Below are 55,091 nucleotides of genomic sequence, written 5' to 3'. Positions count from 1 at the left end.
GCGGTTCTAGGGTCAGGACTCATAACCACAAGGTAACGGCTGCCACGAGGTAGATCGCGCCGAGGAAGTTTGTGGCGAGCTTGTCGTAGCGCGTAGCGATGCGGCGATAATTCTTTAGGCGGCAGAACATGCGCTCGACCGCGTTTCGGCCTTTGTAGAGCGAGCGCGAGAAGCAGCTTTTCCCAGCGCCGGTTCGCCTCGAAGGGGATGTTGGGCACGGCACCCTGGCGCTCGATCAGGTCGCGGATCGCGTTGCTGTCATATGCCTTGTCCGCCAAGACGATGGTGCGCGGCGCGAGATCGTCGAGCAGGACATCGGCAGCACGGCAGTCGGCGACGTTACCGCCGGTCAGCAGGAAGCGGAGCGGGCGACCTTCGCCGTCGGTGAGCGCGTGAAGCTTGCTGTTGCGACCACCTCGGCTGATCCCGATCGCCTGGACGAGCGCCCCCATTTTCCGCCGCCCGCTGAGCGGTGGGCCTTCATATGCGTGCTGTCGATCAGAACTTCGGCAGGCGGTCCACCCGCTGCCGCCAGCGTGACGAAGATCTCTTGCCAGATGCCTTTCGCCGCCCACCGGACGAACCGGTTGTAGAGCGTCTTTCTCGGACCGTAGCAGGCCGGTGCATCGACCCAGCGACCGCCCGATCTCACCACATGGACGATGCCGCTGATCACACGCCGGTCATCAACCCGCGCAACCCCTCGAACCTTGTCCGGCAGCAACGGCCGTAGCCGCTCGAACTGCTCTTCACTAAACCAGAACTCGCTCAAACTCACGCTCCTGCTGTCGTCGAGCCTGAATCACATTCGCGCCGCCAAGGGAATACCGTTTATGGGTCCTGACCCTAGAGCGCCTGCATCCGAGCAGGCGTCGACATGCCGGGGATATTAACCTGAGTAGCGTACACCAATCAGGCTGATGTGCGCTTAAAGCCCATCAGAACATTGCCTTCGGTCGATAGGTAGTTGCGATTGTAATCGAACCGCGGCGTGTCCGAAAACAGCAGATAGTAATATCTCATCTGCTCCGACCACCAATAGCCAGGGCAATGGTCCGCTTGGCGCTTGGGGGCTCCAGTTACGTCGGCGAGATCGGTATAGCCGTATTCAGCCTTGTTCTAGCCACGTCTCGCCGGGAACACTCTGGTGGGGGCTACCGGCACGACGCCATACGCTTGCGCAGCGAGCAAATGATCGATCGTCGCCGCAGGCCTACCGATAAGACCTCCACGCCGCGCTCCAATAACTTTGCGGGGCGGGCGCGGCTCTTGAGGTCCTTGCGTCGCTATGCGACGTCAAATTCGTGTCGTCTTGCAAGCTCAAGCTGCATTGCGCCAGAGGCAGGGCAGTCGGGTTGCATCGCGCACGATCGGCCCAGCATTGGTGAATGCAAGTGCGTGCGGGCTGGTCGCCGTGATCTCCGGCCAGGGTGCCGAGCCGGTTGCGTTCGGATTACCGGTCCGGACGAACTGCACCCAATAGGATTGTAGCGGCGGCGCTCCACGTTCGAGCCCGGTTGCGGGGGTGCCAAACACGCTGCGCAGCTCGCTTCCGTGCGTTACCGCTGTTCCGTCCGGTGCCGTATAATCATAGGCATATTGCCAGACCGATCCGCCGTACCCGGCCACGGCTGCGGCGGTAACACGTGTCGGGCAGCGGAAGGTCAGGTCCGTGGCGATCTGGTCGGTGGTGCTGCCGAGCCGGGGGTCTGACACGGGCATCCGTCCCGGAGCCAACCCATAATAGGCCAGCGCCGCGCCGGCGTGGCTACCGAAGGCCCGCGTCACGATCCCGGGTGCGGCCGACAGGTCACCGTGCAACGGCAACTCGCGCGCGTTGGTCCCGATGATCAGCGGGACGGGGTTGACGCGTCCGCGCGCGAGCAGACGCGCGGGCGTATCGGGTAACACGCGTCCATCGACCACGGCCTGTAGCCAGATGAAGCTGTTGTCCTCGAGCCCAGGCGCCACGATCGCGTCCTGCGCCGCGAGGACGCGATCGACCGGAAGCGCGCGGAGTTGCGCGGCGGTGCCGTCGGGGGCGAGACCGGCCGCCCGAGCGAAAAGCGCGCCCACCGCCTCGTTCTGCGCCAGGCTGCGCGGCGGCACGCCGAACCCGGCCGTCCCGCTTTCCTGGATCGCCGCGTGGAACAGCCCGTGCGCCAGCGGGGACAGCTGTTGCAGCGCGACGTCCTGTGCTCCGGCGGATTCGCCCGCGATCGTCACCCGCCGCGGATCTCCCCCGAACCGCGCGATGTTCCGTTGCACCCAGCGAAGGGCGAGTTGCTGGTCCATCAGCGCGTAATTGCCCGAATGCCCACCGTCCTCGGCGCTCAGCGCGGCGTGGCTGAGGAACCCGAGCGCTCCCAGCCGATATTGGATGCCGACCACCACAATCCCGCGCTCGGTGATCCGGCTTTCGACGGTGCCACCGCCGGCCCCGCCGCGATTGCCGCCGCCGTGAATCCAGACCAGCACCGGGAGCTTAGCGGTGGGCGTCAGGCGCGGGGTGCGGACGTCGACGAACAGGCAGTCTTCCGATCCCCCCCGCGCGGCGGCGCGGTTCCACGTGCCATAGTCGGATTGCGGACAGGCCGCATGGTCCGCGACCGCCGCTATGGGCGTGGTCCAGCGACGCGGCCGGACCGGCGCCCGCCAGCGCAGCGCCCCCGTCGGCGGGGCACCATAGCGGATACCCCGGAACACCGCGCCGCCGCCCGCGGTCGCCGCACCGCGGACCGGACCGTCATCGGTCGTGACAATCGGTCCGGCGGCCGCCAGCGCGAGAGCCAGCAGAACGCTCACCGCGGCAGGCCGGCGGGGGCAGTGCGCGCCAGCGCATCGCGAATCGCCACTTCGGCGACGGGGGCCATTGCGGCATAGCCGCGTTCATTGGGGTGGACGCCGTCGACGGTAAATGCCGCGCGCTGCGCCGACACGTCGTGGAGCGCGGTCCAGTAATCGGCATAGGTCGCGCCGATCCGCGCGGCATAGCCCTTCAGCCAGAGGTTCATCCGCGCGATCTTGGACGACACTTCCAGTCCGGGACGCCATGGGAAATTGGCGGCGGGCGGGATCGACGCGAGGATCACGCGGATCCCGTTCGCGCGCGCGAGGTCGCACATCATCATGATGTTGGCCTGCGTCTGTTCCAGCGTCATCGGCCCTGTGTTGCTGGCGATGTCGTTGGTGCCGCCCATGATCTGCACCACGGCAGGGTGCAGGTCGATCACGTCCTGCCGGAAGCGCAGTACCATCTGCGGCGTGGTCTGTCCGCCGATCCCGCGATCGATCCGGTCGGGGCCGAAGAACCCGGGAACCTTGTCGAACCACCCCTGCGTGATGGAATCGCCGATGAAAACAACGCGCTTGCGGGTGTCGGACGGCGGAATCGCGGCATTCGCCTGCTGGTAGCGCCCGAGCCATGCCCAGTCCTGATGCAGCCGCTGCTCGGGGTCCTGCGCCGGGGTGGCCTTGTCGGCCGCCGGGGTCTGCGCCTGGCTCGCGTTGGCCATTGGCAACAAGGCGGAGAGCAGTAGCATCGCATGGCGCATTAGCGGGGCTCCATCATCCGGGCGTGCATCGCATCGAGTGCGACGCCCTTGGTTTCGGGGAAAAATAGCAGCACGACGACGTATTGCACCGCCATTGCAACCGCAAAGATCACGAACGGCGCGCCCGCCGACCAGGCGACGAGCACTGGAAACACCCCGGCGATCGCGGCGTTCATCAACCAGTGCGTGCTCGCGCCGAGGCCACTGCCGCGCGCGCGCGCCGCGCTCGGGAAGATCTCGGACAGATAGACCCAGATGACCGCGCCCTGGCTGGTCGCGAAAAAGGCGATGAAGCCGACCAGCGCGGGCAGCAGCGCAGCGTTGCCGATCCGCCCGAACAGTACCAGCGCGGCGACCGACAGGCACACCGTCATCCCCGCCGCGCCGGAGGCGAGCAACGTCCGCCGCCCGACCCGGTCGATCAGCGCCATGCCGACCAGCGTGAACAGCAGGTTGGCGGCACCGATCAGGATCGCCTGCCGATCGGGCGACAGGCTTCCTGCCTTGGCGAAGATGTCGTTGAGATAATAGAGGACCGCATTGATCCCGGCGAGCTGGTTGAACATCGCGGTCGCCACCGCGAGCAGGATCGGCTTGCGATGCTTGCGCCACGACAGGGCTTCGCCGGGTTCGTCCTGCCGAAGCGCTGTCTCGACCGAGGTGATCTCGGCGGACGCCTCCGCCGCGGTCAGGCCGATCCGCACCATCGCGGCGCGGGCGTCGTCGAGGCGTCCCGACAGGATCAGCCAGCGCGGGCTGTCCGGAATGCGCGCGAGCAGGACCAGGAACAGGATCGCTGGCGCCGCGGTGACGCCGAGCTTCCAGCGCCATGCGGCCTCGCCGACCAACGACCCGACGACCGCGTTGCTGAGATAGGCCACCAGGATTCCCGTGACGATCGCGAGCTGGAACAGCCCGACCAGCATTCCACGCCGGGCAGGGGGCGCGATCTCGGCAATGTAGACGGGGGCGAGGACCGAGGATCCCCCGATCGCGAGCCCGCAGGCAAACCGGAAGGCGAGGAACGCGCTCCAGTCGGTGACCAGTGCGCAGCCGATGCCTGCGATGACATAGAGGATGCCCAGCAGCCCCAGCACGCGGCGGCTGCCGTAGCGATCCCCCGGCTTGCCGGTGAACAGCGCCCCGACCAGCGTCCCCCACAGCGCGGCGGAAACGGTGACCCCCAGCGTTTCCGGGGTAAGCCAGTAGATCCGCGTGAGGTCGCCGGTGACGCCCGCGATGACCGCAGTGTCGAACCCGAACAACAGCCCGGCGAGCGCGGCAGTGCCGATGCTCGCCGCCAGGACCCCGCGCCCGCTCACCGCAGTGCCGTGCTCGACGCGGCGACGTTCCAGCCGCGCAGCGTGACGCTCGGGGTCGCGGCCTTGCCGGTCGGGTAGCGGATCTCGACCGCGCGAGTTTCACCCGGCAGCAGCGACACGTAATTGTCGGTGAAATAGGCGGGCAGGACCTGGCTGCCGTCTGCATTCAGCACCGTCAGCTTGGTCTCGATCGCCGGGGTCTGGCTCGGGTTGGTCAGCGTTACCGTCGCGACGGTTTCGGCACCGTCGACCCGGCTGCTCGCGGTGGACTGGAGCGTGACCGGGGCGAGCGTGTTGAGCGCCTGGAACTGCGCGTCGTTGGCAGCCTGCCAATAGAGGTTGGTCGAAAGAACCTTGCCGCCAGCGTCGCGCGCTTCCAGCCGGACCAGCGCGACGCCCTTCGCCAGGATCGGCGCGAGGTCGAGCGTGAACGCCGCGTTGGCGGTTTCGGCGGTCGCGGTCAGCGTGGTGCGCTTCTCGGCAAGCACGCGGTTGTCGAGGCTGACGACCTTCGCCGCCACGGTCACACCGCGCAGGTCGCCGACCCGGTTGTTGACCAGCACGACCTTGTAATCGGGCAGGTTCATCTGGACGTGGACAGGCTCCGACGCCTTCTTGACGCCGTAGAAGGACGCTTGCGTGTCATAGTCGGAAGAGAACATCTGCCATGCCGAGGACGGCCAGGCAGGCTGCGTCATCCACAGCATCCGCCCGCTGTTCTGCGTCCACAGCCCGGCGTTCATCCCCTCGAAGATCGCGCGGTAGGATTCGTACTGCATCATCTGCGCCTTGCGCTCGAAGTCCTCGAGGCTGGTGCCGGGGCCGAAACGCGTGGCGAGCGCGTTCATGTAGCTCGTCACGGCGCCGTTCCCGGTCTGATGCCAGTCGTGATACGCCCAGCTGTCGCTGATCGGCCAGCGGTCCGCCGCCGGGATCGCGCGCTTCCACGCTTCCAGCGTCGGGAGCGACGGCGTGCCGCTCTCGACTGAGAAGCCCTTGGCGTGCTCGGTGAAATATTCGACCGGCGGGCGCCAGTTGTACGGCCCGCTGTTCTGCAGGTTCACGCGGTTGGACGACCCCATATAGATACGCGTGCCGTCCTCCTGGTGGATCAGCGCCTGCAGCCCTTCGTTGAGGATCGGCTGCGGCACGCCCTCGTTGCGGCCAAACCACACGACGATCGAGGGGTGGTTGCGGTAGCGTTTCACCACGTCGGTCGCGTTCTTAAGGAACAGCGCGGGGTCCTGCGCCTCGATGTTGTAATCCTGCGTCGATTCCCAAAAATCGTTGAGGATCATCAAACCGTATTCGTCGGCCAGATCGTAGAACGTATCCTCGGTATTCTGCCCGACCCAGTTGCGGATGATGTTCATATGGGCGTCCTGGTGGAGACGGAAGAACGGCTCCAGCCGGGCGCGGTCGACCCGCTTCATGAAGTCGTCCATGCCGATGTTGCCACCACGCGCCGCGATCCGCACGCCGTTTACGCGGATCACGAGATACGGCGTCAACCCGTCCTCATTCGTGATCTGGCGCACCGCGGGCGAGGTTTCCGCGCCCGGGACCAGCGAGGCAGCCCAGCCGTCCTTGATCTTGTGGATCCCGGTGTGGCTGCCATCGACGATCTGCTGGCCGAGCGCGCGTGCCTTGCTCAGGTCGATCCCGACGCGTTCGAGCGTGCCCTTCTGGTCCATCAGCGAGATGTCGTAGGTGACCTGCCGCATCCCGAAGCGCAGCCGCCGCGTGTCGCTCGGCTGGCCCGCGACGCTGCTCGTCAGCGTCAGGTCGTGCAGCGCGGGCGCGCCATAGCCGTTGGGCCACCACAGCTTGGGGTTGCGGACCGACAGTTGCCTGAACTCGGACGGACGCAACACGACGTCGCTGCTCTGACCGGGTGCGAGCGTCACCGATTTCTCGACCGCAACATCGTCGAACGCGGCGCGCACGACGGTCGTGACCGGCTGGGCCGACGCGTTCGAGACGGGCACAGTGATCTCGACATCGGCAACGCTGTTGTCCGCGCGCGGCAGTGTCGTGACGACGTGTGGATCCCCCAGCGTCGCGACACCGGTCGCAGCCAGCGTCACGCCGCGCCACAGACCGGTGTTGCGGTCGCGGATGGTCGGGATCCAGTCCCAGCCCTCGGCCGCGCCGAAGGTCGGTCCGTCGAGCATCATCATCCCGCCATTCTCGCCGACGCCCGCAGTCAGCGATTCCTCCTGCGCGATGCCGGGATGCGGGGCGGGCGAGACCTTCACCGCGATCGCGTTGCGACCGGGGAGGAGCTTGCCCGTCACGTCAAACTGGCCGCGGATGAACGCGCCCTTCATCGTACCGATCACCTGGCCATTCAGCCACACCTCGGCGGCATAGTTGACGCCGTTCAAGGCCAGTTGCTGACGCTTGCCTGCGGCGTCGGTGGGGACGTCGAATTCGGTGCGATACCAATAGTCCTGCCGCGCCAGCCGCTCTGGAATGGCGAGGTTGTTGAGACCATGCGCGGGATCGGGATAGACGCCGCGATCAACCAGCGTCGTCAGCACGGTGCCGGGCACGGTCGCGGCATACCAGCCGCGTGTGTCGAACCCGGCACGGCTCAGCGTCGCGCCCGGCGCGCTGACCCTCGGCGCTTCGGCGAGGCGCCAGCCGTTGACGTCCCATTGCCCGGGACCGGTCGCGACGATCGCCGCGGTCGTCGGCTCGGGCTTGACGACCGGGGCGTCGAACGGCACCTTCGATTTTGGAAGCGTCGCGGCATCCTGCGGCGCGGTCTGGCCATACATCTGGCGGACCTGCACCGGCCAGCTCGGGCTGCCCTGCTGGAAGGCGATCAGCGCTGGGTCGGGCCGACGCATCGCCGCGGCCTTCAGCGTCTGCGCGTCGCTTGCGCCGGCGACCAACCTGAAGTCCGCCACGCGACCGGCGAAGACCGGGTCGCCCGAGCGGGGCGCGAGGGTTGCGACCGGAGACACGGGCGCGGCGGTCATCTTGCGCTGTGCGACCGGCTTGCCGTCGACGAACAATCGCGCGGTCGTCCCGTCGAAGCTGGCCGCGAGGTGATGCCACCCGACAGGCGCCAGTCGCGCCGGCGCGGTGAGCGTTCCGCCCTCGGTAACGAGGCTTGGGCGTCCGGCGTCGAGCGCCAGGAAGCGGCGTGGCCCTGTCGCGGGGTCGCCGAAGCCACCGACCAATGCGCGCCCGGTTGGAAGCGCGGTGGGCGCGACCCATGCGGACAGCGTCCAGGTTGGCGCAGCGATCGTCGTGGCGTCGGTGCCACCGATCCGGCTGGTGACGGCGTCGCCACCTGCGGGCAGGTCGGCGTTGATCGGCCCGTAGGTTTGCGCGCGTGCGGTTGCCGCGGTTGCCAGCAACGCAACGAGTATCGCGCCTGCGTGTGTCTTGCCCATCGATCGCCTCCCAACAGTGCCGATCCCGTCGGCTTGATGGATCAAAAGCACAGAGGCGGCGGAATGCCAAATCAATTTTGTTTAATTGCGACAGGTAAGCGTGACCTCAGCCACCACATTGCGTCATCGGCACCGGGGCGGAATCGATCTTCACGTCCGAGAGCGACAGGGCCAGAGCACCGTCGGTGGCGAGCACGAAGGGCGCGCTGACGTGCGCCATGTCGACCCCGCGTGTCGCGAAACATTGCAGCGGGACAATCACCTGCTGCCACACCCCCGGCTTCGCCGGCGCAAGTATCGCGCCGATCGGGACGGTGACGGCCTTGCCGTCGTTGCTGATCATCCCGAGCCGGACGGTGGCGCTGGAGGCGCGGTCGACGCGGACGTCGACGACTAGGCTCAGTTCGCCATTGCTCTCGCGCGTCAGGTCGATCGGACGGTCGGTCTCGACCCGCGCCTCGGCCGGGCCGCCCGTCCACACGAAGGCGCGCGCATCCTCCTGCCGCCGCCGGTCGACCGCGGAGGCGGTCAGCCGCCTGGTGGCGGTCGTCGCGGTCACGCCGAGCAGCCGGACCTTCGACTGGCCGGGCTCGACCAGCGCTAGCGACCAGCCCTCGGGAACGCGCCCCTTACCGAACACCGTGCCGTTGAAGGCCGAGGCAAGGCCCGCCGGGCGCGCCTCGTCGAGGGTCGCGACGATGCCAGGGCGTGCGTAGCTCAGGCCGTAGCCGAGCGCGAACAGCGGATCGTAGCCGGGGTCCGAGCGATTGAGGACATATTGATCGGGGCGCTTGGGCCAGGAAAAGCTGAGCTTGCCGCGAAAATCGCTGCCGATGCTGCCGTCCTTCTTGCGGAACAGCACATCGGCAATGCCACCGCCCTCGCTGCCCGGCAGAAATGCCGCGACGAACGCATCCGAAGCGTTGAGTTCGGCATTCACCCACAGCGGGCGGCCCGACAGGAACACTGCGACCACAGGCACGCCCGCCGCCTTCAGCTTGCGCAGCAGCGCGAGGTCGGACTTGTCGTCGGGGCTGTAATCGAGCGTCGGGCGGTCCCCCTTGAACTCGGCATAGGGTTGCTCACCGAACACGACGATCGCGGCGTCGGGCTTGCTCGCGAAGCTGCCGTCGACCGACAAGGTCGCGGTCCCGCCAGCGGCCTTGACCGCGGCGTCGATCCCCGACCAGATCGATTGCGCATTGGGGAAATTGGCGTTGGTCGTCCCGCCGCCCTGCCACGTCAGCGACCAGCCACCGGCCTGCTGCGGGATATTGTCCGCGCCGCCGCCGGCGACGAGGATGTTGGCAGACGGCTTGAGCGGCAGCACGCCGCCCGCATTCTTGAGCAACACGAGCGATTCCCGAACCGCACGCCGGGCGATCGCGCGATGCTCGGCCGCCCCGATCAGCGCCATCTTGCCCGCGAGCGCCCGCGACGAGGGGCGTCCACGGTCGAACGTGCCGGCGCGGATCTTGACGCGAAGGATACGGCGCACGGCATCGTCGAGTCGTGCTGCGGGGATTTCACCCGACTGCGCCTGTTTGAGCGTGTTGGCGTACAGCGTCTTCCACGCGCTTCCCGAATACATGAACATGTCGAGCCCGGCGTTGATCGCGGCGGCGCAGCTCTCATTGGAACAGCCGTCTACCTGGCCGTGACCGTTCCAGTCCCCGACGACGAAGCCGTCGAAGTGGAGCCGGTCCTTCAGCACCCCCGTCAGCAGGCTCTTGTTGCCGTGCATCTTCGCGCCGTTCCAGCTCGAGAAGCTCGCCATCACCGATTGCGTCCCCGCCTCGATCGCGGCGGGATAGCCACCAAGGTGGATGTCGCGCAAGACCGTCTCGGGGACGCGCGCATCGCCCTGGTCGCGACCGCCGGTGCCGCCGTCGCCGAGGAAGTGCTTCGTCGTCGCGATCACATGGTCGGGCGCGAGGAAATCCCGGTTGCCGACCTTGCCCTGCACGCCCTCGATCACCGCACCGGCATAATCGGCGGGGATCGTCGGTTCTTCGGAATAGCTTTCATAGGTCCGCCCCCAGCGATCGTCGCGAACGACCGCGAGCGTGGGGGCGAACGTCCAGTCGATCCCGGCGGCGGCGGTCTCGATCGCGGTGACGTGGCCGATCTCGCGCATCAGGTCGCGATCATGCGCCGCGCCGAGCCCGATATTGTGCGGAAACAGCGTCGCGCCGGGGATGTTGTTGTTGCCATGCACCGCGTCGGTGCCCCAGATCACCGGGATGACCGGGCGACCATCGGTGCGCGCGACCGAGGCGTCGTAGAAGGCGTCCGCCAGCTTGAGCCACTCGACCGGCGGGGCGAGATCGTCGCCATTGGGCCCGGCATTCCCCCCGTTGAGGATCGATCCGAGCTTGTAGGTACGCAGGTCCGCGGGGGTTATGCTTGCGATGTCGACCTGGATAAGCTGGCCGACCTTGTCCTCAAGCGTCATCCGCCGGAGGATTGCATCGATCCGCGCCTCGACCTTGGCATCCCGCAACGGCCGGGCATTGGCGGTTGGCCAGATTTCCGGGTGCGCGACCGCGGATAGCGGCGCTAGCGCCACGGGTGCTGGCGACGTCGCGGGAACCGCAGCAAGCGGCGCGACTGCCGCCTGAACCAGCAATGCGACCTTGATCGAAGACAAACCGGCAGCCATCAAACTCTCCCCAGGCTGGTCGAACACGACCGCTCTTCTGCGTTACGTCCACCGTTGCGACACGACATAACGAAAATCAATTGACGAATTTGGTGGTGAGAGCCGTTCGACACCCTTGTGTATCGGCGAACACCGACACGTGCCGCGAAACTAGGATTTTCCCGGCGGCACAACCGCTTTCCGCCAATCCGGACTTCGTGCCGAACGATCCGACCGCAGATCCGGGACGTGACACCAAAATCCCACGCAATTTTATAAAACCACAAATTGCATTATTTAATCGTTGACGCACATCGACACATGGTGGAATTGTTCGGGTCTCGGAGACGACGGTAAGTCGCGAACGCGGTCAGGGGAGGGGGAGCAGGCACGGCCTGTGCCGCAGTTTTCTCCATACCCGTGGATCGCCGCCAAGCCGCGGTCCGCCGAATCAGGGTTGGAGAGGATTGGGAATGATTTTGAAATTTGGGCATAAGGCGTCCTTGCTGATCGCCGTTTCCGGGTCGGCATTGCTGACCGGCACCGCGGCGTACGCGCAGCAGAGTGGAACCACGCAGGGCGTTCTCGCGAACGCGCCGACCGCGCAGGCGGCATCGCCCTCGGCCGCAGCGGCCGATCAGGCCGGTACGGCGAGCGATCCCGTCGCGGTCGTGGCGACCGCCGACGACAATACGCCACCGGCCGACATCGTCGTCACCGGCATTCGCGGCGCCCAGCAGCGCGCGGTCAACCTCAAGCGCTCGGCCGGGTCGGTCACCGACTCGATCTCGGCCGAGGACATCGGCAAGCTCCCCGACGTCACGATCTCGGATTCGCTCCAGCGCATCCCGGGCGTCCAGATCCGCCGGGACGCGGGCGAGGGCGCGGCGATCAACATCCGCGGCCTGCCGCAGGTGACGACGCTGCTCAACGGCGAAGCGTATCTCGGCGCGCAGTCGATCACGACGATCCAGCCGAACTTCAACGACATCCCCTCGCAGCTGTTCGCAGGCGCGGACGTCATCAAGTCGAGCACCGCCGACCTGCTCAACGCGGGCATCACCGGCACGGTCAACCTCCGCACCCGCCGTCCGATGGACCTCAAGCGCGGCTTCACCGTCGCTGCTGCGGCCGAAGGGTCGTATGGCGACAAGGCGAAGGAGCTCGACAAAAGCTTCAACGGGCTCGTCGCTTATCATGGCGAGCGGTTCGGCCTGCTCGTGTCCGGGGCCTATTCGAACCTGCACCTGTCGAACTCGCACAACGGGATCCAGGAAGGCTACGGCGTCGGGCTGCACAACGAGCAGTTCAACACCGCCGCCAATCCGACCGGCGACGTCGACACGTCGAACGGCTTCTCGCCCGCCGGCCGTCCGCGCGGCACGGTCGTCGGCAGCGGTCGCGACGTGAATGGCAACGGCATCGCGAACGACATCTTCCTGACGCCGCAGGCGTTCACCGCGTGGAACAAGATCAACCAGCGCGAGCGCATCGGCCTCAACGCCTCGGCGCAGTGGGAAATCAGCGATCAGCTGACGCTCGTCGCGGACGCGTTCTTCACGCAGCAGAACGAGCACGATCGCACCGCCGGCATCCAGATGCAGAACGTCAACTGGCAGGCGGGCGAAGCCCTCCCGACGGGGTCGCGCAACACCGGTGCGCAGATCACCCAGACCAGCAACGGCATCTCGCGCGCATACGATCTCTATTCGACGCAAGTCTATGACTATGCGCTCGGAAACTTCGATTCCTATTCGCAGAACGATCACTACAAGTCGCAGTCGCAGAACTACAACGCCGAGCTGAAGTACGACAATGGCAGCGGCTTCAAGGCCAGCCTGCGCGGCATCTACGGCAAGGCCTATTCGAATTACGATCAGAGCTACCTGCAGTTCAGCGTCAGCAACGGCGCGCAGTGGCAGCCGGGCGGGATCGGGCGCTATCCGACCGGGAACGTCGCGTTCAACCCGGGCGGCTATGTCGTCAACACCATCGCAGGGACGGCATCGCTCCCCGCGCAGGTCAACTTCTCCGGCAGCCAGCCGGTGTTCACGCTGCCGTCGCAGCTGACCACGCTTCTCAGTAACATCAACAACTACTCGATGAAGACGACCTCGTCGGAAGGCAATTATCGCCGCAACGGCGACCTCAAGCTGATCCGTGGCGACGTGTCGTATGAAGCCAATGATGCGGTCAGCTTCAGCGCGGGCGGGCGGTACAGCGAGCGGTCGGTCAACGACTTCGAGTTCGATCGCGCCGCGCCGCTCTACGCGGGGCAGGCGTCGCGCGCTGGCGGCTGCCTGGTCAAGTGGAAGGCGTTCGACGTTCCGCTCAGCGACCCGAGCTGCTCCGCTGGGCCGGTCGGCGGGTATTACACCGCGGGGCAGGTCCGCAACGCAAGCAACGCGATCTTCAACAACCAGGTCAAGCAGTACAACCTTCCGGGGGCGGGCCTTCCGGGGATCTACGTGCTCAACCCAGGTGCGATGGACAATGCACTCGCGTTCCAGAACAGCTTCTACCCGGGCAATGTCGAGGTGCAGAACCCCGGTGCCTCGTTCAACGTCGGCGTGAAGCAGATCTCGGGCTATGTGCAGATGAACGTGAAGGGCGATGTCTTCGGCATCCCCGTGTCGGGCAATGCCGGCGTCAAGATCATCAACACCAAGCTCGACATCATCCAGTTCGTCACCGGTTCGCCACAGCCCTACGGTCTGGCCAACCTCAGCAACGGCATCGTCGAGACGAAGCGCAACTTCACCGATTACCTGCCCGCCTTCAATCTCGCGTTCGACCTGCAGCGCAATCTGAAGCTGCGCGTTGCGTTCAGCCAGACGATGACGCTGCTCGATCTCAACCAGTGGGGCGGGGGGCTCAACCCGAACTATGCGATCGACACGACCAATGCCGGGTCGCCCGTCTTCCGTGTGACCGGCGGCAGCTCGAACGGCAACCCGCAACTCGATCCGTGGCGCGCCACCAACGTCGAGGGCTCACTCGAATATTACATCGGGCGGAGCAGCCTGCTGAGCTTCGGTGCCTTCTACATTGACGTCGCCAGCTTCATCCAGTCGGGGACGGTCACGCGCAGCGATCTGCCCGACAATGACGGCATCGTGCGTGGGCGCACGGTGTTCATCACCACGCCCGTGCAGGGCCAAGGCGGGACGCTCAAGGGCGTCGAAGCTGGCTGGAAACAGTCGTTCAGCGATCTCGGCTTCATGCCGCGGCTGCTGACCAACTTCGGCATCGACGCGAACATCACCTATTCGCCGTCGGACTCGGGCCAGACCGATCTGGCGGGTGCGTCGATCCCGTTCCAGGACAATTCGAAGATCCAGACCAACCTCGCGGGCTTCTACCAGGACGGGCATTTCCAGGCGCGCGTTGCCTGGAACTATCGTTCGAAGCGCGCGGTGCAGTCGGACTTCAGCGGCATCAAGGGGCTGGAGCTGTATCAGTCGCCGACCAACTACATCGACGCGTCGCTCAGCTACGACGTCAATTCGCACATCACCTTCTACGCGCAGGGCTCGAACCTAGGCGGCGAATATGAGAAATACTACCTCACCTTCCCCGACCAGAAGGCCTACAACAACATCTACGAGCGCCGCTTCACCGGTGGCGTGCGCGTCAAGTTCTGATGCGCCCGGGGGCGGTCTGACCGTCCCGGCGTCCGTCCGCTCCATTTGGGGCGGGCGGACGCCGAACCTTTGGGCAACGCGGTGGCGCGCACCGCGCTTGGGGAAGACGGATGACCGGACAGACGGAGCGGCTCCACGGCGAACGGGCGATCCGTTCGATCGTCATCGCGGGCGGCGGAACCGCCGGCTGGATGGCCGCGGCGATGCTCGCGCGCAGGCTCGAAAAGCAGCCGGTGCAGATCACGGTGATCGAATCCAGCACGATCGGCACCGTCGGCGTCGGCGAGGCGACCGTTCCCGGCATCCGCGACTTCTTCCGCGAGCTCGGCGTGACCGAACGCGAGGTGATGGCGGCGACCAAGGGCACGGCGAAGCTCGGGATCGAATTCGTCGACTGGAAGCGCACGGGGCACAGCTTCTTTCACCCGTTCGGGCTGTACGGGATGCGGTCGCGCGGCGTCGCCTTTCACCACTATTGGCAGAAACTGCGCAGTGCGGGCGATCCGGTCGAACTCGCCGATTACTGTCTCGCGACCGTCATGGCGAAGCACAATCTATTCATGCTGCCGACCGACCGGCCGGTCCACGACCTGTTGTTCTTCGACTGGGCGGTGCATTTCGATGCCGGGCTGTTCGCCCAGTTTCTCGCGGCCCGTGCGGTGGCGGGCGGGGTTCGCCGGGTCGACGCGACGATCACCAACGTGCGGATCAATGGCGAGACCGGGTTGGTCGACGGGGTCGATACCGCGTGCGGCAAGGCAATCGACGGCGATCTGTTCATCGATTGCACCGGGTTCCGCTCGCTGCTGCTCGGTGCGGCGCTCGGGAGCGGCTATGAGGACTGGAGCAACCTGCTACCGTGCGACCGTGCGGTGGCCATCCCGTGCGAGCGGGCGGGGCCGCTCACCCCGTTCACGCGCAGCACCGCGTTTGCGCAAGGGTGGCAGTGGCGGATCCCGCTCCAGCATCGCGTCGGCAATGGGCTGGTCTATGCGAGCCGCCATCTGTCCGACGACGCGGCGATCGACACGCTCCGATCGCGGCTCGAGGGCGCGCCGCTGGCGGAGCCAAACCTGATCCGTTTCCGCACCGGGCACCGGCGCGATTTCTGGCGGGGCAATTGCATCGGGCTCGGGCTCGCGGCGGGGTTCATGGAACCGCTGGAGTCGACCAGCATCACGCTGATCCAGACCGGGATCGAAAAATTGCTCGCGCTGTTTCCCGACCGGGATTTCGATCCGGCGCTGGCAAGCGAATACAACCGTTCGACCACGCTCGAATACGAACGGATCCGCGATTTCCTGCTGCTCCATTATTGGGCGAACGACCGGCGCGGCGAGCCGATGTGGGATCAATGCCGCGATACCGCCTTGCCTGAGGCGCTCGCGCACAAGCTGCGGCTGTTCCGCGCGAACGGCAGCCTGGTCCGGTACGAATGGGAATCGTTTCACGATCCGAGCTGGTTATCGATGTATGCGGGCTTCGACATCGCGGCGCGGTCGCACGACCGGGCGGCCGATTATTTCTCGGTCCAGGATCTGCAATCCGCGCTGGCGCGGATGCGCGAGTCGATCGGCAAGGCCGTCGCGCTGGCGGAGCCGCATGATGCGTTCCTGCGGACTTATGGTGTAGGGTGACGGTAGTCGGACCGGACGGCGGCGCGAGGGCGATGCGGTGCCCGATGCTGCCCGGGGGCGGCATCGGGGCGTGGGGGAGATGATGGTGCAGGGAGCGGGTGGTATCTTGGATCTTTCGGACTTTGGCCCCGCTGGCGCCGGCGTGACCGCGAGCGATCGTGCCGCCCGGCTTGGTACCAGCCTGTCGGGGACCAATCTCGTGCGCGCGGGGGATTACAACCAGCGGGTCGTCCTTCAGGTGATCCGCAAGAACCCGGACATCACCCGCACTGAAATCGCGACGATGACCGGGCTGACCGCGCCGACCATCGCCAACATCACCGCGCGTTTGTTCGAGAGCGACCTGGTGGTGGAATCGGGTCGCCGCATGGGCGGACGTGGCCAGCCTGCGACGCGGCTGCGGATCAACCCGGACGGGTGTTTTGCGATCGGACTCAACGTTGACCGCGACCACGTGACGCTGGTCTCGCTGGATCTTGCCGGCACCGTCCGCTCGCGGCTCACGCGGCAGATTGCCTTCGCGATGCCCGACGACGTCGTCGCGATCGTTCGCGAAGGGCTCGGCGAGATCCAGCGTAGCGGCGCGCTGCGGGAGGATCGGATCCTCGGCATGGGGGTCGCGGTGCCCGACGATCTCGGCCGGGTCGCGCTGCCGCATCGCCCCGCCAATTACGAAATGTGGAGCGAGGTCGATCTGCCGACGCTGCTCGGCGGGATCGTGCCCTTGTCGATCCACGTCGACAATGATGCCGCCGCCGCCGCCATCGGCGAAGCGCAATTCGGCGGCGGCCTCGACCATGAGAGCTTCTTCTACATCCTCGTCAGCGCCGGCCTCGGCGGCGGGCTGGTCGTCGATGGCGCGTATTACCGGGGCGCGAATGCGCGCAGCGGCGAGATCGGGTTCCTCCCGTTGCACCGCAATGACCCCGGCGGGCAGGTGTTGCAGGACGTCGTCTCGCTCTCCTCCCTGTCCGCACGGATCGAACGCGCGGGGGTCTCGCTCGACGGGGTCGATCCGACGATCGCATTCCCGGATGCCGCAAGGCCGTACATCGATGGCTGGATCGACGATGCGGCCGATGCGCTGGTCCCCCCGCTGACCGCGGTCAACTGCCTGATCAACCCCGCGGTCGTCCTGATCGGGGGGCGGCTGCCCGACGAGATCCTCGATCGGCTCGCCGAAACGAGCAACCGCAAATTGCGCGCGATGGCCCCCAATCTCCCCGCGCTCGCGCCGATGGCGCGCGCGACGCTCTCACGCGATGCGCCCGCCGTCGGCGCGGCGATCCTTCCGTTCCTCGACCGGATCTTGCCATCGGATTCGATCCTCATCAAAAGCTAAGCGACTATTATAGAAATTGACTTTAATTATTGACGGGGTAGGATAGCCGTAGCGGTGCCGAACAGCGCGGACGCTCTTGGCGGGCGCTCCGTCGACCTTGGAAGGCATTTTGGTGGTGATACAGATCGGCGTCGATTTCGGCGGGACCAAGATCGAGGCTGCGGCGCTGAATGCCGCCGGACAGTATCTTGCGCAGACACGGATTCCTAATCCCGGCACCTACGATGCGGCGATTCGGGATGTCCGCGACCTGATCGCGGCGGTCGAGCGGGACGTCGGCGCCTCGGGGACGATTGGGATCGGGACGCCCGGGTCGATCAGCTCGCGCTCGGGGCTGATGCGCAATGCCAACTCGACCTACCTCAACGGCCGCAATTTCCGTCACGATCTCGAGCAGGCAATCGGGCGTGAGCTGCGCATCGCCAACGACGCCAATTGCATGGCCTTGTCCGAAGCCGTCGACGGGGCGGCCGCGGGGGCAAGGGTCGCCTTCGCGGTCATCATCGGGACCGGCGTCGGCGGCGGTCTGGTGATCGACGGCCAGATCGTCGAGGGTGCGCACGGGATTGGCGGGGAATGGGGGCATGTCCCGCTGCCGTGGATGACCGCGGCGGAATTCCCCGGACCGGCGTGCTGGTGCGGCCATTCGGGCTGCCTCGACATGCTGATTTCGGGAACGGGACTGCGCAAGGACCACGCGCTGCGCAGCGGCGAGACGCTCGATGGCCCCGCCATCGTCGCCCGGGCGCGGGACAGCGATGCGGTCGCGGTGGCGGCACTCGATGCCTATGTCAGCCGGCTCGGGCGCGCGATGGCGATGGTCGTAAACATGGTCGATCCCGACGTGTTCGTGATCGCGGGGGGCATGTCGAACGTCCCGGAAATCTATCCGGGCTTGCCCGACATCATCCGCAGCCACACCTTTGGCGGCGCATGGGAGGGGCGGATCGTCCCCGCCAAATGGGGGGATGCTTCCGGCGTGCGCGGGGCCGCCCGCCTGTGGGCGCGGTAACGGCCGGAGCCGCACCGAACCGCCGGGTACCCCTGTCAAGACGGTTTCACATTTCGCGCCGAAACATGTGGTTTTCCGCTCTAAGGTGAGACACTTGGCGACTGTCCTGGTGGTAGAGGACGATCCCAAGTCGGCCGACGCGATCTGTTCGATCCTTGCCGACAAAGGCCTGTCAATGGTGGCGGTCCAAACCGGAACCAACGCCGTGCTGCGTGCCACGGAACGGGCGTTCGACGCGATCGTGCTCGACCGCATGTTGCCCGGCGGGATCGACGGCATCGGCGCGCTCGACCTGATCCGCCGCAGCTTGGTCAGCACGCCGGTGCTCATCCTCAGCGCGCACTCCGCGGTCGAGGAACGCATTCGCGGCCTTCGCGCCGGCGGCGACGATGATCTCGCCAAGCCGTTCGAACCGCTCGGGCTTGCCGCCCGGGTCAACGCTCTGATCCAGCGCCGGGTGGCCGAGGCATCGGCGGTCCGGCTCGAGCACGGGCGCGTTGGCATCGATCTCATCGCACGCGAAGCCTGGATCGACGGCGTTCGGGTCGACCTGCAGCCACGCGAATTGCTGTTGCTCGAATATCTGCTGCGCCACCAGGGGCGCTCGGTCACGCGGGCGATGATCTTCGAGGATGTCTGGGGGTATCGCTACGACCAGCGGACCAATGTCATCGACGTGCATGTCACCCGGTTGCGCCGCAAGATCGAGCGTCCCGACCGCCCGGCGCTGATCGAGATGGTACGAGGAACGGGCTATGTCCTTCGCTGCGATTAAGCGTTGGCGGCGAAGTTCGAGCGCACGCTTCGCGACGATCTTCTTGCTGCTGTATGCCATACGGTGCGGACACCCGGCGCAAAGGTCACGACAGAGGTGGCTCGGCAAATCTGGACAGGCTGCTAAGTGGAGTTTCTGCCTGAAGGCGGCCAGCATGGCTGCCGAACAGGAGATGAGATGACGAAGCGAACACGCCGGAACCACAGCCCGGCCTTCAGGCGAAGGTAGCCTTGGCAGCGGTTAAGGGCTAGGAGACGTTGACCGAGTTGGCGCAGCAGTTCGACGTTCACCCGAACCAGATCACGATCTGGCGCGGCCAGCTGCTGGAAGGGGCGGCAGGGGTTTTCGGGTCGCAGAGCTATAACGAGCCGGCCGAGCCTGCGATCGACGTGAAGACGCTGCACGCTAAGATCGGCGAGTTGACGCTGGTGAACGATTTTTTGTCCGGGTCGCTCGGCAAGGGACTGTTGCCGAGCGCAAAACGATGATCGAGCGTTCGCACCCGCTGTCGGTGACACGGCAAGCGCGGGAGTTGGGGATCAGCCATGGCAGCGCCTATTATCTGCCACGTCCAACCTCGGCTGCCGACCTTGCCCTCATGCGGCGGATCGACGCGCTGCACATGGACTTCCCATTCGCGGGCAGCCGGATGCTGCGCAACCTACTTGCCGCCGAAGGCGTCAAGGTCGGCCGGCTGTGCGTCTCGACCCTGATGAAGAAGATGGCGATTGAGGCGATCTACCGGCGGCCAAACACTTCGAAGCCGGCGCCGGGGCACAAGATCTATCCGTATCTGCTGCGCAAGCTGGCGGTGGACGCGGCCCAATCAGGTGTGGGCGACCGACATCACGTACATCCCGATGGCGCGTGGCTTCGTCTATCTGATCGCCATCGTTGACTGGTTCAGCCGGCGGGTACTCAGCTGGCGGCTGTCGATCACGCTGAAGACCGATTTCTGCATCGAAGCCTTGGAGGAAGCGCTAACGCGCTTCGGGGCGCCGGAAATCTTCAACACCTATCAGGGCAGCCAATTCACCAGCATGGCGTTCACCGCCGTCCTGCACCGTGAGAAAATCGCGATCAGCATGGATGGCCGCGGCGTCTGGCGCGACAACGTGTTCGTCGAGCGGCTATGGCGCTCTGTGAAATACGAGGAGGTCTACCTGTGGGCCTATGGCTCGGTCAGCGACGCCCGCGCCTAGATCGGCCGCTATCTGACGTTCTACAATGAAAGGCGCCCGCACGCGTCGCTTGACGCAGGACACCCGATCACGTCTACTTTAACCAGCCGCTTCTCGCAGCGGCATGAACCGGCGGACGCTCCACTTAGCAATCGTGCCGAGCTGTTCAAAAGAACCGTGCCACCTCTCGGTTCTGGAGGACTTGTGTCCTTCATACCCCGGCTATCACCTCTTTTATACTAGTCGGCGCCAACCGTCGGCCGCTTTCACAGCAATAATCGAAGGGTTGCGGTTCAGGCACTGATTGCGACTCCCATCGTGGCCGGGATGAACGTATGTCCGTTTCCGAGGAATGCTCAATCCGTTTTGAACGGCGACGTTTGGGTCAATTTGGGTAACCGCCACCGACCGCGATAACTCCATCTCGATATGCTGGACGCGCCTTGATTGCGAGTGTGCCGTGATCGGCATCGTAAAGCACGTCATAGGCGAAATAGGTAAGCAGGCCCGACCGGACCCGCACTCCTTCGACCCGCGGATCGGTGACAGAGCTGAACCGAGAGGCTTGCGCCCTACGCCCGACGATGAAGCGGACCCCCATCGCCTGTGGGCTAGCGGCATCCCCAAAGGTTAGGCGCCCGGTCGTGCCTTCGGCCCAGTCGCGATCAGCGCCATGATTGACGAGTTCGACCCCGGGAGCCCCGCTGTCGATCAGCGTCGGCGCGCAGATGGGCTTTCCGCCATCGCGTTGCAAACAGGCTCGGACTGCGTCGTTCGCGCGCGATCGATTCGCGTCCGCTAATGGCAGCGGCGTGAACCCGACGACTTGGTCGTCGCTCGGATTGAGGATCAAGCGCCCGCTCGAAGCTTCGCCGGGTCTCGGGAGTTCGATGATCCAGCGGTGTGCGCCAATCTCTCGAAAGGGATTGGGTAAGTCGGCGTCCGCCAAGCCGACTCCGAGGATCGCGCGAAACCCCTCGCCAGCAATGCCATTGCCCTGAATACCGAACGTGCGTCGATCGACATGGGCAGCAGGGCAATCGGGGCGGGCGACGCTACATCCGATCGTACGAATTGCTTGCCAGCGGCTGGCTTCGCGCAGGCCACCTACCGAAACCTCCGTACGAACCACAGGCCCTTCAAGAGTCGTTCCGACGGCGTAGCCGTACCGCTGTACCGGACCGACTTCCTTCATCGCTGCAGACTCGACGCCGCTTGGAAGCACGCGCAACCCGACCGAGCCGGTATCCAGACCGGCGTCGATGGGGTGACCATCAACCGCGATCGATACCACATAGCGCCGCGTTCCGTCGGAAAGGTCGACCTCGCGGATGGGAACCTCGACCGACGCCGTTTGGGTTTGGGCGGCGGCCGGAGCTGCTGCGAACTGCACACCGACTGCAAGGCAATTCAAAAGGAGTGCTGTTGTGTGTCGAGCCATCCGGCAATCCTTGGGCTATCGGAACAAGTGGATCAGGCGGGCTTGATCCCATATCTGGCGTAGGTTTCGTCGATCCGCGGGGACAGCAGGCGTGCCGCCGCGAGATCCCGCATCGCGGCGGCGCGATCGCCCAGGCGCGCGCGGACCACGCCGCGCATGAACAGGCTCTCGGCCGACGCCGGGCGCAGCGCGAGCGCCGCATCGAGATCCGACAGCGCATCGCCGAAGCGTGCCAGGCGGAAATAGACCATCGCGCGGCTGTCGAGCGCCGTCCCGGTATCCGCGCCACTAAGCTCGATCGAGCGGGTGCAGTCCGCCAAGGCGGTTTCGAGCGCTGTGTTGAGCGTCCCCTTGATCCAGCACCGCTGGTTGAAGAACGGGGCGCTCGCGGGCTTGGTCGTGATCGCCTCGTCCATGGTCGCGATCGCCCCGGTCTTGTCGCCACTGTTCGCGAGGATCTCGGCCTTGGTCTCGAGGAACTCGGGCCTTTCCACGCCGCCCTGGTCGATATGGTCCTGAACCAGCGCAAGTGCTTGATCCTTGCCACTGTGCAGCGACAACATTCGCGCCAGTTGCGCAATGATCGCGTGGGAGCCGGGGTCGAGGTCGAGCGCCGCCCGGAGATCGCCGACCGCTTCCTTGTCCTGCCCGAGCTGTTCTCGGACGAAGGCGCGCGCACGATACGAACTGCCCGATGCCTCGATCCCGATCGCCTTATCGAGATCGGCGAGGGCTCGCGGTCGCTCGAAGATCGCGGCGAAGAACGCCGCGCGCGCGACATACCGGCCGGCATCGTCGGGTTTGTCGGCGATATAGGTGGCGTACAACGCCTCGACACGGTCGAACCGGTGCGCGCGTTTGGATCCCTCGACCGCCGCCCACGGAGCGGGATAGTCGCGCACGGTGGCGACCCGGAGCGCGCGGTTCTGCGCCGCGGCGAGCCGCGCGCGCGTGGCCGGAATGTCCTGGGCCGCAATCTCGGCGCCCGATGATGCGACCTGTCGCTCGACGAGCACCGTTCCGCTCGCCAGCGTTGCCTGTCCGTGGACTTGGCGTCCGGCAATGTCGAGATCGACCGCCTGATCGCCTTCCAGCCCGAACGTCTTGCCGTCATCGGGCAAATGCAGCCGGAAGGTGGTGCGCTGCGTGTTGGGCTCGCCCGTGGAGACGGGCAGATCGCGCCAGGCGGGGCGCGAGCGATCGGGGGCGAACTGGATGTTCCCGACGCCATCGACGAGATTGAAGCGGTAAAGACGATCCTCGCGGCACCATGGCGGCACTGCCACCCCCTCGAGCGTCACGGTCGCGGATCCCGTCGCCGGATCGAAGGTGAAGCGGCGGGTGGCGACGATCCGGACACCGGGCACTTTCTGGGCCAATCCATCGAGCAATTTGTCGCGGTTTTCCTTGGGCGCTTGTGCGACCGCGGTGCGGAGCGCGTCGGCCAGGCCGCCGTGAAGCGTGATGGTCGTCGTGAAGGGGCCGGGCAGATCGATCCCGGCGCTGACGTCGAGGTCGAGCGTGGCGGTCTCGTCGGCGCGCGCGTGCGCGATGGCGGGTACGGGAAGGAGGTTGGCCCCGCCCGAGCGCACCGGCAGGACCCAATGGAGCGCAGGCACATCGGCGATGTCTTCGCGCGTGGTGCCACGCCCAGTGCCGTCGAGCCACAGCGTGTGGCTGGCGATCGTCGCGCGCACCAGCACGTGGTTGAACGCGGCCGCCGAGGGCAACCGCTCGGCGATCAGGCCGCCCGCGCCCAGGTTGGCCAGCACCGGTTCGGCTTCGATGCCGAGCCCGCGCAGCACGGCGAGAAGCAGCAGCGTCTTCGCCTTACAGTCGCCATAGCGCAGCTCCCAGGTGCGTGCCGGCGATTGCGGGACATAGTTACCGTTGTCCATGCCGCGGAACAGGTAGCGCACCTTGCCCTGGACCAAGGCGAGCCCGAGCGTTGCGCGGCGCATCGGATCGGCGTCGGCGGCGGCGATCGCGGCGATTTCACCGGCCAGCGGGCTGGCGGGGGGGACCAGCCCATCGGTGGCGTAGAGCGGTGCCATAACCCGCGAGACCGCGGCCCAGTCGGCGAAGCTGCTGGCCTCGACGATCGGCGGGCGGATGTAGCGCACGGGCACATCGCGCGGCAGCTCGGGCTGCTTGGGCAAAGGCAGCGCGAAGACCAGCTCGGTCCAGCCGCCCGCAGTGCTGACGGTGGGGTCCCCCCCGACCGGATACGCCTTCCAATGCACCGGCATCCCAGCGGGCCAGAGCAAGCGCGTGCGGGCGAAGCCGACCTTGACTGGCTGGTTGATCACCGGCGCAACCGTTTGGACATTGCCGCGCAGCGATGGATCGCGGGTCGTGACCGAATAGGCGACGTCGAGCACGTCGCCGATCTGCAGGCCTTCGACCGCCATCGTGGCGGTAAGCAGGCCGTTCAATTGCATCTGCTCGAGCTGCTGCTCGCGGCGCAGCACAGTGAAACGGCTGCCGCCCTTGAGCACATCGATCCGCGCGCCATTGCGCAGAATGTCAACGCGGTGGACGACGAGGTCGCCGTGATCGGGCAGCCAAGTCAGCTTCACCGTGCCGATCTGCGCCAGCGCCTGCGCCGACATGGCGCGGCTTGCGATTTCTCGGTAGTTCCACACCATGCCGTCGGCGAACCGCTGCTGGTTGTCCGCGATCAGCAGCACGGGGGCATCATCACCCGGGGCGGCGGCGTCGGGGGTCGGCGCAGGCTTCACCCAAGTTGGGGCAGCCTGGTACACCGGCGTTTCGGACGCGTCCGCCCGACCCGCGATCCCGATCAGCACGCCCATCACGATCCAGCGCTTCATCATGGCCCCCCAATGACACGCGTTTACCGCGCTATATCCCTGTCGAAACGTCGGTTGATGTGAGCCCGTCGTGCGTTTCGCAAAGCTCAAGCATCTCGATCTACGATCGGTCGGCTTGTATTTGGGAACCGGGAGCCTGCCTCAAGCCGTCGCATAGCCTTCAATACTGGCTTCTTTTTTATAAGCACATGAATAAAATGACATTTGTCACCGTGGTGCGTCGAGCGGTAACATTGAAAACTCAATCCGACGCGAGGACGTGATGCACGCACTGACGGCTATCCTCGTTCTCGGCGTGCTGTTGCTGTGCGGGCTGCGACAAATGCGCAAACGCACATCGATTGCGGTGTATGCGGAGCCGGAATTTCAGGTTGCGCCGCCGAACTTGACTCTTGGATACGATAATCTTTTGGCCGATCCGGACCAGGCGAACGCCGTCCATTCTTCCCCGATCTCGCCTGCTAGCGTGCAATCGGGCGCTCTCCGATATGTCCTCGAGGCGCCGCAGCATGGTCGCGCCGAGGATCGGGTGGGAGCCCTGCTCGACATTATGTCCGGCCCGGGAATCTGCACACCGCGCGGGACTTGATGCTGCAAAACCGCTCGCCTTCGCTCTTTCATGAGGATCTGACATGGCATTGACCCGGCAAGTCATCAGCACACTCCGCAACGACGGCACCGATGCGCTCGGCACACGTACCGTCGCCATGAAGGTCGGCGATGCGAGCATCGTCTCGGGCTCGCTGCTTACTGTCGAGAGCAATCACTTCTGCGTTCTCAAGTCCCGCGGCGCTGTCCTAAACGTTTACGATACTGGGCAATACGCGTTGGAAACACCCAACGCGCCGATTTTGGGATCGATCGCGCAGGGCTTCTTCGGCGGCAATTCGCCCTGGCAATATGAAGTCATATACATCAATCGCTCAAAGCTGCTGGTCCGCAACGAAGGGATCGCGACGTCTGCGGAAATGGCCGAGATGTCCTATGTCGTGGATTATTACATCCATATCGATTCAAAGGAGGAGGCGCTCGATCTCATCACGCACATGCCGTTCGCCGGCATCCAGATCGATACCGCTGAAATCGCTGAATATGCCGGGCCCGCGATCGAGCAGGCGATCAACCAGGTCATCCAGGTGACGAAGATGGAACACATCAACGAGCGCATCAACGGCGTGCGCGAGTTGGTGAAACAACATCTTGGCGACTTCCTTTCGGTCTATGGCATCATGCTCAACGACCTCAAGGTCCTCATCATGCCGCGCGACGAGCGGATGCGCGAGCTGATCTCGCTGCAGGCGATCGGCCTGACGCCGATCGAGTCGGTTCGCTATTACCTCGCGCTGCGGATGGCGGAGAAGGGGCTCCTCTCGGCGCCAAACGCCGCAGCGGGATTACCGTTCAATATCGGAGCGCCGGCGACGGGGATCCTGCCGCTCGGCGATGTCACCGGCGCCGGCGGGCAATGACCGGCTTCTACGACGTTGGCGCGCTGGGAGAGGTCGCTATCACCCTCTTCCACGGCTGCGGCTATACTTTCTACCGGGAGGAAAATCAGCTTCGCGCCGACGACCAGAAGGTCCGCACTTTGGTCAGCGAGCTGCTCGCCGGCGCGCGCAAAGCCGTATCGACGGCCGAAGCCGAGTTTCGGCGTGATCGCCTTTCCGCGCCGACGCGGGACAATCCGTTTCCGTCGAGCGACGTGGTGGCAGATGCGAAGCTCTTGGAAGCGCTCGGCAAGGCGATCGGTGCAGTCGAAGGGCAAGTCCGGCACGCACCCGTTCCCGAGAACGATCGCATGACGCAACGCTACCGCGAGGAAGCCGCAACACTTCTCGCGCTGATCGAGCAGGACAAGCTGTTGGTCGGCCGCGCGCAGACATTGCGCCATGCGGCGACGGGCAGGACGGCAGAAGAAATTCTCGCATCGCGCGATGACATTGAAGAAGGCGTGGCGGCGATCGTCGAAAGTCTGGCCGCACGGCGCCTCCTGACTATCTAGGTATTGTCGTCGGCACTCTTTGCCAACGTGGGGCCGAACCATTGCGCCACTCGGCTTTCGCGTACTTCAGATAGCGGTGTCTTAATGCTGATTCTTGGCGCCATCCTTTCAGTCCTTTTCGGCACGCCACCGAGCCGCCTTGATTTTCAAGCAATGACCTCACCGGCGTACGTCGCCTTTGCCGATAAGGCAGATGCCATATGTCCCGCGCGTCGGTTGAGATATCTGCACCCTGCCGACCTCGATGGTATCGAAGAAGATTTCATGATGTCGATCAGACGGCATGAGCGGTACCGCGTTCGTGCCCTCAATAAGGACGGCAAAGGCTGCACCGGGGGCGGGGTTTCTTGTCCATCCCAGAACATGCTGTCGGCGATATCCGAGTCGGGCCTTTTTGATTCACTTGTCAGCTTCGCCTGCGCATCGGGGATATAGGCGGCTGCGTATCGAAGCTATCAGTGCGCCTCCCGCCCGCCAATTCACGTCCGTGGGGCGGCAAATCTTGCTCATTCACTTTGCTGCCTAATTCGGGCAACTTTGTTACCTCAGAGGAACCGCCGCGGAATAGTTCCGTGGAAAGCGCTTTTAAGCATGTAATGCGAAGCCTTGCGCGAGTTGAAGGAGGGAAGCGCCGAGGAGGCCCTTCGCCACAGCCGAGACGAGAAGCGCACCTATAAATGCCAGGGCCAGATAACTAACCGCCTTTCCAACGGCGCTTAGCCGAGGTTGGAAACCCGATCGAATTGCCAAGAACGATTTGGTCGTCATCGATCCTCCTGCCACGCTAAGCAATCTAAGTGTATTGCTGCGCCACCACACGCGCGGTCAACTAGGCAAGCCGTACATTCCCGTTTCACCGTCGTTTTTGAGAAAGCTGGCGGGGGCAGCCGGCAGGGCTGAGGCTCAGCACCTCCTCCGTTGCCAACATGAATGAATGGCAGAAGATGGGGAGCCGAACAGAGGCGGTGAATGACCGGATGTGGGTCAAACTGACCCGGTCAGACTTCGGTCCGCTCCGACAGCTCTAAAGCGTCTTCCACATCAACGCCGAGATAGCGGACGGTGCTCTCGATCTTGGCATCACCAAGTAGGATTTGCACTGCGCGAAGGTTGCCCGTCGCCTTGTAGATTATCGACGCCTTGGTGCGTCGAAGGGAGTGAGTACCGTAGTCCTCAGCTTGGAGGCCGATGCCGACGATCCACTCGCGAACGAGGCGTGCATACTGCCTCGTGCTCATGTGCCCCATATAGTCGTTACGGCTCGGAAAGACAAAATCGTTCAATGTGCCGCCACGGCGCTCGAGCCAAGCGAGGAGAGTTTTGCGGGCAGGTTCGACAAGCTCGAACTGCACGGGGCGTTTCGTTTTTTGCTGCACTACGATCGCGCGATCCCGAACGCGGCCACCAGCAACGATGTCGCCAATGCGGACTTTCACTACGTCGCATCCGCGCAGCTTGCTGTCGATCGCGAAGTCGAAAAGTGCCCGATCCCGCAGCCGCCGATGTTGGTCAAGCCAGAAGCGAATAGCCCAGACTTGCTGCGGTTTAAGCGCGCGCTTTGGGCCCAGCACGCGGCCTTCGTTCCAAGGGCGGAGCTCGTTGAAAGCTGGATCTTTCGACGAGTGTCCCATCGCTTATCTCCACGTTTTCGGGTCAGCGCCGCAGGCTACATCGAGAGGGTGAATTGGCCGTTTACATATATGGTTGGCACGATGCCCGTGAACGAACGGCCGGGATCCGAAAGATATGAGGGGAGCATGAATGTCGCTTATTGGGTCAACACTGGCATGATATCTGCGCGATATCGACGGCGATGAAGAGCGCGCCAAGAGGCAACGCCATAGGCTATAACGGTTCGGTTGCCAGCGTATCCGCGAGCACATTGCGCTCGGGATGTTGCTGCCTGTCGCTACCCTTCAGCCGGCGCTCCCGCCGCCGCTGCGACCACGCAGATCAGCCCGACGATAGCGAAGCCGATGCCTTCCATGGTCCCACCCGCACCGGTGCGAAACGACACCCACAGGGCCAACACCGCCTGCATCGCGTAGAACAGCGCGAACGCGCGCGACGACAGTGCGATTACCGAGAACGGATCGGTCAGCCATACAACTGCGATCGACAGCGCGCTGGCGGTGATGAACGCGCCGCGGATGCCGAGTTTGCGCCGCGACACCTCAACCATCAACCCGCCGGACCCGATCGAGTCCGCGATCGCTGCGCTCAACTGGCTCGACACCGCGCCGATCAGCACGAAGACGCCGAGAATCGGCGCGACGAGCTTCATGATGTCGAGGATGCCCGCCACCCCTTCGGCGTGCTGCGCCTGGTTCAGAAACGGGGTGAGCAACGCGAGGAATGCAAGATAGATTGCCGAGGACAGCCACTGCGCATGCCGCATCGTCCGAACGCGGGTCGCCTGGTCGTAGCTGTCGCCAAGATAGCGCGACGTCTCGAAACCTTGCACCGTGATCAGCAAGCCTAGCAGCAGCGGCAGCCCGCTCCACGAGAGCCGCGTTGGCGGCAGGTCGAGAGGCGCTCCGGTGCGCGTCGCCCACCACAGCGCCAGCCCGGCGAGCAACCCGGCGATGATGCCGAGCTTGACCGAGACGCTCGCATGCGCGGCGTGCTCGACTTTGCGGATGTCCCCCGACAGCGTCAGCGCGGCGAGCGCCGCGATGATCACCGTGACGAGCACGTTGGCGACCAGCCCGTGCCATTCTGCTGCAATGGCAAGCGGCTTTAGCGTGAATTCGGCCAGCAGCTTCAGGTAATACGCCACCGAAACCGCATAGGCGATCGCGAGCATCACCTGCGTCGCGCGCATCGCCCACGCCATCGGATCGTTGAGCGAAAGCGTCGCGGCGGCGTTCTCGACATGGACGATGTTGAAGCGGATCACCGCGCCGACGGCATAGGCGATCGCCAGCAACGCCGCCATCGCGAAGATCGCGGCCGACCCGAACTCCTTCGCCAGCAACGGGCCGCAGATCAGGAATCCAGACCCGATGATCGACGCAAGCGGCGTGACGGTCGCGCGCCACGACTTCGAATGGGCGAAGCGACTGAAGGTCAGGAACGCGGTGACGGCGACCGCCGCCAGAAGCGCTGCAGCGATAGTCATGCCGTTCCTCCGAGCCAGGCCGCGCTGTCGCGTAGGCGGCGTTTGTAATCGGGCTCGCCGAGCGCGCGACGCAGTTGCGCGGCACGCTCTTCGACGCGCTCGCGATTGAAACCCGACAGCGCGCTTTTTGAAAGCGCTTCCAGTCGATCGCCATAGCCCGCGATCACCACGAGCCGGTCGGGATCGTCGCAGTCGAGCGCGACTTCGCCGAGCGCCCCCAGGAACCGTAGCGCGGCGACCATGTCGCCCGCGCTATATTGCGCCAGCGCGCCGAACGCGCGGTCCATGAAGGTCGCGAACGTCTCCGGATGTGCAATCACGCGCAACGCACCGTGTTCGTCGGCGCGCAGAGGCGACGGCAGATCGCGGCCAGCGAGATCGGACAGCGCGGCACCGAGCCAATCGATGCAGGTCACTGCGGTGAAAGGATCGTTGACCCCCGGCGACAGCGCGCGCGCCGCGATTTCGACCAGTTCATCGATCAGGAAGCGCAGATCCTGCAACGCAGTTCGGCGAGAGCCGATCGAAACGGCACGGCCGATCGCCGCCGCCGCTTCGAGATCGCAGCGCTCAGGCGGCCACGCTTCGATCAGCGCGCGGCCGGTGTGAGTGAAATCGCCCGCCTGATACTGCAGCCGCAGGATCAGATCGTGCTTGCGGGCATGCTCCATCAACGCGTCGCCGTCGATCAGCTCGATATACCCAGTGCGCCCGGCGCAGACCAAGGTGCGCTGCTCGGCTTCGTCCGCACTCGCATCACGCCGGAACGTCGCCGGTACGCGCGTATCGGGGTTGGTGTCCGCCGCGCGGGGCGCGTTTCCGATGAAACGGGGAAAGCGGGTGTCGATCTCGGCGATGAGACGCTCGCCGATCTCCTCGATCACGCTGTTGATGTGGATCTTGCTTGGTACGTGATGAATGAAGAAGATCAGCACCGCGATCGAGCATAGCGCCAGCAGCACGGCCACGAGCAGGGCAAGATTGGGCACGAAGCTGTAACCGCCGCTCTCGCCCGCCGAACGGATCGTGCGCAACACGACGAGGCAATAGAGAAAGGTCGCGATGAAGGTACCGAGCGTAACCTGATTGCCGCGGTCCCGCATGAAGTTGGTCAGCAGCCGCGGCCCGTATTGCCCCGAGGCATAGACGACCGCGGCGATCGTGACCGAAAATACGGTCCCCGCGACCGTGATCATCGATCCGCCGATCGACGACAGCATCTGTCGCGCACCGTCGGGATGCGCCGCATAGAGCCAGCCGACCCGGTCCATCCATGCCGACCCGACCGCGCTGTCGAGCAGGATCATCAGCGCCGCCAGAACAATCGCCGACACCGCCATGATCGACGGTACGAACCAGTAGCTCGCGCTCAACTTGTCGCCGACGCGTACGAACCAGGCCTTCATCGAACGGCTCGCATTTGAAACCGGTCTGGACGGCGGCTGCCACTTTCTTTCATCGAAATCTTCCCGCAGCGACGCAACACGCCGCGTGGACGCTCGTTAAATGAATGTTTCGGCGACGGCATCGTTCCTCCGCCATTCGGCAACGCGGCCCTGCCGCGACGTCGGCGATGCGCCAGATTTGAGCATTTCGTGACCTGTCGCTACCACCGCCCGTCCTGGAGCTTTCCAGACAACCATCGCGCAACCCGGTCACACGGCCGGCTATCGGGAGCTCTCGATGATCGACAATCCGCCGATAGGAACGCTCGAACGTCCGTCGCATCCGGGTCTGGAAAAGTTTAAGCTCTATCGATGGTGGCGCCTCGCGGTGGTCGGTCCGATTGATCACGAACGCGTCGTCGCGCGGATCACCGAGGAAAGCGGATGGTCGGGCCGCTACGCGTTCATGACCGTCATGTCCGCCGGGATCGCGGTGCTCGGCCTGCTGCTCTCGTCCCCTGCCGTGGTGATCGGCGCGATGCTGATTTCGCCGTTGATGAACCCAATCCTCGGGTTGGGATTCAGCCTGGCGCTGTTCGACTTCCGTGAAATGCGGCGCGCGCTCACCGCGCTGGTGATCGGCGCGGTGCTCGCGGTCGCGTTCACCGCGCTGATCGTGCTGTGTTCGCCGCTAAAGGCACCGACCGCGGAAATCCTCGCGCGTACCCGCCCCAATCTGTTCGATCTGCTGGTCGCGCTGTTCGCCGCGCTCGCCGGGACCTTCGCGATCATCCGCGGTCGCGGCGAGACGATCGTCGGCGTCGCGATCGCAACTGCGCTGATGCCCCCGCTTGCGGTGGTCGGCTATGGCCTCGCCACCGGCAACATGGCGGTGCTGGGCGGTGCGCTCGCGCTGTTCGCAACCAACTTCCTGACGATTGCACTCTCGGCAACGGTCATGGCGCGCTATTACGGCTTCGGTCATTATCTGTCGGGAACGCAGAGCTGGGCGCAGACGATCGTGCTAATGCTCGTTTTCGTCGCGATGGGCGTGCCGCTTGCGCTGTCGCTCGGCCGGATCGCGCGCGAGACCGTGACCGCGACGCAGGTGCGCTCCTTCCTCAACGGCGCGTTCGGCTCAACCGCGCGCGTGACGCAACTCGACGTGGACTTCGACCGAACGCCGATCGCGGTCCGCTCGGTGGTGATCGCACCGCGCAAGAGCGCCAAGGACAGCCAGGCGCTGCAGGCGCAACTGGCCAAACGGCTCGGCCAGCCGGTCAAGCTCCAGCTCGATCAGGTGCTGCTCGATCCGTCCGCCGGCGCGCTCGAGACGCAACGCGCCGAACTGCGCCAGGCCTCCGACGCCGCAGCCGCTCAAGACGCCGAAGTCGCGCGGATCGTTGGAATGGTGTCACTCGCCGCGGGTGTGTCGGAAGACGCGGTGACGCTCGACCGCGATCATCACCGCGCAAGCGCGACCGCCGCCCCTTTACCGGGTGCCGGGCCCGACGCGTTCCGCGTACTCGAGCAACGCGCCATGGCGGCGGCCAAGGGCTGGCAGGTCACGATCGTCCCGCCGCTCGCGCAGCTTCCAGCGATCCGTTTCGGGACGTCGCGCGACACGCTCGATCCGGCAGGCCGTGAGGCGGTGATCCTGTCAGTGTGGGAAGCGCGCCGCTGGAACATCCCCGCGCTCGCCGTCCCTGGCCTCCCGGCTGGCACCACCCCGCCCGCCAAACCGACGCGCAACCAGCGCCGTGCGCTGGCGATTGCGGCACTGCTCCGCGAAAACGGTATGCAGGCGGTCCCGGCACCCGGAGGCGGCCAGACCGTAACGTTGAAAGCGGCAGGACAATGAGCAATCTCTCGATTACCCCGTTCGACGCCGCCGCGATCCTCATCGTACTGGCCGCGACGCTTGGCTATCTCAATCACCGCTTCCTAAAGCTGCCGCCGTCGATCGGGCTAACGGTGATGGGCGCGATTGCCTCGCTGATCGTCGTCGGGCTCGACCGGATCCTGCCGGCCAGCGCGATCAGCCACGATATCGTGCGCTTCATCGCCGGGATCGACTTCCACACCACGCTGATGGATGGAATGCTGTCGTTCCTGCTGTTCGCGGGCGCGCTCCACGTCGATTGGAGCGAGATGCGAAAGGGGCGCTGGCCGATCCTGATCCTGAGCACGGTCGGGGTCATCCTATCGACCGTGCTGATCGGCGCCGGGTTCCGGCTGATTGCGGGCCTACTTGGTTTCGACATTCCAATTGCCTCGTGCCTCGTGTTTGGGGCTTTGATCAGCCCGACCGACCCCGTCGCGGTGATGGGGATCATGCAGGGCGCCGCGGTGCCGCCGACGCTACAGGCAACCGTCGCGGGTGAAAGCCTGTTCAACGATGGCGTCGGTGTCGTCGTCTTCACGATCATCCTGTCGGTCGCGCTGAGCGGCCAGCCGCTGTCGCTCCCCCACGCGGGCGAACTGTTCCTCGTCGAAGCTGGCGGCGGCATCGCGCTCGGGCTGGTGACCGGATGGATCGCGTATAAGGCGATGCACTCGATCGACGATTACAAGGTCGAGGTGATGATCAGTCTGGCGGTGGTGATGGGCGGCTATGCCCTCGCGAGCCAGGTACATGTCAGCGGTCCGGTGGCGATGGCGGTCGCTGGTCTTATCATCGGCAATCCGGGCGTAGCGCATGCGATGAGCGATGAGACGCGCGACTATCTGATCAAATTCTGGGCGTTGATCGACGACATCCTCAATTCGGTACTGTTCCTGTTGATCGGGCTCGAGGTGGTGACCATCCCGGCAGACGGTCGGTTGATCGTGCTGGGATTGGCCGCGATCCCGCTGGTTCTGCTCGCGCGCGGCGTGTCGGTGGTGGGGCCGCTCGCATTGATGCGCCCGTTCTTGTCGCTGGGAAAGCTCGCGCCGATCACGCTGATCTGGGGCGGCCTGCGCGGCGGAATTTCGATCGCGCTGGCGCTCGGCCTGCCCGACGGTCCAGCGCGAGCCTATGCGCTGGCCGCGACCTATATTGTCGTGCTGTTTTCGGTAATCGTGCAGGGCGGCACGATCGAACGCGTAATCCGCTGGCGTACCGACCCAGTGCGCGAATGAAGCGATTACCGTGCCCGCGGTTTGGTTGAGATCAAACCGTCCATGAGATGCACAAATTAATGGACGTAAGGCGACACTGGACCGCTACGGGACAACGCTTTTGCCGGTCGTCGCTCGGACAAATTAACGGATGTCGGAATCTTGGAAGCACGTAACGACTGGGGAATGTCCATTTGTGGGTCAAAGAGCGAACTCCACGCTCGCAAGTATGGTACGGGGCGCGCCTGAATACGCGGTATTAGCGCCTGGGCTGCCGACAATCGTACCGTCGGCGATCGAGGAATAATATTGCTTATCCGCGACGTTGATCACGTTCAGACGCAGGATCTCATGATGTCCGCCAAGCGCCGCCGCGTAACGCATGCCAAGGTCGACCGTCGCATAAGGAGGCGCGTAGCTCGACTCGGTGTTGGTCGCGGCGCGGTCGCTTTCATAATGCACCGTGCCCGTAAGCGCTACGCCGTGCGTGAACAGCGGATGGAAGTCGGCCGTCACGTCGCTTTTGAACTCCGGCACGCCGACGACACGCTTGTCGTTGGTGGCGGTGACGCCCGATCCGATCAGTCGCGCGTCGATATAGGTCACTCCGCCCAGCAGGCTGAGTGAGGGGGTAAGCGCGCCCTGACCGAACAGCTCTCCGCCCCAGTTGCGCTGCGTGCCAACCACTGCGAAAACGTTGCTCACCGCGTTGCTGATCGCCAGCGGCCGCGTCATGCGGAAGCCAGCGGCGCTCAGGAGGAAGCCCGGCACGATCTGATATTTAATGCCCGCTTCATATTCCTCGTCGCGATAGGGCGACAGGATTTGGTTGGCGTTGGCGGTGCCGGCCGGCGCGCCTTCGCCTTGTTCGATATTGTTCGCATAGGTCGCATAGATCGTCATCGCCGGCACCGGCTTGTAGGTCAGGCTGACGGTCGGACTGAGCACGCCGTTGCGCGTGTCCGAACTCGTCACTGCGCCGGTCTTCGACCAGCTGGTCGAACTCAGGAACGACGTGCTTAGGGTTCCCTGAAGGGCGAGCCGATCGTCGAGATGCAGCGTGTCGCCCAGGACGATCGACTGCACGAACAGTTGCGCTGATTTGTACTCGCCGCCGGTGTTTGGCGTCGGCTTGCTTGGCAGCACCGTTGGATTAGCGAGGTTGCCGGTGCCAAGCACCACCGCGATCGAGTTGCGATAGGTGTATTGGCCCTTGACGAAGCCGTTGGTGCCGAACGCGAGATCGTTGGCCAGTCCAAACAGGTCGACCCTGACGGTCAGCGAGGCGCTGTTGCTGGCGACGGTAAAGCGCGGCACAGCGTTGAAGTTCTTGGTGACGGTATAGTCGCCCTTAGTGTCCGTCAGCGTGTTCGTGATGCCGTACAGGCCGCGGTCAGCGTTCTAGTACAGGCCGCCGAGTTCGAGCCTCCAGCCATTGCCGAAGTCATGCTTCAGCTTGGCGAGTCCGGTGTCGGTCGTCAGATTGACGCCGGCCACCGGCTGGCCGTAGCCGATGCGGGTCGGGTCGATCGCCTTGGGCAATTGCGTCAGTCCGCCGGCGAAATAGACGATACTGCCCGGAAGTCCGACGCTGCGGGTCTCGTAATGGCTGACATCGGCCTCGATCACGGTGCGGCCGTCGAGATGCAGGTCGAAATCGGCCGACCACAAGGTGCGGTTGAACCCACCGGTCTTACCAGACTTTAAACGACCCGGCGGCTAGAGGTGAGCTACGGCATTTGCCGTGTAGCGTCTGATAGTCCCACCACGGGCATTCGGCGCGAAGGGGCGCCATCGTCGCATCCGTGATTTTGCCGGCGGTCGCCAGCTTCTCTAGTCTCATTCCAGAACGCCGCAGCAGCGCCGCGACCTCGATCGTTTCCGCGTAATCGGTCACTGCCCGGTGAGGCTTGGGAGGCGCGGGTTTCGCAACGGGCGTTGAGCCCCTTCCCCGCCGGCATGCTGGCGCGACGCGGTACAGCCAGTGTCCTAACCCGCCCGGTCAGGTCGAAATAAGCACGGTCGACCGACAGCATCCCGCCTTACATCGTCACGCCTTCAAAACCAGTTCGACATCTGAGCGTCATTCAGCGCGATCGCTCGGTAATTTCGTCGACCAGCTGGGTTCAGCGGTCGAGCCAGCTAGAGTCGCTTTGCAGCAGTTATCGGCGCGGATGTTGGCGTTGATCGTGGTCGACATCAATCGGTCGAGCGCCCGCCCGAGCAGCTAAGAGGCGCGTCCGGTTGTCGGCCGCCCGATCGCGCGAAGCAAGTCGTAGGACATCGGATGAAGCGTGCGCGGCGTCTTTGACGCGCGTCGCGTCATGTCAGCAAGCAAGCTCGCACGATAGATTATGATATAGGCATCCAAGATCGTCGCCATGCCTTGATCGGGATTACGCAAGACGTGGACCCAAAGTTTGCCGTCCGGGCTCTTGCAATCGATCCGCTTGATACGCTTCGACGTGGCTAGGCTTTAGAACGGGCGTTCCATCATCTAGCGCTGATCACGCGGCAGCAGGTTGGCGAGATAGGGTAGGAGCAGGTCGAACTGCGCGAACAGGCTCTGACGGTCGGCGCGCGTCATACGGTCGAACTGCTTGTGTTTCCCCCGGGAAACACGCTTGCTGTTTGAGCCCGCGGCCTTCGGCCTCCAGATTAGGGAGCGCCTGGCGCAGCGCGTCGACCGGATCGTGGTCCCGGCACCCGACCCGGCGTGGAGCTAGATTGTCACGCCTTGCCGGGTTGCTCGACAGGACACTGAGCCCGGGGCGGCGATGCAGCGTGGTCCAGGTGAACGGGCGCGCGGTGTCGGCGGGATCGTTCGGCGGGTCGAGCAACCGCCAAAGGCCCCCCGCTGCGGGGTAAGGCCTCTCGATTGCCCCGGGCGGCCTTTTCGCGTGTGAGCTCGCGCGTCGTACCCTCAATCGCCATGGTCCGCGCTGCGCGCCTCGATCCCGAGCGGGTCGAGCAGATCTGCGGGAAAGTCGCGCAAATTCTCGGTGATGATCGTCTGCGCCTGCATCTTGAGCGCGGCCGCCACCACATGCGCATCGTCCGAATCCGGCAACCCGTCGGCGAGCGGGAGATAGCGCGCATAGTCGGTGACCATCGCATCCTCGAACGCGGTCTGCATCGCCTGGCGCGCGCGCGCGCGGCCCGGCCGGCATGGTCCGCCGGCCCCTTGCGCTCGGCCATCGTGTCGATCGCGGCTTGCGTCTCGTCGAGGATCCGTTCCGATCACCGCAGCCGGAAGAATTCGGCCTCGGCTAGCGACAGCAGCAGGTTGCGCCGCATCACGCTCGCCAGCGAGCAGGCGTCGACCAGGGCAGTGTAGCGGTTGGCGAACATCGCGCGCGGCCCTGCTACAGCAGGTCCGCATCCTCGGCCGCGAGCGCATCGAGCGCATCGCCGCGTGCTGCATCGCGCTGCGCTTTATAGGCGAAGATGTCTTCCGCCCGGATCCGCCGGTGCCGCCCGACCCGGTGATGCGGGATCGACTCGCGCTCGAGCAGGCTGATCAGATGCGGGCGCGACACGTTGAGCAGATACGCCGCCTGCTGCGTGGTGAGCAATTCGCCGATCGGCACGAAGGTCACCGCATGCCCGCTGCCGATGTGGCGCAGCATGTCCATCAGTAGCTCGGACATGCCCGGGGTCAGCGTGATCTCGGTCAGGGTACGCCCACCCGCTTCCATCACGCGAAGCGTCGCATCGCCGGTCGCGGTCGCCGCGATCACGCTGCGCAGCTGGTTCGCGACATGCCGGTCGGCAATCGAGGACAAACGCCCGCCGAGCGGTTCTGCGAAGGCAGGGAGGGTCATCGTCGGTCTCCGGGTAAGGGAGGGGTGTAGCGGATATTCGCAATAAACGCAACGGTCGGTAGGCGCACAGACGATTTTGAATGCCGCGTCCGCTTCTGCCGCGCGGGCGCTGATGGCGTTCAGCCGAGCGATAGCATTGGAACTGGACGGAGATTCGTCCGACCTTCTAAGACCAGAGGTCCGACCTTCTAAGACCAGAGGATAGTGGGACGCGAAAAGCGTTCTGTGGGGGACGGATTATGAAAGAAGCAGATTTCAGGACCTAGCTGGAATAACGCCGGTGGAATGGCGAACCGCTCTCACCGAAGGCGATCTACGGACGGATCCGGCGGATCGCTCGCCTGGAACGATCGCTTATCGACTTGGGGTATTCGACCAACGATCTCGATACGGTGTTTGCCGAAGGCAAATTGGAAACGCTTCGCAATGACATCAAAGCGCTGACCGAAGGCGGCACCGATGCTGTTCGCCCACCCGCTTCGCTGGTCCCACAAGCCAGTGATCCGACCGGCCAGTTGCGCAACATCTATGCCGTGCTGCGCCAGTATGAGCAGTTCGCGCTAGGCTTGGCACCCAATGGCGACGCGGAGACCGCGCCGGACGATCCGGAAGAAGCCTACTGGCTGGTCACCGCGCGGAACGGCGACATCGATGGCTTTGCTGATTTCATTGCAAGCCACCGTTGGTCGCTGCAGAACGAGGGGCGCTATAGCGCGGCGGTTCGCGCGATGCAGCCCGGAGACCGCATCGCGATGCGGGACTATTTCCACCAAACCCACGACCTTCCGTTCGAGTTCAAAGGCGAGCGCATCTCGGCAATGCGCATCCGTGCCACCGGCGTCGTGACGGCCAATCTTCAGGACGGACTGGGCGTAGCGGTCGACTGGACCCCGCTGGACGAACCCCGGATCTGGTATTTCTACACGTCCAACGACAGCGTCTGGCGGATCGATGCCGGCAAGGAACTGGCCGATCGGTTGATCCGCTTCGCCTTCGATGGCGAAGCGCAGGATTATGCCTGGTGGTTGGCCCGTCAGCCTTGGAACGATAGGGTCGGCGACGGCTCACACGCCGATCGGATCCGTCAACATGTGCTGGCGGACTATATCGAACCGGCGCGCGCTGCTGGTGGGCAAGAGGTCTCCGTTGCGGTTCGGACGGTGAACGATGCGCTGGGTTTGACCGAGGCGTGGCCCAACATCTGCCAGGCGCTGGCAGGCCCCAAGATGCAGCAATTAACCGGCCTTGCTGCACCGCGTCGGATCGGAAAGCCGCTGAGTTCGGCGACGACCTTCGTTTTTACGGTCCGGTCCGACGTTGCCGCCCGGAAGATCCAATCGACGCCGACCAACCTCATCCTGTACGGCCCCCCGGGGACTGGCAAGACCTTTGCCACGGCGCGCGAGGCGGTTGCTTTGTGCGACGGTGTGGTTCCTGTCAGCGAAGAGGCCGTGCGGCATCGCTATGCCGAGCTGGTCACGGCGGGACAGGTGCGCTTCGTCACCTTCCATCAATCCTATGCCTATGAGGATTTCGTCGAAGGACTGCGGCCCAGTACTGGCGAAACGGAAGGCGAAGCAGCGTCGGGTGCCGGGTTCCAGCTGAAGCCCGAGCCGGGCGTGTTCCGCGAGCTTGCCAGAATTGCGGAGCAGGCGATGCAGACCGCCGAGGCTGGGGAGCCATTCGACCTCACCGGACGAGACGTCTTCAAAATGTCGTTGGGCCGCGCCGGGTCGGAGGATCACATCTTCCAGGCAGCGATCGACGGGAATTACGTCGTCCTTGGCTGGGGCGGCGAGATCGATTGGACGCCGTATGACAGCTATGAGGCGGTCCACGCCCGCTGGAACCAGGATCACCCGGGAACCAACGGGAATGACGCCAACATCGTCCAGATGGCGCGCTTTCGCGTCAACATGAAGGAAGGCGATGTCGTCGTCATCTCCTACGGCAATTCGCGGTATCGCGCGATTGGCGAAATCACCGGTCCCTATGAGTATGTCCCGGGCGACGAGAAGGACTATTATCACCGCCGCAGCGTTCGCTGGCTGTACATCCCGAAGGAACCGCTTTCCGTCGACTTTTACGATCGCCCGTTCACGATGCGATCCTGCTACCGGCTGGTCGAGCAATATCTCAATCGGGAAGCCCTGGCGCTCAATCTGCCGGGGTCCGGAAGCGCGGAGACCACACGGCCCAAGCAATTCGTGATGATCTGCGACGAGATTAACCGCGCCAACATCTCCAAGGTATTCGGCGAATTGATCACCTTGATCGAACCCGACAAGCGCATCGGTGCCGACTACGAACTTCGGGTCACGCTCCCTTATTCGAAGCATTCATTCGGCGTGCCCAGCAACCTCCACATCATCGGCACGATGAACACCGCCGACCGCTCGATCGCGCTGCTCGACACCGCGCTTCGCCGGAGGTTCGACTTCCGCGAAATGATGCCGGACACGTCGATCCTGCCCGATGTCCCCGAGGTCGACCTCAAGGCGCTGCTCACCCGCCTCAACGAACGGATCGAATATCTCTTCGATCGCGAGCATCAGATCGGCCACGCGTTCTTCATGGGCTGCAAAACGCGCCCCGATGTCGACCGGGTGATGCGGCGCAAGGTGCTGCCGTTGCTCGCCGAATATTTCCACGAGGATTGGGGCAAGATCGCCGCGGCGCTCGGCGACGCCAAGGGCGAACGCTTCCTCCAGCGCACCGTGTTGGCCGCGCCCGCGGGGCTGGAGAGCCAATATGGCGGCGAACGGTATCGGTGGAGCGTGCGCAAACCCGATGCCGGTTCGGACGATTTCGCACCTGACGCCTATGCCGGGCTCGCATCATCCATCGCACCGTCAGCGAATGGCAATATCTGCCGATCGAGCCGGACGGGGAGGGCGCCTTCACCCGCGTGCACGCCGACCGGCTGATCGCGGTCGCGCGCGAGGCGACGCTGGGGGGCGAGGATGGCGCGGGGATCCTGACCGACCATCACCGCCGGCTGCGCGCGCAACAGGTCGTCGGCGTGATCGCCGCGCCGGGCGTGACGTGCGAGATCCTCCCCAAGATCGAGGGGCTCGGGGCCAGTGACGACGCGGTGAGCCGGACGCAGATCCGCGAACGGTTGATCCACATGCTCGCGGTCGCGCATGATCTCGATCTCGCGATGGGACCGCTGACGACGCTCGGCGTCCAGCGGTACAGTCTGCTCGAGCTGCTGATCACCCGCTTCTGCGAGATGCTGACCGATGCGCTGCGCCACGGGATGCCACGTCGCTATGTCGGGCATGTCGAGGACTTGCCGACGTTGCGCGGGCGGCGCGACGTCCAGCGTCAGTTCACCATGCTCGCCGCAAGCCCACAGCGGCTTGCCTGCCAGTTCGACGCGCTGTCGAGCGATATCGCGCTCAACCGCCTGATGAAGGCGGTGGTGACCCGGCTCGCGCAGGTGTCGGGCTCGGTCGCTAACCAGCGGCGGTTGCGCGAGCTGGCCTATATCTATGCCGATGTCGCAGCGGTTCCGGCGACCGCGCTGCGCTGGGACGAGATCGTGCTCGATCGCACCAATGCGCGCTGGGGCGCTTTGCGCGATCTCGCGCGGTTGTTGTTGCGAGGCGATTATCAGACGACCGCGCACGGTCGGGCCCCAGGCTTTGCGCTGCTGTTCGCGATGAACGACCTGTTCGAGGCCTATGTCGCGCGGATGCTCGCGCGGGCGTTGAAGGGGAGCGACCTCCACGTCGTCGCGCAGGACCGCCGGCTGTTCTGCCTGAGCGAGCCCGACGGCGCGCGACGGTTCCAGGTCCGCCCGGATATCCTCGTCCGCCGCGGGACCGAGACGTTGCTGGTGATCGACACCAAGTGGAAACGGATCGCGGCGCGGATCGATGATCCCAAACAGGGTGTGTCGCAGGCCGATGTCTATCAGATGATGGCTTATGGCCGGCTGTATGCCTGCCCGCAGCTGATGCTGCTGTACCCGCATCATGGCGGGCTGCACGCGGCGGGGGAGACCGGGCGTTACCGCGTGACGGGGTGCGCGGACGCGCTGACGACTGCGACGATCGATATTGCGCAAGGGGAGGGGATTGCGGCGCGGTTGCTGGCGTTGTGTGCGGCGGTAGCACCGGGACGTGCTACGCCCGGATCTGTCGCGCAGGCGCTTCAGGCCTGATCTGTCACCCCGCGGTTCGCTGCGGGGAAACAGCGCCATGAACACCAGGATCGCAGCGATGCTGCCGCTCGCCACCACCACGCTATCGGTGTGCGCGACCACCTATCCGAAGACTTCGCGGGCCAAGGCCGGGCAAACCGTCCGCTATGACCAGAGACGTCCCACGGCCGACCAGAATGTGACGCGCGACGGGGCCGGGGGGGCGGCCGAGCGAGACGGTGCTATCCGCTCTTGCCTATTAGGCGTCATTGACGTACAGACCGGTCATGAAGACCCGCCCGCTCACGGTTGTCGAGACCGGCCTGTTTTTGCGTCAGGCGGAGAAGATATGGATCGAGGAGGAGCTTGCGCTCCTCGTCGATCACGTGGCGCGCAACCCCGAGGGCGGCGATGTCATCCCCGGCACGGGCGGCGTGCGCAAGCTGCGCTGGGGACGCGCCGGGAGCGGCAAGCGGGGCGGCGCACGGGTGATCTATTTCTATTACGACACCGACCACCCGCTCTATCTGTTGCTGGCCTATGCCAAGGCTCAGGCCAGCGACATGAGCGCGGACGACAAGAAGGCGGTGAGCGCGCTGGCCGCCATCATCAAGGGCGCGGGACAGAAGGAGCAGAAGCGATGAGCACGTTCGGACAAGACCTGATCGCCAGCATGGAAGAGGCCGCTGCGCACGCGCGCGGTGAGCCGACCGAGGCGCGCACGCGCACGGTCGAGGTGCCCGATGTCCGCGCCCTTCGCGAACAGCTCGGCCTGTCACAGCACGCTTTTGCCAGCGCGTATCGGATTCCCCTGGCGACCTTGAAGGGATGGGAACAGGGCCGTCGCCAGCCCGACGCGACCGCCAGCGCCTATCTCAGCGTCATCGCCCACTTGCCCGACGCGGCACGATCGGCCTTGCAGGCCGCCTGATCCGGGTCAGGCGTCTTCGTCGTCGGCTTCGCGGTCGACGATGGCGAACATCGCGCTCACGTTTTCCGTCACGTCGACATCGCCTTCCTCGCCGGGATAGCGATAGGCACCGACACCCGTTGGGCTGATCGGCTGCGCGGGATACCTGGCGGTACGAATGCCTTTTAGCGCCGTTATGCTGACCTAAGTGTCGATCGCAGTCGGAGCCCGATCCGCATGGCCGAGCATCGCTTGGCCGAACTGGATATCGGCTCCGTTCCCCAGCATCAGCGTTGCCATCGTGCGCCCGAACATATGGAATGATGCGCGCTTGCCGACGCCTCAGTCGGCCACCGCATTGAGTACGCTCCCGGCCAGACGCGCGATCTCAAGTGGTTGGCCAATGGTGGCTGGGAACAAAGTGCCGTCGTCGGCGCCGCCAACAGGGGCAGAGTGCACGTCCCCGAGGTGGTTGTCGTTCGAGGCGGGCGCCGATCAAGATCACCCGGTCGGGCTCCTCTTGGAGGAGGATGCCTTGGTCACCACCCCGTTATCGCTGCGCTTCGCAGCAGTTTGATGTGACTTTGGACGGCCGCCTGCGGCAACAGGTTGCTAATCGGCGCAGCACGCCGTTACCGGTGATCGCAACGACACTCACAACTCTGGCACCGGTCTACCTTGTCTAGTTAATCAAGCGATATGATCTAGGAGATGTTGGCACCGGCCGATGCAGGGGAGCGATAATTACCGCGCGCGCCAGTAACTCCCCTGTATTTACGGAAAGCCGCGCAGATCGCGGCATTCTCTCACTAGAGCGCCCGCCTCCTAAACGACTGTCAGCGTTGCTTGCCAACATCTCAGCTTGACGCGTCTAATTGCCGCTTGGTTAGAATCGATGGGATTTCGGCCTATCGACCAACGGGGGGTTAATTGCTGCGTCGGTCCGACAGCGTATCTGGCGTGTCGCGTATCGTGCTCGCCCGCGCCCTAATCTGAGGCGCGACCCAGCGGATTTCGGTGTCGCTTCCTCCACCCAAGATCGCCGCCGCGCGCGACACCGCTTCGGCGCCGATTTCGGCAATTCCCACGCGCATCGTGGTGAGCGCCGGGGTGACGAAGCGGGCGAGCGGGATATCGTCGAAGCCGGCTACCGCGATGTCGCCGGGAATGCTTAGCCCGGCGCGTTGAAATGCGACAAGCGCGCCGATCGCCATCATGTCGTTCGCCGCGAACAGCGCGTCAGCCCGCCCGGGCTCGGCGAGCAGTTCCTGCGCCGCGGCTGTCCCCGTTTCCTCTTCGAAATCGCCAATCAGGACGCGGCACTCAAGGCTGTGGCGTGCCATTGCGGCGCGATAACCGCAGATCCGCTCTTCGGCGTCGCGATTGCCGGGCGGCCCGGACAGGTGGACGATGCGCCGCCGCCCGGACGCGACCAGATGCTCTACCATCGCATCGGCGGCGGCGACATTGTCTATCCGGAACTGGGGATGATCGGCTGCAACGTCGGGGCAACTGATCAGGACCGTCGGCAAGCTCGCCGGAAGATACGCTAGCAAGCGCTCCGGGTCGATATCAGGCGCCATGATGATCAGTGCGTCGACGCGTCCGCGCATGAAGCGCAGCATCTCGGTCCCGCGCTGATCGCCGTGCATGTTCGACAACAGCAGTTGTAATCCGCGCGCGGACGCCTCTGCGTCAATGCCGCGGAGCGCCTCCGAATAGAATTCGCCGTGAAGGTCAGGCAACATCACGCCGATCGCGTTGGTGCGAGCCAAGCTGAGACTGCGCGCGCCGGTGTGTGGCACATAGCCGAGTGCGGTCGCGACCGACTGGACGTGCTCGCGCAAATTGGCGCGGACATTGCCATGGCCGTTCAATGCACGCGAGACGGTAGCGATCGACACGTTCGCCGCGCGAGCGACATCGCGGATAGTGGCATGCGCCATAGCGAAGGTTTTCCGGTCGTTGTTTTCAGGTGCGCTTCCACCACGAAAGCGCGACCTCGGCAAGGGCCTTGCTGTAACCGGTTACATTTGCAATAGGCTCGGCAAATTCGGGAGGATACATTGCATATGCTACAGATCTCGCGACGCAGCCTGATGCTCGGCAGTGCGGCGGCATTGGCGTGGCGGTCTAATCCGGCAAACGCGCTGCTGGCGACGCTCGGCACGGGCGCGCTGCCCGCGGCGGTCGAGGTGCTGGTCGGGCAGATGACGCTCGAGGAAAAGGCTGGGCAACTGACGCTAATGGCAGCTGCGTGGGCGGGGGGTGCTGCGAGCAAGCTCAATCCGATCGCCCCTTCAGGGGGCTACGACAGCCAGCTTGCCGACGCCGCGGCGGGCCGGCTAACTGGCGTATTCAACGGCAATGGCGCGAAGATGGCACTCGCGATGCAGCAGGCGGCGCTGCGCAGCCGGCTGAAAATCCCGCTGATCTTCGCCGCCGACGTCATCCACGGCTTCCGCACAGTGTTTCCGGTGCCGCTCGGCGAAGCGTCAAGCTTCGATCCCGCGCTGGCCGAGCGCACCGCACGCGTCGCGGCGGTCGAGGCGTCGGCATCTGGGATCGATTGGACCTTCGCGCCGATGGTCGACATCGCGCGTGACGCGCGGTGGGGTCGCGGCGTTGAGGGCGCGGGTGAGGACGTTCTGCTAGGCTGCGATTTCGCGCGCGCGCGGGTCCGCGGTTTCCAGGGCAGCTCGCTGAGCGCGAACGATGCGGTAATGGCGTGCGCTAAGCATTTTGCGGCTTATGGCGCGGGCGAGGGCGGGCTCGACTATAATTCGGTCGATATTTCAGAGCGCAGTCTGCGCGACGTCTATTTCCCGCCGTTCGAGGCCGCGCTCGACAGCGGTGCGTTATCGGTGATGGCGGCGTTTAATGAGGTCGACGGGATCCCCGCGACCGCCAACCACTGGCTAATGACTGAGGTGCTGCGCGACCAATGGGGCTTCGGCGGGCTGACCGTGTCCGATTATACTGGGGACGAGGAACTGATCGCGCACGGTTTCGCCGCCGACGAACGCGACGCGGCGCGGCTGGCTTTCCTGGCGGGCGTCGACATGAGCATGCAGAGCGCACTCTACATCAAATATCTCCCCGACCTTGTCCGCTCGGGCGCGGTGCCGATGACGCGGCTCGACCAAGCGGTGCGACGCGTGTTGCGGGTGAAGGTCGCGCTCGGCCTGTTCGCTGATCCATTCCGCCGGATCGACGCGAAGCGCGAGGCGACCCGGATCGGCACGCCCGCCAACCGCGCGGTGGCGCGCGAAGCGGCGCGGCGCTCGATTGTCTTGCTCAAGAACGAGGGTGGGCTGCTGCCGCTCGCGCAAAACCGCAAAATCGCGTTGATCGGCCCGTTTGCGGCAGGTCAGCATGATCTGATCGGGCCGTGGAACGTCTATGGATCGGATGCCGATGCAATCGACCTAGCAACGGGTGTACGCGCACAAGCCGGGCCGCGCGCGCAGATCAGCGTGGCCGCGGGATCGCGCGTCGATGCTCCGCTCGACGGCGGCATCGCGGCGGCAGTCGCGGCGGCGCAGGAGGCGGACGTCGTCCTGCTCGCGATCGGCGAGAGCCAGGATATGTCGGGCGAGGCGCAGGCGCGGACCGAGATCGTCGTTCCCGCGGCGCAGCGCACGCTGGTAGAAGCCGTGGCTGCAACGGGCAAGCCGATCGTGGTGCTGCTCAAGAACGGGCGCGCGCTGGCGCTCGAAGGCGCGGTGCTCGCGGCGCCTGCGATCCTGGTCACGTGGTTCCTTGGATCGGAAGGCGGCCCGGCAATCGCAGACATCCTGTTTGGGCGGCATAGTCCATCGGGGCGGCTGCCGGTCAGCTTCCCGCGCGCGAGCGGGCAGGCGCCCTATTACTATGCGCACAAAGCGACCGGCCGGCCCAATCCCGACGGCCCGCTCCAACCGTTCAAGGCGCACTACCGCGATATTGCCAACTCCGCTCTCTTTCCGTTCGGGCATGGCCTGACCTATGGGCAGGTCGACTATGCCGGGCTCCAGATGAGCGGCAGCGGTACGCTGGACGCGGAGGGCACTCTGACGGTGTCGGCGATGGTCAGCAATGGCGGCACAGTCGCGGTCGACGAAGTGGTCCAGCTCTACGTCCGTGACGTGGCGGCAAGCATCACGCGGCCAGTACGCCAGTTGAAGGCCTATCGCTGCGTGTCGCTTGCTCCCGGCGCGACGCAGAAGGTTAGTTTTACGCTGCGCCGGTCCGACCTGACGTTCATCGGGGCCGCGATGAAGCCGACTGTCGAGCCCGGCATCTTCCAGGTCTGGATCGCGCCGTCAGCGGAGGCGGAGGGCGTGTCGGGCCGCTTTACGTTGACGGGCTAACCGCAGCCCGCTCCGCCAGCGTCGCAACGATCCCGCCGTGCGTGTCGCGACGCAGCGGATTGGCGGCCATCGCCAGTGCCGACAGCGAGCAGCCAAGGATCGGCGCCGCGACCATGATCCACCGGATATCGGTGACGACATCGGGGGCCTGCGCTACACGCGGCGCATAGCCGATCGCAGAATAGGCAAAGCCGGTGATCGCGGTTGCAGAGCCGATCGAAACCTTTTGTAGCAAGGCGGCGACGCCGAACGACAGCGCTTCGACACGCACGCCGGTGTGCAACTCGCCATATTCCACGGTATCGGGCAGCATTGCCCAGAAGACGAAGCTGAACGCAGCGAGCGCGGCCTGCACCGTTACCAGGAACAGATCGGCGCGCCAGGCGGTACCAGTGTCGGTCACGGCGAACACACCACTACCCGTGACCGCCAGCGCGGCTGCGCCGAGCCATAGCGCGCGACTGCCGACCTGATGCCGCGCCAGCATCCAGAGCGGAACGAACACACTTCCCGCCAATCCCATCAAGGCGAGCGCGGTTGTGCCGGCAAGCTCGTCGCGCACGACATAAGTGAAATAATAGAGCACCGAGCGCGACAACATCGTCGATGCGACCGCGACGCACATCATGGCCCCGCACAGCGTGACGAACGCGCGGTTGGCCGCCAAAGCGCCGAGGCCGCGTAGCAAAGGGGGCGGCGGTGCAGTCGGCAACAAGTCGGTGCCCCGCGGCGACCGCCGCGCTACATGGATCAACAACGGTGTCGCAACCCCCGCGAACAGCGTCGCGGCGACCAGGAACCCCTTTGTACCGGTGGGCGTTCCTGAGACTGCGAGCGAAACCCGTTCGGTCGAAAGCGAGACAACGACTGCCGCGATCGTACCGAATAGCATCCGCAGCCCGGCGATCGCAGCGCGGTCACCACTATCTGCGCTGATCCGTGCGTTCCACGCGGCATAGGAAATATTTACCAGCGCGTAAAGCGAACGGAACGCGATCTGCGCGACGAGCAGGCTGGCGACCAGAGTGCTGCCATGAAATGGCGGAGCGAAGTAGATCAGAGGAAAAGCGAGCCCGAGCGGGATCGCGCCATATCCGACAACGCGTGCATAAGAAGGTCGTCCGCGCTCGGCCCAGATCCCGGTTAGAAGATCGGCGATCCCGTCCCACACCGAGCCAATTAAATAGATCATCCCCGCGACATGCGGCGCGAGGTGTAGGACGTCGGTGAAATAGAAAAACAGGAAGAGGCTCGAGCTCTGCCAATAAAGATTGCAGGCGAAATCTCCCGAGGCGAAACGCAGCCGCATCGGCCAGGAGAGCTGCGGTACGGGGAGTGTCGAGTCGGTCATCGCGGACGCGATAGCACGGTGCTGGCGGGCAGCTGGCATTTCACTTGACCGACCCTTGTAACCGGTTACATCCGGGGTGCCCGATCCATGAACGGCCGCGGGCGGGAGAGTTTGTGTGATCAATCGCCGTACCGTCACCGCCACCGCGCTTCTGGGGGGGGGAGGGTTGGCGATCGAGCTCGCGACGCCAGCGATGGCGCGCGGCTGGCGAAGCCATTCTTCGCGCGTATCGAAGCTGCCCGTGCTGTTCGACGATCTCGAGCAACGAACCTTTCGCTGGTTTTGGGACACCGGTAATCCGGCTAACGGCCTGGTGCCTGATGCCTGGCCCAATCCTGAATTCTGCAGCATCGCCGCGGTCGGCTTCGCGCTGACCGCCTATCCGATCGGGGTCGAGCGCGGCTGGATCACTCGCGCCGCCGCGCGCGAGCGCACGCTCGCGACGCTGCGCTTCTTCGAGCGGGCGCCGCAGGGGGAGGGCGCGTCTGGCGTTGCGGGGTATAAAGGCTTCTTCTACCACTTCCTCCATATGGATAGCGGGCTTCGTTTCGGCGATGTCGAATTGTCGACGGTCGACAGCACGATGCTCTTCCTCGGCATGTTGTTCGCCGCGGAATATTACGTCCAGGACCATCCCGACGAGCGCGAGATCAAGCGGCTCGCCAATGCGCTATACGAGCGCGCAAACTGGGACTGGTTCCGCCGCGGGCAGGCGGTGTTGTCGATGGGCTGGCATCCGGGCGTCGGGTTCATCCCGCGCAACTGGGACGGGTATAACGAGGGTATGATGGTCAATCTGCTCGCGCTCGGATCATCGACGCATGCTGTTGGACCTGATGCATGGTCGGCGTGGTGTGCGCCCTATGACAAGTGCTGGCGCGGCAGCGGGGCTACGCGGCGGCTCGCCTTTGCGCCAATGTTCGGACACCAATACAGCCACATGTGGATCGATTTTCGCGGCATCCGCGACGCCGCGATGCGTGACGCCGGAATGGACTATTTCGAGAACAGCCGCCGCGCAACCTGGGCGCAGCGCAATTATGGGATCCGCAACCCGATGGGCTGGACGGGCTATTCGCAGGACATCTGGGGCCTGACTGCGTCCGCCGGGCCGGCCGACGTACAGTATGACGTCGATGGGCGGATCATCATCTTCCGCTCCTATTCGGCGCGCGGACCGGTCGACGAGCCCGATGGCTTTGACGACGGTACGATCGCGCCGACCGCGGCGATCGGCTCGCTCGCTTTCGCACCCGAGATCGCGGTGCCCGCAACGCTCGCGCTGCACGCGCAACACGGCGACCGAATCTATGGTCGCTACGGCTTTTACGACGCATTCAACCCGACCTTCCGCAAGCCGGCAAAGCCGTTCCAGCGCGGGTCGGTCGATCCGGTGCGCGGCTGGGTGTCGCAGAATTATCTCGGGATCGACCAGGGTCCGATACTTGGCGCGATCGCCAATACGCGAGACGGGCTGATCTGGCGCCTGATGCGACGCTCGGTGCCGATCCGGCGTGGGCTCGAGCGCGCCGGTTTCACTGGCGGTTGGCTCGCGGCGTAGCAGCCGCGACCCCGGAGCTTCCCCCGGGGCGCTGGTGATCAGAAGGTGTACTTAGCGCCGATCTTGAAGTTGCGCCCCTGGCTCGCGACCGAACCCGTGTCGGGATTGCGCGTCGCTGCTGCACCGCCGATCGTCTGCAGCCCGCCGCCGAAGGTGGAATAGTTACGATTAACGAAGTCGAACGCGTTGAGCGCCTGGAAATAAACCGTCAGCGCATGGCCGTGCGCGTAGGGCATCTTGAAGGTCTTGGCGATGTTGAAGTCGATGTTCTTGTAGCCGATGCCGCCCGGCTGATAGATGCCGAAATTGGTCGTGTAGCAGCCGCCGCCGCCCGGAACCGTGGTCGGAATGCCGCACAGCGCGCCGCCGTAGGACGGTCCCGACGAGATCGTCGCGAACCCCGTCGCGCGGATGTTCAGCGGCAATTTGACGGTGCCGGTCGCGACGAAGCGCCAGCGCTCAAGCCCGCTCGAATCCCCATACCCCTGCGCGCCGATCGTCGGCGCGTCGAAGTTGAACGGATCACCGATCGAAGCGCCGTTGCGGGTGTCGTTCGAGCGCGAGCTGGAGATCGTTAACGTCGTGCTGAAGCCCCAGCCTGACGCCTCGGTATAGGGCTTGTCAGCCTGAAGATAGACCGCGGCGTAATGTGCCTTACCGTCGCTGTTGCCTATGAAGATCGCGCCATAGCCGGGGAGCGGCGCGGTGTTGATCGCCGCAGTGCTATAGAAAATCCCCGCCGCATAGGGCACGCCGTTGTACGTATATACCGGGCTGCCGCCGGAGCTGTACGATCCGTCCGGATTGCGGTTCCCGATGACTTCCTGATAGATATTGTGCGACTTGATATAGGCAAAAGTGATCGACGTGTTGACCACGCCCAAGCGCTTTTTCACGGCAAAATTGACCTGATCCGAATAGGGCATCCGCGTCCGGTTGTTGAGCAGGTGCACTTCACCGCCCTGCATTGCCGCGAGCGTGCGCAACTGGTCGATATTGGTCGGGATCGTGGCAACGCAGCGCGCGGTTCCCAAGGTGCAATTGGGGGGCGTGTTGATCGTGACGACCGATTCATACTGGTCTTTGATGGTTTCGATCGCCGAATCGATGAACAGCGACCGGTTGTAATAGCGTCCACCGCCGAGCACGAAGACGAGATCGCGATCGCCGTTCACGTCGTAGGAAATCCCGAAGCGCGGCTGGAACGCGCCAAGAAATGGTTTCCGGTTGTTGCCGGTCGAGATATAGTCATTGGCGTTGATGCCGGCGGCCTGCCAGCCAGGATAAGCGCGAAGCGCCGTGGCAATTGCCGCGGGCGTTACAAAGTTGTTGTTCACCGCGTTGGATTCGTAGTCCCAACGCAAGCCGCCGCTGATCAACCAATGGTCGTTCGGCCGCCAATCGTCCTGAACGAAGCCGCCGATCTCGGTGTTGTTCGCGGTGACAGGCTTGACGACGGCAGTGTTGATCGTCGCCGCATACGGCGCCGCGGTATTGGCGTTGCCGAGGCCGGAGAAGCTGTTGGCGTCGTAGAAGAAGGTGCCTGAGCCGTTATTGTCTTCAAGCCGCTGCAGCTTGGTGAAATTGAGCTTGATGCCCGCTTTGATGGTGTGCGCGCCGCCGAAGAAGGTGACATTGTCCTTGAACAGTGTTTGATACTGGTGGTCGTCTTGGGTGAAGTTGGTGCCGCCGAGGATCAGCACTCTGGTATCGCCGATATTGGGCGCCCGTGCCGGACCGCCCGTCGTCGCGCCGCTGTTAAAGGTTATGACGCTCGACGGGCCGGTGACATTCGGAATCGCGCCATTGGCGGCAGCGTCACGTGAAAAAATGAACTCGTTGAGCCAGCCTTGGCCGCGATGGTTCCACGTCAGCTGATACCGGTGCTCCTCATTGCGGTTATTCGTCGACGCGTCGAGCGTCGTTGGGCCACCGTTAATTTGCAGATTGGACTCGTTGCGGATGAAAGCACTGACATTAACCGTGTCGCGCGCGGTCGCGTAGAAGGTCAGCTTGCCGAAATAGAGCTTCTCGTCGAAAGTGGCGGGGTAGCTGCCGTTATACTGCGAACGGGCAGCGACCGCATAGGTCTGCCCCTGTGCAGACAGGCCCGGCAGTACGCCATTATACACATTGATGTCGTTCGCCCCGAAGGTCTTGCTCGTGCCTTCGAAGTCGGCGAAGAAGGTCAGCCTGTCCTTGATGATCGGACCGCCGAGATTTGCGCCATAATATTTGGTGTCGAAATCGGGCTTCGGCGCATACGGCGCGGTGGCGTTGTTGAGCTTTCCCGGGCGATCGTCGTAGTTCCGGCTGATGAACGCCTTGGGCTGCCATTCGCCAAAGATTTCGCCGTGAAAGCTGTTGCCGCCGGTCTTGGTGACCGACGAGATCACTGCCGAACCGGCCTGCTCGAACTCAGCCTTGAAGTTCTGCGTCTGGACGTCGAACTGATCGACCGCTGACGCCGGAAACGGATTGCCCGAAGACAGATTCTGTCCAACCGTCCCGCCGTGGTTCACCAGGTTCTTGATGCTGATGCCGTCAATGAACGTGTTGGTGTTGTCCGAATTGATGCCTCCCGCCTGAACTTGACGCGCCTTGCCACCGAGCGTGGGCGGGGAGACCGTTACGCCGGGAGCGAGCGCTGCGAAATTAAGGAAGTTGCGGTCGCCGTTGGGGAGGTTCTCGAGCTGGAAGCGCGAGATGTTGGCGCCAACAGTCGCGGTCCGCACGTCTCGCGCACGCGATCCAGTAACGACGATATCGTTGCCGCCGCTGGCCGTCGCTATAGCTGCTGTCGGCGCAACGAGATCTGCGGTGACTGCCTGGCCAAGCGGCACGACGACTTCGGCCGAGCGGCTGCCCGACGACACGCGGTAGGTGCTCGGCGGCAGGCCGACGAGGATATAGTCGCCCTTCGCATCGGACTTGACCGTTTCAACATGGCCCGTGCTGAGATCGGTGAGCGTCACCGTAGCCCCTGCGGCCGCGCCCTCGACATGCCCGCGCACGGTCGAGGTCGTCTGCGCCATCGCGGGTGCTGTCAGAGCCACCTCGCCCCCGGTCAGGATAGTGGTGGCCAGCGCTACCCGAAGGCTCGCTTTGATCAGCGTCTTCATCTCGTCTCCCCTAGTTCGAGGCTGATGCCAGCCTCGTTATGTTCTCGTTCGTCGGCGAACCGGCTACGCGCGCCGGGATCGTCCGCAGCAGCCTGAGACGGGATGCCGGGTGCGTCTGCAGGCCATAGCCGGTGCGGTCTACCCATCGCTCCATGTCCCAGCTGTCTGCTGGACGGACCCCGAACCAGCCTCTGACGGGCCGGGTAACCGGTTCCAAGACTTGCCCAGTAACCGGTTTCATGCGCATTCGCCAAGCGGAAAATGAGGAACGTCCGAACCCGCCGCGGCGATTCGCGACGGTAGAAGAGAGGAAGACGAGTGACCGGCTTTGTTTCCCGCCGCAGGCTGCTCAAGGGCGCGTCTGTATCTGTGATCTCGATCATGCTGACGCCCGCGATCGCGCGCATTGGTCGCTTGCAAGATTCTCGGATCGAGCGGTTGATCGCTACGATGACCCTCGAGGAAAAAGCCGGCCAGCTCAGCATCTTTAGCGATCCGTCGCGAGTCGACGGGCCGCCGGTCAATCCCGGCCTCGTCGCGCAGAGCATGGAAACGGTCCAGCGCGAGATTGCGGCGGGGCGGATGACCGGATTGTACAACGGCATTGGTGTTGCCGCTGGGCGCGAGCTGCAGCGCGTTGCGATCGAACAGGGACCGCACAAGATTCCGCTGATCTTTGCAGGCGACGTGATCCACGGAATGAAGACCACCTTCCCCGTGCCGCTCGGCGAAGCTGCCAGCTTCGATCCCGAACTCGCCCGGCGGACCGCGCGTGCCGCGGCGGTGGAAGCGAGCGCGAAAGGTATCCACTGGATCTTTGCGCCGATGGTCGATGTTGCACGCGATCAGCGCTGGGGGCGGGTCGTAGAGGGGGCGGGCGAGGACAGTTGGCTCGGCGCGCAGTTCGCCGCGGCGCGCGTGCGCGGGTATCAGAGCGACGATTTGACGGCTGAGGATGCGGTGCTCGCCTGCCCGAAGCATTTTGCCGGATACGGTGCGGTGATGGGGGGAATGGACTATAATACCGCCGATATTCCGGAGACAACGCTCCGCGAAACGCATCTGCCGCCGTTCAAGGCGGCGTTCGGCGCGGGTGCGCTTTCGACCATGGCAAGCTTCAACGACGTCGCCGGGGTGCCCTCGACCGGTAACCGCTACCTGCTCACTGACATCCTCCGCGGCGAATGGGGGTATAAGGGGCTTGTCGTGTCCGACTATACAGCGGACGAAGAGATGATCCTGCACGGTTTTGCCGCCGATGGCGCTGACGCTGCGGCCAAGGCGATAAACGCGGGGTGCGATATCTCGATGCAGAGCGGTCTGTACAACGCCCATCTCCCCGCGCTGGTGCGGTCGGGGAGGGTCGCGCTGGCGACGGTCGATACTGCAGTTCGCCGCGTGCTTCGCGTCAAGCAGGCGCT

Annotated in this window: 35 protein-coding genes and 4 pseudogenes; 19 read left to right on the top strand and 20 right to left on the bottom strand. The window is 64.7% G+C overall.

All coding sequences use genetic code 11. From position 1 onward, the window contains the following. Positions 1 to 19: 19 nt before the first annotated feature. From L8K25_RS20110 to L8K25_RS20080, 7 genes and pseudogenes are all read right to left on the bottom strand, one after another. Positions 20 to 778 (bottom strand): annotated as a pseudogene (locus L8K25_RS20110) (IS5 family transposase). Between the two features lie 134 nt (positions 779 to 912). After that, positions 913 to 1,104, bottom strand: a pseudogene (locus L8K25_RS20105) (glycoside hydrolase family 47 protein); the annotation flags it as partial. Positions 1,105 to 1,320: 216 nt separating this feature from the next. Continuing rightward, positions 1,321 to 2,805: a carboxylesterase family protein gene (locus L8K25_RS20100; protein WP_242140779.1), complete on the bottom strand. Its 1,485-nt coding sequence runs from the start codon at positions 2,803 to 2,805 to the stop codon at positions 1,321 to 1,323. Further along, positions 2,802 to 3,554, bottom strand: a complete 753-nt coding sequence (locus tag L8K25_RS20095; RefSeq protein ID WP_242140778.1) for a GDSL-type esterase/lipase family protein — start codon at positions 3,552 to 3,554, stop codon at positions 2,802 to 2,804. Before L8K25_RS20095 ends, L8K25_RS20100 begins: the two co-directional genes overlap by 4 nt. Then, a complete protein-coding gene (locus L8K25_RS20090) occupies positions 3,554 to 4,876 on the bottom strand; it encodes a sugar porter family MFS transporter (protein WP_242140777.1) in 1,323 nt (440 codons plus the stop codon). Before L8K25_RS20090 ends, L8K25_RS20095 begins: the two co-directional genes overlap by 1 nt. Continuing rightward, positions 4,873 to 8,283 carry a LamG-like jellyroll fold domain-containing protein gene (locus L8K25_RS20085; RefSeq protein ID WP_242140776.1) on the bottom strand — a complete coding sequence of 1,137 codons (3,411 nt, stop codon included), beginning with the start codon at positions 8,281 to 8,283 and terminating at the stop codon, positions 4,873 to 4,875. Before L8K25_RS20085 ends, L8K25_RS20090 begins: the two co-directional genes overlap by 4 nt. A gap of 106 nt (positions 8,284 to 8,389) precedes the next feature. Next, positions 8,390 to 10,945, bottom strand: coding sequence for an exo 1,3/1,4-beta-D-glucan glucohydrolase (locus L8K25_RS20080; protein WP_242140775.1), 2,556 nt, complete (start codon positions 10,943 to 10,945; stop codon positions 8,390 to 8,392). Positions 10,946 to 11,397: 452 nt separating this feature from the next. Here L8K25_RS20080 and L8K25_RS20075 point away from each other — a divergent pair, with 452 nt between their 5' ends. The 6 genes and pseudogenes from L8K25_RS20075 (at position 11,398) to L8K25_RS20050 (ending at position 20,643) form a co-directional block, all read left to right on the top strand. Beyond that, a complete protein-coding gene (locus tag L8K25_RS20075; protein WP_242140774.1) occupies positions 11,398 to 14,568 on the top strand; it encodes a TonB-dependent receptor in 3,171 nt (1,056 codons plus the stop codon). Between the two features lie 110 nt (positions 14,569 to 14,678). Next, the gene (locus L8K25_RS20070) at positions 14,679 to 16,205 is read left to right on the top strand and encodes a tryptophan halogenase family protein (RefSeq protein ID WP_242140773.1); all 1,527 of its coding nucleotides are present in this window, start codon (positions 14,679 to 14,681) and stop codon (positions 16,203 to 16,205) included. Positions 16,206 to 16,284: 79 nt separating this feature from the next. Then, positions 16,285 to 17,547: an ROK family transcriptional regulator gene (locus tag L8K25_RS20065; protein WP_242140780.1), complete on the top strand. Its 1,263-nt coding sequence runs from the start codon at positions 16,285 to 16,287 to the stop codon at positions 17,545 to 17,547. A gap of 112 nt (positions 17,548 to 17,659) precedes the next feature. After that, positions 17,660 to 18,559 carry an ROK family protein gene (locus L8K25_RS20060; RefSeq protein WP_242140772.1) on the top strand — a complete coding sequence of 300 codons (900 nt, stop codon included), beginning with the start codon at positions 17,660 to 17,662 and terminating at the stop codon, positions 18,557 to 18,559. Between the two features lie 94 nt (positions 18,560 to 18,653). Continuing rightward, a complete protein-coding gene (locus L8K25_RS20055; RefSeq protein WP_277923744.1) occupies positions 18,654 to 19,334 on the top strand; it encodes a response regulator transcription factor in 681 nt (226 codons plus the stop codon). Positions 19,335 to 19,511: 177 nt separating this feature from the next. Then, positions 19,512 to 20,643, top strand: a pseudogene (locus L8K25_RS20050) (IS3 family transposase). Positions 20,644 to 20,900: 257 nt separating this feature from the next. Here L8K25_RS20050 and L8K25_RS20045 read toward each other — a convergent pair. Beyond that, positions 20,901 to 21,956, bottom strand: a complete 1,056-nt coding sequence (locus L8K25_RS20045; RefSeq protein WP_242140770.1) for a hypothetical protein — start codon at positions 21,954 to 21,956, stop codon at positions 20,901 to 20,903. Positions 21,957 to 21,988: 32 nt separating this feature from the next. Further along, a complete protein-coding gene (locus tag L8K25_RS20040; protein WP_242140769.1) occupies positions 21,989 to 24,793 on the bottom strand; it encodes a DUF3857 domain-containing protein in 2,805 nt (934 codons plus the stop codon). 259 nt (positions 24,794 to 25,052) lie between these two features. Between L8K25_RS20040 and L8K25_RS20035 the strand changes: the two genes are divergently transcribed. The 4 genes from L8K25_RS20035 (at position 25,053) to L8K25_RS20020 (ending at position 27,227) form a co-directional block, all read left to right on the top strand. Then, entirely contained in the window at positions 25,053 to 25,379 is a 327-nt protein-coding gene (locus L8K25_RS20035) for a hypothetical protein (protein WP_242140768.1), read from the top strand. Positions 25,380 to 25,422: 43 nt separating this feature from the next. Beyond that, complete coding sequence (locus L8K25_RS20030) at positions 25,423 to 26,259, top strand: SPFH domain-containing protein (protein WP_242140767.1); 837 nt, start codon at positions 25,423 to 25,425, stop codon at positions 26,257 to 26,259. Continuing rightward, the gene (locus tag L8K25_RS20025) at positions 26,256 to 26,792 is read left to right on the top strand and encodes a hypothetical protein (protein WP_242140766.1); all 537 of its coding nucleotides are present in this window, start codon (positions 26,256 to 26,258) and stop codon (positions 26,790 to 26,792) included. Before L8K25_RS20030 ends, L8K25_RS20025 begins: the two co-directional genes overlap by 4 nt. Before the next feature lie 84 nt (positions 26,793 to 26,876). Next, on the top strand, positions 26,877 to 27,227 hold the full coding sequence (locus L8K25_RS20020; RefSeq protein WP_242140765.1) for a hypothetical protein: 351 nt from the start codon (positions 26,877 to 26,879) through the stop codon (positions 27,225 to 27,227). A 563-nt stretch (positions 27,228 to 27,790) separates the two neighbouring features. Here the strand turns inward: L8K25_RS20020 and L8K25_RS20015 are convergent. From L8K25_RS20015 to L8K25_RS20005, 3 genes are all read right to left on the bottom strand, one after another. Beyond that, complete coding sequence (locus L8K25_RS20015; protein ID WP_242140764.1) at positions 27,791 to 28,423, bottom strand: tyrosine-type recombinase/integrase; 633 nt, start codon at positions 28,421 to 28,423, stop codon at positions 27,791 to 27,793. Between the two features lie 278 nt (positions 28,424 to 28,701). Next, positions 28,702 to 29,913: a hypothetical protein gene (locus tag L8K25_RS20010; RefSeq protein WP_242140763.1), complete on the bottom strand. Its 1,212-nt coding sequence runs from the start codon at positions 29,911 to 29,913 to the stop codon at positions 28,702 to 28,704. Then, positions 29,910 to 31,319: a DUF2254 domain-containing protein gene (locus tag L8K25_RS20005; protein WP_242140762.1), complete on the bottom strand. Its 1,410-nt coding sequence runs from the start codon at positions 31,317 to 31,319 to the stop codon at positions 29,910 to 29,912. The genes L8K25_RS20010 and L8K25_RS20005 overlap by 4 nt, the downstream gene beginning before the upstream one ends. A 277-nt stretch (positions 31,320 to 31,596) precedes the next feature. Between L8K25_RS20005 and L8K25_RS20000 the strand changes: the two genes are divergently transcribed. After that, on the top strand, positions 31,597 to 33,159 hold the full coding sequence (locus tag L8K25_RS20000) for a DUF389 domain-containing protein (protein WP_242140761.1): 1,563 nt from the start codon (positions 31,597 to 31,599) through the stop codon (positions 33,157 to 33,159). Then, on the top strand, positions 33,156 to 34,421 hold the full coding sequence (locus L8K25_RS19995; protein ID WP_242140760.1) for a sodium:proton antiporter: 1,266 nt from the start codon (positions 33,156 to 33,158) through the stop codon (positions 34,419 to 34,421). Before L8K25_RS20000 ends, L8K25_RS19995 begins: the two co-directional genes overlap by 4 nt. Positions 34,422 to 34,601: 180 nt before the next feature. Here L8K25_RS19995 and L8K25_RS19990 read toward each other — a convergent pair whose 3' ends face one another. From L8K25_RS19990 to L8K25_RS19970, 5 genes and pseudogenes are all read right to left on the bottom strand, one after another. Beyond that, entirely contained in the window at positions 34,602 to 35,765 is a 1,164-nt protein-coding gene (locus tag L8K25_RS19990) for a TonB-dependent receptor (protein ID WP_277923749.1), read from the bottom strand. A gap of 36 nt (positions 35,766 to 35,801) precedes the next feature. Then, a complete protein-coding gene (locus tag L8K25_RS19985; RefSeq protein ID WP_242140758.1) occupies positions 35,802 to 36,071 on the bottom strand; it encodes a hypothetical protein in 270 nt (89 codons plus the stop codon). Positions 36,072 to 36,144: 73 nt separating this feature from the next. After that, positions 36,145 to 36,987, bottom strand: a pseudogene (locus L8K25_RS19980) (replication initiator protein A); the annotation flags it as partial. Between the two features lie 336 nt (positions 36,988 to 37,323). Continuing rightward, on the bottom strand, positions 37,324 to 37,536 hold the full coding sequence (locus tag L8K25_RS19975; RefSeq protein ID WP_242140757.1) for a hypothetical protein: 213 nt from the start codon (positions 37,534 to 37,536) through the stop codon (positions 37,324 to 37,326). A 229-nt stretch (positions 37,537 to 37,765) separates the two neighbouring features. After that, positions 37,766 to 38,224, bottom strand: coding sequence for a helix-turn-helix domain-containing protein (locus tag L8K25_RS19970; protein WP_242140756.1), 459 nt, complete (start codon positions 38,222 to 38,224; stop codon positions 37,766 to 37,768). Positions 38,225 to 38,586: 362 nt separating this feature from the next. Here L8K25_RS19970 and L8K25_RS19965 point away from each other — a divergent pair, with 362 nt between their 5' ends. From L8K25_RS19965 to L8K25_RS19950, 4 genes are all read left to right on the top strand, one after another. Further along, a complete protein-coding gene (locus L8K25_RS19965; RefSeq protein ID WP_242140755.1) occupies positions 38,587 to 41,151 on the top strand; it encodes an AAA family ATPase in 2,565 nt (854 codons plus the stop codon). Next, positions 41,133 to 42,395 (top strand): McrC family protein, encoded by a 1,263-nt coding sequence (locus L8K25_RS19960; RefSeq protein ID WP_242140754.1) that lies wholly within the window; start codon positions 41,133 to 41,135, stop codon positions 42,393 to 42,395. Before L8K25_RS19965 ends, L8K25_RS19960 begins: the two co-directional genes overlap by 19 nt. A gap of 266 nt (positions 42,396 to 42,661) precedes the next feature. After that, positions 42,662 to 43,018: a type II toxin-antitoxin system RelE/ParE family toxin gene (locus tag L8K25_RS19955; RefSeq protein WP_242140753.1), complete on the top strand. Its 357-nt coding sequence runs from the start codon at positions 42,662 to 42,664 to the stop codon at positions 43,016 to 43,018. Beyond that, positions 43,015 to 43,305 (top strand): helix-turn-helix domain-containing protein, encoded by a 291-nt coding sequence (locus L8K25_RS19950; RefSeq protein ID WP_242140752.1) that lies wholly within the window; start codon positions 43,015 to 43,017, stop codon positions 43,303 to 43,305. Before L8K25_RS19955 ends, L8K25_RS19950 begins: the two co-directional genes overlap by 4 nt. A gap of 905 nt (positions 43,306 to 44,210) precedes the next feature. On the opposite strand, the gene L8K25_RS19945 is transcribed toward L8K25_RS19950, so the two are convergent. Beyond that, on the bottom strand, positions 44,211 to 45,230 hold the full coding sequence (locus L8K25_RS19945; RefSeq protein WP_242140751.1) for a LacI family DNA-binding transcriptional regulator: 1,020 nt from the start codon (positions 45,228 to 45,230) through the stop codon (positions 44,211 to 44,213). 126 nt (positions 45,231 to 45,356) lie between these two features. Between L8K25_RS19945 and L8K25_RS19940 the strand changes: the two genes are divergently transcribed. Then, positions 45,357 to 47,636: a glycoside hydrolase family 3 N-terminal domain-containing protein gene (locus tag L8K25_RS19940; protein WP_242140750.1), complete on the top strand. Its 2,280-nt coding sequence runs from the start codon at positions 45,357 to 45,359 to the stop codon at positions 47,634 to 47,636. Here L8K25_RS19940 and L8K25_RS19935 read toward each other — a convergent pair. Further along, positions 47,620 to 48,987, bottom strand: a complete 1,368-nt coding sequence (locus tag L8K25_RS19935) for an MFS transporter (protein WP_242140749.1) — start codon at positions 48,985 to 48,987, stop codon at positions 47,620 to 47,622. The two genes, L8K25_RS19940 and L8K25_RS19935, sit on opposite strands and share 17 nt — an antisense overlap. A gap of 115 nt (positions 48,988 to 49,102) precedes the next feature. On the opposite strand from L8K25_RS19935, the gene L8K25_RS19930 reads away from it, so the two are divergent. Next, positions 49,103 to 50,548 (top strand): glucoamylase family protein, encoded by a 1,446-nt coding sequence (locus L8K25_RS19930; protein ID WP_242140748.1) that lies wholly within the window; start codon positions 49,103 to 49,105, stop codon positions 50,546 to 50,548. Positions 50,549 to 50,586: 38 nt separating this feature from the next. On the opposite strand, the gene L8K25_RS19925 is transcribed toward L8K25_RS19930, so the two are convergent. Next, entirely contained in the window at positions 50,587 to 53,670 is a 3,084-nt protein-coding gene (locus L8K25_RS19925; protein ID WP_242140747.1) for a carboxypeptidase regulatory-like domain-containing protein, read from the bottom strand. A 318-nt stretch (positions 53,671 to 53,988) separates the two neighbouring features. On the opposite strand from L8K25_RS19925, the gene L8K25_RS19920 reads away from it, so the two are divergent. Continuing rightward, a partial coding sequence (locus L8K25_RS19920; RefSeq protein ID WP_347341166.1) for a glycoside hydrolase family 3 N-terminal domain-containing protein occupies positions 53,989 to 55,091 on the top strand: 1,103 nt, incomplete at its 3' end.

Source organism: Sphingomonas sp. TREG-RG-20F-R18-01, assembly GCF_022662475.1.
In the GTDB taxonomy this organism is placed as follows: domain Bacteria; phylum Pseudomonadota; class Alphaproteobacteria; order Sphingomonadales; family Sphingomonadaceae; genus Sphingomonas.
The sequence above is the reverse complement of the archived record's forward strand: the minus strand, read 5'-3'. Positions and strand labels throughout refer to the sequence as shown.

Excerpts from the sequence above, each read along its gene's own strand:
- L8K25_RS20095 (WP_242140778.1), bottom strand. The coding sequence starts at position 3,554 with ATGCGCCATGCGATGCTACTGCTCTCCGCCTTGTTGCCAATGGCCAAC.
- L8K25_RS20085 (WP_242140776.1), bottom strand. The coding sequence starts at position 8,283 with ATGGGCAAGACACACGCAGGCGCGATACTCGTTGCGTTGCTGGCAACC.
- L8K25_RS20080 (WP_242140775.1), bottom strand. The coding sequence starts at position 10,945 with ATGGCTGCCGGTTTGTCTTCGATCAAGGTCGCATTGCTGGTTCAGGCG.
- L8K25_RS20075 (WP_242140774.1), top strand. The coding sequence starts at position 11,398 with ATGATTTTGAAATTTGGGCATAAGGCGTCCTTGCTGATCGCCGTTTCC.
- L8K25_RS20070 (WP_242140773.1), top strand. The coding sequence starts at position 14,679 with ATGACCGGACAGACGGAGCGGCTCCACGGCGAACGGGCGATCCGTTCG.
- L8K25_RS20065 (WP_242140780.1), top strand. The coding sequence starts at position 16,285 with ATGATGGTGCAGGGAGCGGGTGGTATCTTGGATCTTTCGGACTTTGGC.
- L8K25_RS20045 (WP_242140770.1), bottom strand. The coding sequence starts at position 21,956 with ATGGCTCGACACACAACAGCACTCCTTTTGAATTGCCTTGCAGTCGGT.
- L8K25_RS20040 (WP_242140769.1), bottom strand. The coding sequence starts at position 24,793 with ATGATGAAGCGCTGGATCGTGATGGGCGTGCTGATCGGGATCGCGGGT.
- L8K25_RS20035 (WP_242140768.1), top strand. The coding sequence starts at position 25,053 with ATGCACGCACTGACGGCTATCCTCGTTCTCGGCGTGCTGTTGCTGTGC.
- L8K25_RS20030 (WP_242140767.1), top strand. The coding sequence starts at position 25,423 with ATGGCATTGACCCGGCAAGTCATCAGCACACTCCGCAACGACGGCACC.
- L8K25_RS20025 (WP_242140766.1), top strand. The coding sequence starts at position 26,256 with ATGACCGGCTTCTACGACGTTGGCGCGCTGGGAGAGGTCGCTATCACC.
- L8K25_RS20020 (WP_242140765.1), top strand. The coding sequence starts at position 26,877 with ATGCTGATTCTTGGCGCCATCCTTTCAGTCCTTTTCGGCACGCCACCG.
- L8K25_RS20015 (WP_242140764.1), bottom strand. The coding sequence starts at position 28,423 with ATGGGACACTCGTCGAAAGATCCAGCTTTCAACGAGCTCCGCCCTTGG.
- L8K25_RS20010 (WP_242140763.1), bottom strand. The coding sequence starts at position 29,913 with ATGACTATCGCTGCAGCGCTTCTGGCGGCGGTCGCCGTCACCGCGTTC.
- L8K25_RS20005 (WP_242140762.1), bottom strand. The coding sequence starts at position 31,319 with ATGAAGGCCTGGTTCGTACGCGTCGGCGACAAGTTGAGCGCGAGCTAC.
- L8K25_RS20000 (WP_242140761.1), top strand. The coding sequence starts at position 31,597 with ATGATCGACAATCCGCCGATAGGAACGCTCGAACGTCCGTCGCATCCG.
- L8K25_RS19995 (WP_242140760.1), top strand. The coding sequence starts at position 33,156 with ATGAGCAATCTCTCGATTACCCCGTTCGACGCCGCCGCGATCCTCATC.
- L8K25_RS19975 (WP_242140757.1), bottom strand. The coding sequence starts at position 37,536 with ATGCAGACCGCGTTCGAGGATGCGATGGTCACCGACTATGCGCGCTAT.
- L8K25_RS19970 (WP_242140756.1), bottom strand. The coding sequence starts at position 38,224 with ATGACCCTCCCTGCCTTCGCAGAACCGCTCGGCGGGCGTTTGTCCTCG.
- L8K25_RS19955 (WP_242140753.1), top strand. The coding sequence starts at position 42,662 with ATGAAGACCCGCCCGCTCACGGTTGTCGAGACCGGCCTGTTTTTGCGT.
- L8K25_RS19950 (WP_242140752.1), top strand. The coding sequence starts at position 43,015 with ATGAGCACGTTCGGACAAGACCTGATCGCCAGCATGGAAGAGGCCGCT.
- L8K25_RS19945 (WP_242140751.1), bottom strand. The coding sequence starts at position 45,230 with ATGGCGCATGCCACTATCCGCGATGTCGCTCGCGCGGCGAACGTGTCG.
- L8K25_RS19940 (WP_242140750.1), top strand. The coding sequence starts at position 45,357 with ATGCTACAGATCTCGCGACGCAGCCTGATGCTCGGCAGTGCGGCGGCA.
- L8K25_RS19935 (WP_242140749.1), bottom strand. The coding sequence starts at position 48,987 with ATGACCGACTCGACACTCCCCGTACCGCAGCTCTCCTGGCCGATGCGG.
- L8K25_RS19925 (WP_242140747.1), bottom strand. The coding sequence starts at position 53,670 with ATGAAGACGCTGATCAAAGCGAGCCTTCGGGTAGCGCTGGCCACCACT.